The 57355-nt window shown below is 37.2% G+C and carries 52 protein-coding genes; 35 read left to right on the top strand and 17 right to left on the bottom strand.

The window, feature by feature from the left end; genetic code table 11:
* The first annotated feature begins 108 nt into the window (after positions 1–108).
* The 15 genes from mnmG (at position 109) to AC27H3_RS15655 (ending at position 14406) form a co-directional block, all read left to right on the top strand.
* On the top strand, positions 109–1998 hold the full coding sequence (gene mnmG / locus AC27H3_RS15725) for a tRNA uridine-5-carboxymethylaminomethyl(34) synthesis enzyme MnmG (RefSeq protein WP_487107653.1): 1890 nt from the start codon (positions 109–111) through the stop codon (positions 1996–1998).
* A gap of 30 nt (positions 1999–2028) precedes the next feature.
* Positions 2029–2655, top strand: coding sequence for a 16S rRNA (guanine(527)-N(7))-methyltransferase RsmG (gene rsmG, locus AC27H3_RS15720; RefSeq protein ID WP_487107651.1), 627 nt, complete (start codon positions 2029–2031; stop codon positions 2653–2655).
* Between the two features lie 40 nt (positions 2656–2695).
* Positions 2696–3499, top strand: coding sequence for a ParA family protein (locus AC27H3_RS15715; protein WP_487107649.1), 804 nt, complete (start codon positions 2696–2698; stop codon positions 3497–3499).
* Positions 3500–3507: 8 nt separating this feature from the next.
* Positions 3508–4398 (top strand): ParB/RepB/Spo0J family partition protein, encoded by an 891-nt coding sequence (locus AC27H3_RS15710; protein WP_487107647.1) that lies wholly within the window; start codon positions 3508–3510, stop codon positions 4396–4398.
* A 300-nt stretch (positions 4399–4698) separates the two neighbouring features.
* Positions 4699–5091 (top strand): ATP synthase subunit I, encoded by a 393-nt coding sequence (locus AC27H3_RS15705; RefSeq protein ID WP_487107645.1) that lies wholly within the window; start codon positions 4699–4701, stop codon positions 5089–5091.
* A gap of 48 nt (positions 5092–5139) precedes the next feature.
* Complete coding sequence (gene atpB / locus AC27H3_RS15700; RefSeq protein ID WP_085306320.1) at positions 5140–5910, top strand: F0F1 ATP synthase subunit A; 771 nt, start codon at positions 5140–5142, stop codon at positions 5908–5910.
* Positions 5911–6008: 98 nt separating this feature from the next.
* Positions 6009–6230 carry a F0F1 ATP synthase subunit C gene (gene atpE, locus AC27H3_RS15695; RefSeq protein WP_076417406.1) on the top strand — a complete coding sequence of 74 codons (222 nt, stop codon included), beginning with the start codon at positions 6009–6011 and terminating at the stop codon, positions 6228–6230.
* 47 nt (positions 6231–6277) lie between these two features.
* Positions 6278–6748, top strand: a complete 471-nt coding sequence (gene atpF, locus AC27H3_RS15690; RefSeq protein ID WP_487107643.1) for a F0F1 ATP synthase subunit B — start codon at positions 6278–6280, stop codon at positions 6746–6748.
* 14 nt (positions 6749–6762) lie between these two features.
* Positions 6763–7296 (top strand): F0F1 ATP synthase subunit delta, encoded by a 534-nt coding sequence (atpH, locus tag AC27H3_RS15685; RefSeq protein WP_487107641.1) that lies wholly within the window; start codon positions 6763–6765, stop codon positions 7294–7296.
* A gap of 13 nt (positions 7297–7309) precedes the next feature.
* On the top strand, positions 7310–8851 hold the full coding sequence (gene atpA, locus AC27H3_RS15680; protein ID WP_487107639.1) for a F0F1 ATP synthase subunit alpha: 1542 nt from the start codon (positions 7310–7312) through the stop codon (positions 8849–8851).
* A 27-nt stretch (positions 8852–8878) separates the two neighbouring features.
* Positions 8879–9739: a F0F1 ATP synthase subunit gamma gene (gene atpG / locus AC27H3_RS15675; RefSeq protein ID WP_487107637.1), complete on the top strand. Its 861-nt coding sequence runs from the start codon at positions 8879–8881 to the stop codon at positions 9737–9739.
* A gap of 57 nt (positions 9740–9796) precedes the next feature.
* The gene (gene atpD / locus AC27H3_RS15670; protein WP_085306325.1) at positions 9797–11182 is read left to right on the top strand and encodes a F0F1 ATP synthase subunit beta; all 1386 of its coding nucleotides are present in this window, start codon (positions 9797–9799) and stop codon (positions 11180–11182) included.
* A gap of 46 nt (positions 11183–11228) precedes the next feature.
* Positions 11229–11648, top strand: coding sequence for a F0F1 ATP synthase subunit epsilon (locus AC27H3_RS15665; RefSeq protein ID WP_487107635.1), 420 nt, complete (start codon positions 11229–11231; stop codon positions 11646–11648).
* 293 nt (positions 11649–11941) lie between these two features.
* A complete protein-coding gene (locus AC27H3_RS15660) occupies positions 11942–12451 on the top strand; it encodes a DUF3015 family protein (RefSeq protein ID WP_487107633.1) in 510 nt (169 codons plus the stop codon).
* Between the two features lie 68 nt (positions 12452–12519).
* On the top strand, positions 12520–14406 hold the full coding sequence (locus tag AC27H3_RS15655; RefSeq protein WP_487107631.1) for an Lnb N-terminal periplasmic domain-containing protein: 1887 nt from the start codon (positions 12520–12522) through the stop codon (positions 14404–14406).
* Between the two features lie 90 nt (positions 14407–14496).
* Here the strand turns inward: AC27H3_RS15655 and AC27H3_RS15650 are convergent, their stop codons facing one another.
* Complete coding sequence (locus AC27H3_RS15650) at positions 14497–16782, bottom strand: S9 family peptidase (RefSeq protein ID WP_487107629.1); 2286 nt, start codon at positions 16780–16782, stop codon at positions 14497–14499.
* 285 nt (positions 16783–17067) lie between these two features.
* Between AC27H3_RS15650 and AC27H3_RS15645 the strand changes: the two genes are divergently transcribed.
* Together AC27H3_RS15645 and AC27H3_RS15640 are read left to right on the top strand one after the other, a co-directional pair.
* Positions 17068–17556, top strand: a complete 489-nt coding sequence (locus AC27H3_RS15645) for an AMP-binding enzyme (protein ID WP_487107627.1) — start codon at positions 17068–17070, stop codon at positions 17554–17556.
* Between the two features lie 133 nt (positions 17557–17689).
* On the top strand, positions 17690–18724 hold the full coding sequence (locus tag AC27H3_RS15640) for a DcaP family trimeric outer membrane transporter (protein WP_085306331.1): 1035 nt from the start codon (positions 17690–17692) through the stop codon (positions 18722–18724).
* A 184-nt stretch (positions 18725–18908) separates the two neighbouring features.
* On the opposite strand, the gene AC27H3_RS15635 is transcribed toward AC27H3_RS15640, so the two are convergent.
* Positions 18909–21248, bottom strand: coding sequence for a Tex family protein (locus AC27H3_RS15635; protein WP_487107624.1), 2340 nt, complete (start codon positions 21246–21248; stop codon positions 18909–18911).
* Between the two features lie 261 nt (positions 21249–21509).
* Here AC27H3_RS15635 and glmU point away from each other — a divergent pair, with 261 nt between their 5' ends.
* The 4 genes from glmU (at position 21510) to glmS (ending at position 26344) form a co-directional block, all read left to right on the top strand.
* Positions 21510–22871 carry a bifunctional UDP-N-acetylglucosamine diphosphorylase/glucosamine-1-phosphate N-acetyltransferase GlmU gene (glmU, locus tag AC27H3_RS15630; protein WP_487107622.1) on the top strand — a complete coding sequence of 454 codons (1362 nt, stop codon included), beginning with the start codon at positions 21510–21512 and terminating at the stop codon, positions 22869–22871.
* Positions 22872–22939: 68 nt separating this feature from the next.
* Positions 22940–23650: a substrate-binding periplasmic protein gene (locus AC27H3_RS15625; protein WP_487107620.1), complete on the top strand. Its 711-nt coding sequence runs from the start codon at positions 22940–22942 to the stop codon at positions 23648–23650.
* A gap of 87 nt (positions 23651–23737) precedes the next feature.
* A complete protein-coding gene (locus tag AC27H3_RS15620; protein ID WP_487107618.1) occupies positions 23738–24499 on the top strand; it encodes a DeoR/GlpR family DNA-binding transcription regulator in 762 nt (253 codons plus the stop codon).
* A 12-nt stretch (positions 24500–24511) separates the two neighbouring features.
* Positions 24512–26344, top strand: coding sequence for a glutamine--fructose-6-phosphate transaminase (isomerizing) (glmS, locus tag AC27H3_RS15615; protein WP_487107616.1), 1833 nt, complete (start codon positions 24512–24514; stop codon positions 26342–26344).
* A gap of 158 nt (positions 26345–26502) precedes the next feature.
* On the opposite strand, the gene AC27H3_RS15610 is transcribed toward glmS, so the two are convergent.
* Entirely contained in the window at positions 26503–27285 is a 783-nt protein-coding gene (locus AC27H3_RS15610; protein WP_487107614.1) for a S1/P1 nuclease, read from the bottom strand.
* A gap of 331 nt (positions 27286–27616) precedes the next feature.
* Here AC27H3_RS15610 and AC27H3_RS15605 point away from each other — a divergent pair, with 331 nt between their 5' ends.
* From AC27H3_RS15605 to AC27H3_RS15580, 6 genes are all read left to right on the top strand, one after another.
* Positions 27617–27793 carry a DUF1328 family protein gene (locus AC27H3_RS15605; protein ID WP_085300754.1) on the top strand — a complete coding sequence of 59 codons (177 nt, stop codon included), beginning with the start codon at positions 27617–27619 and terminating at the stop codon, positions 27791–27793.
* A gap of 10 nt (positions 27794–27803) precedes the next feature.
* Positions 27804–28052 carry a hypothetical protein gene (locus AC27H3_RS15600; protein WP_085300755.1) on the top strand — a complete coding sequence of 83 codons (249 nt, stop codon included), beginning with the start codon at positions 27804–27806 and terminating at the stop codon, positions 28050–28052.
* A gap of 338 nt (positions 28053–28390) precedes the next feature.
* A complete protein-coding gene (locus tag AC27H3_RS15595; protein ID WP_487107611.1) occupies positions 28391–28813 on the top strand; it encodes an MAPEG family protein in 423 nt (140 codons plus the stop codon).
* 60 nt (positions 28814–28873) lie between these two features.
* Positions 28874–29509 carry an SDR family oxidoreductase gene (locus AC27H3_RS15590; RefSeq protein ID WP_487107610.1) on the top strand — a complete coding sequence of 212 codons (636 nt, stop codon included), beginning with the start codon at positions 28874–28876 and terminating at the stop codon, positions 29507–29509.
* Between the two features lie 352 nt (positions 29510–29861).
* On the top strand, positions 29862–31247 hold the full coding sequence (locus tag AC27H3_RS15585) for an NAD-dependent succinate-semialdehyde dehydrogenase (protein WP_487107608.1): 1386 nt from the start codon (positions 29862–29864) through the stop codon (positions 31245–31247).
* Between the two features lie 676 nt (positions 31248–31923).
* Positions 31924–32379: a hypothetical protein gene (locus AC27H3_RS15580; RefSeq protein ID WP_085300758.1), complete on the top strand. Its 456-nt coding sequence runs from the start codon at positions 31924–31926 to the stop codon at positions 32377–32379.
* A gap of 121 nt (positions 32380–32500) precedes the next feature.
* Here the strand turns inward: AC27H3_RS15580 and katG are convergent, their stop codons facing one another.
* The 12 genes from katG to AC27H3_RS15520 all read right to left on the bottom strand — a co-directional run bounded on the left by katG (position 32501) and on the right by AC27H3_RS15520 (position 45779).
* Positions 32501–34672, bottom strand: a complete 2172-nt coding sequence (katG, locus tag AC27H3_RS15575) for a catalase/peroxidase HPI (protein ID WP_487107606.1) — start codon at positions 34670–34672, stop codon at positions 32501–32503.
* Between the two features lie 218 nt (positions 34673–34890).
* Entirely contained in the window at positions 34891–35040 is a 150-nt protein-coding gene (locus AC27H3_RS15570; RefSeq protein WP_085300760.1) for an entericidin A/B family lipoprotein, read from the bottom strand.
* A gap of 121 nt (positions 35041–35161) precedes the next feature.
* Positions 35162–36103 carry a mechanosensitive ion channel family protein gene (locus tag AC27H3_RS15565; RefSeq protein WP_487107604.1) on the bottom strand — a complete coding sequence of 314 codons (942 nt, stop codon included), beginning with the start codon at positions 36101–36103 and terminating at the stop codon, positions 35162–35164.
* 334 nt (positions 36104–36437) lie between these two features.
* On the bottom strand, positions 36438–38057 hold the full coding sequence (locus AC27H3_RS15560) for a diacylglycerol kinase family protein (protein WP_487107603.1): 1620 nt from the start codon (positions 38055–38057) through the stop codon (positions 36438–36440).
* 61 nt (positions 38058–38118) lie between these two features.
* Complete coding sequence (locus AC27H3_RS15555) at positions 38119–39027, bottom strand: phospholipase A (RefSeq protein WP_487107601.1); 909 nt, start codon at positions 39025–39027, stop codon at positions 38119–38121.
* Positions 39024–39452: a hemerythrin domain-containing protein gene (locus AC27H3_RS15550; protein ID WP_487107599.1), complete on the bottom strand. Its 429-nt coding sequence runs from the start codon at positions 39450–39452 to the stop codon at positions 39024–39026. The genes AC27H3_RS15555 and AC27H3_RS15550 overlap by 4 nt, the downstream gene beginning before the upstream one ends.
* Positions 39453–39786: 334 nt before the next feature.
* Entirely contained in the window at positions 39787–41733 is a 1947-nt protein-coding gene (locus tag AC27H3_RS15545) for a response regulator (RefSeq protein ID WP_487107598.1), read from the bottom strand.
* A 19-nt stretch (positions 41734–41752) separates the two neighbouring features.
* Complete coding sequence (locus tag AC27H3_RS15540; RefSeq protein WP_487107596.1) at positions 41753–42205, bottom strand: response regulator; 453 nt, start codon at positions 42203–42205, stop codon at positions 41753–41755.
* Positions 42198–43673: a sensor histidine kinase gene (locus AC27H3_RS15535; protein ID WP_487107594.1), complete on the bottom strand. Its 1476-nt coding sequence runs from the start codon at positions 43671–43673 to the stop codon at positions 42198–42200. Before AC27H3_RS15535 ends, AC27H3_RS15540 begins: the two co-directional genes overlap by 8 nt.
* A gap of 65 nt (positions 43674–43738) precedes the next feature.
* Positions 43739–43951 carry a histidine kinase gene (locus AC27H3_RS15530; protein WP_487107592.1) on the bottom strand — a complete coding sequence of 71 codons (213 nt, stop codon included), beginning with the start codon at positions 43949–43951 and terminating at the stop codon, positions 43739–43741.
* Positions 43952–43994: 43 nt separating this feature from the next.
* Complete coding sequence (locus AC27H3_RS15525; protein WP_487107590.1) at positions 43995–45323, bottom strand: sigma-54-dependent transcriptional regulator; 1329 nt, start codon at positions 45321–45323, stop codon at positions 43995–43997.
* 147 nt (positions 45324–45470) lie between these two features.
* Positions 45471–45779 (bottom strand): hypothetical protein, encoded by a 309-nt coding sequence (locus AC27H3_RS15520; protein WP_487107588.1) that lies wholly within the window; start codon positions 45777–45779, stop codon positions 45471–45473.
* Positions 45780–45971: 192 nt separating this feature from the next.
* Between AC27H3_RS15520 and AC27H3_RS15515 the strand changes: the two genes are divergently transcribed.
* The 5 genes from AC27H3_RS15515 to AC27H3_RS15495 all read left to right on the top strand — a co-directional run bounded on the left by AC27H3_RS15515 (position 45972) and on the right by AC27H3_RS15495 (position 52326).
* A complete protein-coding gene (locus AC27H3_RS15515) occupies positions 45972–46736 on the top strand; it encodes a SapC family protein (RefSeq protein ID WP_273312220.1) in 765 nt (254 codons plus the stop codon).
* Between the two features lie 188 nt (positions 46737–46924).
* Positions 46925–48811: a coiled-coil domain-containing protein gene (locus tag AC27H3_RS15510; RefSeq protein WP_487107585.1), complete on the top strand. Its 1887-nt coding sequence runs from the start codon at positions 46925–46927 to the stop codon at positions 48809–48811.
* Positions 48812–49011: 200 nt separating this feature from the next.
* A complete protein-coding gene (locus tag AC27H3_RS15505) occupies positions 49012–49626 on the top strand; it encodes a YjaG family protein (RefSeq protein ID WP_487107583.1) in 615 nt (204 codons plus the stop codon).
* Positions 49627–49665: 39 nt separating this feature from the next.
* Positions 49666–50628: an adenosylmethionine decarboxylase gene (locus AC27H3_RS15500; RefSeq protein WP_487107581.1), complete on the top strand. Its 963-nt coding sequence runs from the start codon at positions 49666–49668 to the stop codon at positions 50626–50628.
* 87 nt (positions 50629–50715) lie between these two features.
* On the top strand, positions 50716–52326 hold the full coding sequence (locus AC27H3_RS15495) for a serine hydrolase (RefSeq protein WP_487107579.1): 1611 nt from the start codon (positions 50716–50718) through the stop codon (positions 52324–52326).
* A gap of 68 nt (positions 52327–52394) precedes the next feature.
* Here the strand turns inward: AC27H3_RS15495 and rsmD are convergent, their stop codons facing one another.
* The gene (gene rsmD, locus AC27H3_RS15490) at positions 52395–52991 is read right to left on the bottom strand and encodes a 16S rRNA (guanine(966)-N(2))-methyltransferase RsmD (protein WP_487107577.1); all 597 of its coding nucleotides are present in this window, start codon (positions 52989–52991) and stop codon (positions 52395–52397) included.
* A 176-nt stretch (positions 52992–53167) separates the two neighbouring features.
* Between rsmD and ftsY the strand changes: the two genes are divergently transcribed.
* Genes ftsY through ftsX form a run of 3 tightly spaced genes read left to right on the top strand, consistent with a single transcriptional unit; the run spans position 53168 to position 56077 of the window.
* Complete coding sequence (gene ftsY, locus AC27H3_RS15485) at positions 53168–54403, top strand: signal recognition particle-docking protein FtsY (RefSeq protein WP_487107575.1); 1236 nt, start codon at positions 53168–53170, stop codon at positions 54401–54403.
* Positions 54404–54411: 8 nt separating this feature from the next.
* A complete protein-coding gene (gene ftsE, locus AC27H3_RS15480) occupies positions 54412–55113 on the top strand; it encodes a cell division ATP-binding protein FtsE (protein WP_085300782.1) in 702 nt (233 codons plus the stop codon).
* On the top strand, positions 55103–56077 hold the full coding sequence (gene ftsX / locus AC27H3_RS15475) for a permease-like cell division protein FtsX (protein WP_487107573.1): 975 nt from the start codon (positions 55103–55105) through the stop codon (positions 56075–56077). Before ftsE ends, ftsX begins: the two co-directional genes overlap by 11 nt.
* Positions 56078–56106: 29 nt before the next feature.
* On the opposite strand, the gene AC27H3_RS15470 is transcribed toward ftsX, so the two are convergent.
* On the bottom strand, positions 56107–57355 hold a 1249-nt coding region (locus AC27H3_RS15470), incomplete at its 5' end, for an EAL and HDOD domain-containing protein (protein WP_487107571.1).

Genomic DNA, 57355 nt, shown 5'->3' with positions numbered 1-57355 from the left:
GGATCAAGCTTGGATCTTTTCCTAAATTAGATCATTCCCCTCAGCTAAAAAAAGCGTTAAAATATCGCTCTTAATTTTTAAATAGAAATAATCAAAGGTCATTAATTTATGTGGTATCAAGAGTCTTATGACGTAATTGTAGTTGGTGGTGGTCATGCTGGAACCGAAGCGTCACTTGCAGCTGCGCGCATGGGATGTAAAACTTTATTGTTAACGCATAACATTGATACGCTAGGCCAAATGTCTTGTAATCCAGCTATTGGCGGTATTGGTAAAGGTCATTTAGTTAAAGAGATTGACGCCTTAGGCGGCTTAATGGCGACGGCAGCTGACCATGCTGCGATCCAATTTAGAACTTTAAATGCGAGTAAAGGCCCTGCGGTTCGTGCAACTCGAATACAAGCTGATCGTAATTTGTATCGAAACTTTGTTCGTAACTATTTAGAAAATCAAGAAAATTTAACAATATTCCAACAACCTTGTGATGATCTAATTTTAGAGAATAATAAGATCGTTGGTGTATCAACCCAAATGGGATTGAAATTTAAAGCTAAGAGCGTTGTACTAACGGTAGGTACTTTCCTTGCTGGCCAAATACACATAGGGCTTAATAATTACCAAGGTGGTAGAGCGGGTGATCCTGCCAGTGTAAATCTTGCATCACGCTTACGAGATATGCCATTTAGGATAGATCGTTTAAAAACCGGAACGCCACCACGATTAGATGCACGAACGCTTGATTTTTCAGTGATGACAGAACAAGCTGGTGATGATCCGCGCCCAGTATTTTCTTACATGGGATCAACAGAAGATCATCCAGAACAAGTATCTTGTTTTATAACGCATACCAACGCTAAAACCCATGAGATTATAAAATCAGGTTTAGATAGATCGCCTATGTACACAGGTGTTATTGAAGGTATTGGTCCACGCTACTGCCCTTCAATCGAAGATAAAATACATCGCTTTGCTGAAAAAGATAGCCATCAAATATTTGTCGAACCTGAAGGGTTAAATACCCATGAAATTTACCCAAATGGTATTTCAACTAGCTTACCATTCGATGTGCAAATGGATCTTGTTAGATCAATAAAAGGTTTTGAGAATGCTCATATAACTCGACCAGGTTATGCAATTGAATATGACTTTTTTGATCCACGTGATTTAAAGCAAACACTAGAAAGCAAGTTTCTTGAAAACTTGTATTTTGCAGGCCAGATTAATGGCACTACCGGCTATGAAGAAGCGGGAGCTCAAGGTCTTGTAGCTGCAACTAATGCTGCGGCAAGAGTACAAGGAAAAGATGAATTAATACTTACTCGAGATCAAGCTTACATGGGGGTTCTTATTGATGATCTAGCGACATTAGGCACTAAAGAACCTTACCGTATGTTTACTTCTCGCGCTGAATATCGTTTATTGTTGCGTGAAGACAATGCCGATATTCGTTTAACAGAAAAAGGTCGTGCTCTCGGTTTAGTTGACGAAAAACGCTGGCAGCGTTTTAATGAAAAAATGGAAAATGTTGAATTAGAACGTCAACGTTTACGATCTACTTGGATACAAAAGGATCACCCCGCTATTGCACAAGTAAATGAATTGTTGAAAACGCCTCTAAGTCGTGAAAATAGCTTAGAAGATCTCGTTAGACGACCAGAAGTTAGATATGAAGATGTCGTTTCTATTGAAGGTTTAGGACCTGCGTTAGCTGATAAGCAAGCAGCAGAACAAATTGAGATACAAATAAAATATGCTGGTTATATTGATCGTCAGCTTGATGAAATAGAAAAAAAGAAACGTCATGAGAATACATTAATTCCTTTTGACTTTGATTTTTCGCAAATCTCTGGCTTGTCAAATGAGGTTGTTGCAAAGCTTACAGATACTCGTCCTGAAACTATCGGTAAAGCATCGCGTATTTCTGGTATTACTCCAGCAGCAATTTCGTTATTATTGGTATATCTTAAAAAACATGGCTTATTACGCAAAAGTGCCTAAATAGTCAGCATATATAAAAGTTTTCGCCTTATGACATTGTCTGAACAACTCGTTTCCTTGATTAAAGAAACCTCACTTGAGGTTTCTAATGAACAAGTTTCTTTACTTATCCAATATGTTGAATTATTAAATAAATGGAATAAGGCATACAACTTAACATCAGTTCGCGATCCAAAAGATATGATCATAAAACATATTATGGATAGTTTAATGGTCGGTCCTTTACTGAAAGGTCAATCATTTATCGATGTTGGCACCGGGCCAGGATTACCAGGTATTCCATTGGCTATCTTGTATCCAGAGCGAAAATTCGTATTATTAGATAGTTTAGGCAAAAGAGTAACTTTTTTACGACAAGTTGTTTTTCAATTAAAACTTGAAAATGTAACACCGGTTAAGTCTAGAGTTGAAGAATATCATCCAGAACAACCTTTTGATGGTGTATTAAGTAGAGCATTTTCTTCATTAATCGATATGGTAACTTGGTGTGAACATTTGGTGAGTAAAGATCAAGGCAGGTTCCTAGCATTAAAAGGGATCTATCCGACTGAAGAAATATCGGTATTACCTAATAATATAACCGTTGAAAATAGTTATACTATTGTTGTGCCTCAATTAGAAGGCGAACGCCATTTGATTGAATTAGTGAAATCATAAATAATAATAAGCTTTTGATCAGAAAGTAATTGAGGTTCCTGTGGGAAAAATAATCGCGGTTGCAAATCAAAAAGGTGGTGTCGGTAAAACGACAACCTCGGTCAATCTTGCTGCATCTTTAGCGGCAACTAAAAGGAAAGTTTTACTGATCGATCTTGATCCACAAGGTAACGCTACCATGGGCAGTGGTATTGATAAATACGAAGTGCCAGCAACTTGTTATGAACTACTTATTGAAGAGCGTCCATTTGATGAAGTTGTTTGTAGAAATACTGCAGGGGTTTATGATCTTATTGCTGCTAATAGTGATGTAACGGCTGCTGAAATTAAGTTAATGGAAGTTTATTCTAGAGAGCACCGCTTAAAGAACGCTTTGTCAAAAGTAAAAAAAGATTACGATTATATTATTATTGATTGTCCCCCTTCTTTAAATATGCTGACAGTAAATGCGATGACCGCCGCTGATTCAGTGCTGGTGCCAATGCAATGCGAATATTATGCCTTGGAAGGTCTTACAGCCTTAATGGATACTATTTCACAGCTAACAACCGTTGTTAATGGCAAGCTTCATATTGAAGGTATTTTACGTACCATGTACGATCCACGTAACCGACTAGCCAATGATGTTTCTGAACAATTAAAGCGTCATTTTGGCGATAAATTATATCGCACCGTAATACCTCGTAATGTGCGTTTAGCCGAAGCACCAAGTTTTGGTGCGCCAGTAATGTATTACGACAAGTCATCAACGGGTGCAAAAGCATATTTGGCTTTAGCTGGTGAAATTTTAAGACGCGCAGAACAAAAAAAGCAACCTACACCGCAAGAAACTACTGAGCAATAAGGAATATCATGAGTCAAACAAAACGTAGAGGTCTAGGACGCGGTCTTGATGCATTACTAACAAAGCCATCTGAAAGCTCACCTGTGAATGCCAGTGAAAATAATGAACCAACAAATAAAAATGCAGAATTACAAAATTTACCTATAGAACAACTTCATCCAGGTAAATACCAGCCAAGAAAGGATATGTCTGCAGAGGCATTAGACGATTTGGCCAATTCAATAAAATCTCAAGGTATTATTCAGCCTATAGTTGTTCGCCCTGTAAGCGAACATAGTTATGAAATTATTGCCGGTGAACGACGTTGGCGAGCGGCACAATTAGCAGAATTAGATACAGTTCCTTGTTTAATTAAACATGTTCCTGATGAGGCGGCAGTAGCAATAGCATTAATTGAAAATATTCAACGCGAAGATTTAAATGCAATGGAAGAAGCTATTGCTTTAGAACGGTTGTTAATTGAATTTGAACTAACGCACCAAGAAGTGGCAGATGCTGTTGGAAAGTCAAGAACGGCCGTAACCAATTTATTACGTTTGAATAACCTAAACAGTGAAGTTAAAACGTTACTTGAACATGGCGATATTGAAATGGGACACGCTCGAGCTTTATTGGCTCTAGATAATGATATTCAAACCAATACAGCACGTATTGTTGTTGCTAAAGAATTGAACGTTCGTGAAACTGAAGCATTAATTAAGAAAGTACAACAACCGCCAAAAGAAATAGAAGAAAAGCCGGAAGATCCTAACACGAAAGCGTTAGAGCAGAACTTATCTGAAAAATTAGGTTCAGCTGTAGTAATAAGTCACAATAAAAAAGGCAAAGGTAAGTTGGTTATTTCATATAGTGATTTATCTGAACTTGATGGGATTGTTTCCCGATTTAACTCCTTTTGAAGATGACCGTTAACAAATTTAAATACATTATTGAAGTAAAATAATATTGATAAGATAAAACTGACTATAGTTAGAGTTTTTATCAACCTAACGGTACAAAATCAAAGTTTCAATAATGTATAATACCTAAGTAGTAATTTATTCATCTAGTGTAGCTAAATAGCAGAATATGTCAGCAATGCTTGCCCTATTATGTTGCATTCAGTCTGTAATTCAGTATACTTGCGTCGGCTTTTTGAAGAGGATTATTTTTCTTTAAAAAACTGTAAGTAATACGAAATTTTTCGTACGGAGCTACTGGTGAGTTTATATATTAACAATACGTTAGCTAAGCCAGGCAGAATATTTGCTTTTACGCAAATTTTGATATCCGTGATCGTCGTTTTAGCTTGCAGTATAGCAACATATTTTATTTGGGGATTATCTTACGCAATATCGGTATTAGCCGGTGGTGCTATAAGTATAATCCCTAATTTTGTCTTTGCTTATAAAGCATTTAAATATGCTGGAGCAAGATCGTCAGAAAAGGTACTCGATTCCTTTTATAGTGGCGAAAAATTGAAAATTGTATTAACGGCCGTTTTATTTGCGCTAGCCTTCAGATTTTTAGCGATAGAGCCAATAGCTTTTTTCAGTAGTTTTTGTTTAGTTGTGGCTTTACCTTTGATAACACCATTTGTTATTAAATATTAGCGGCAACCAGAATTTATACTTTAAACTTTAATCATTGGGATAATTAATATGGCTTCAGGTGCTGAAATTACTAGCCAAGAATATATTAAACATCACCTTCAGAATCTAACTGTTGGAGAAGGCTTTTGGGCCCTTCATATAGATACTTTAGGTTGGTCAATATTTTTGGGCTTGGTTTTCATTTTATCATTTCGTGCAGTAGCAAAAAAAGCAACTACAGGTGTTCCTGGTAAGTGGCAATGTGCTGTTGAAATGATTGTCGAATTTGTTGACGATAGCGTTAAAAGTACGTTTCACGGTAAAAACCCTGTAATCGCACCTTTGGCATTAACCATTTTTGTATGGGTATTGTTAATGAACGCGATGGATTGGGTACCGGTTGATTTAATACCACGTATTTTTGAGCTGTTTGGTGTGCACTACATGAAAGCCGTACCAACTACCGATCCTAATATGACCTTTGCATTAGCATTAGGTGTATTTGTGCTAATTATTTACTATTCAATTAAAGTAAAGGGTGTTGGTGGGTTCATTAAAGAACTAACAACTCAACCATTTGGCCATTGGTCACTTTACCCGGTTAACTTTATTTTAGAGATGGTTACTTTACTTGCTCGTCCGTTATCATTAGCACTACGTCTGTTTGGTAACTTGTATGCAGGTGAATTAATTTTCTTATTAATTGCGACAATTGGTTTATTCCAATTGCCAGTACACTTTTTATGGGCTGCTTTCCACTTGTTGGTTATCCCATTACAAGCGTTTATCTTTATGATGCTAACAATTCTATATTTGAGTTTAGCGCACGAAGATCATTAATTTTTTTAACTCTTAGGAGTTAAGGGCAGGATGCCCAAAATAGTTTTTTTTAACCTTAGTTTTTTTAACTTTATAACTTTAAATAATCGGAGATAAATATGTTATATATCGCTGTTGCTTTATTAATCGGTCTAGGTGCTCTTGGTACTGCGATTGGTTTTGGTTTACTTGGTGGCAAATTCCTAGAGTCTGCTGCACGTCAACCTGAATTGGCACCTCAACTTCAAGTTAAAATGTTCATCGTAGCGGGTCTTATCGATGCTATCGCGATGATCGGTGTTGCTATCGGCTTATACCTATTATTCGCAGTTGGTGCTTAATTTTTTAAGTTGTTTTTTAACCGCGAATTTAAATAGGAGATACATAAATGAATCTTAATATGACCTTAATTGGTGAATTAATCGCATTTATCGTATTCGTAATTTTTTGTATGAAGTACGTATGGCCACCAATTATTGGTGCCATCGAAGCACGTCAAGCAGTTATTGCTGATGGACTTGCTGCTTCTGACCGTGCCGCTAAAGATCTTGAGCTTGCTCAAGAAAAAGCTACAGCACAATTAAAAGACGCTAAAGCGCAAGCAGCTGGTATTGTTGAAGCTGCTAAAAAGCGTGAAGCTCAAATAATTGAAGAAGCTGCAGTGAAGGCACAAGCTGAGAAAGAAAAAATCTTAGCGTCAGGTCATGCAGAAATTGATACAGAACGTAACCAAGCTAGAGAAGAACTACGTCAACAAGTAGCTGTTCTTGCTGTTGCTGGTGCCGAGAAAATTCTTGAGCGTTCAATTGATGCCGCTGTACATAGCGACATTTTAGATAAACTTGTAGCTGAACTTTAGAGGGAAATGAGCTTATGTCTGAATTGACAACCATCGCTCGTCCCTACGCTAAAGCGGCGTTTGATTTTGCTATCGAAGCAAATGCAATTGAAAGCTGGTTAGAAATGCTAGTTTTCGCTGCAGAAGTTGCTAGCGATGCCACCATTAATGAATACCTTTCTGGTGGTGCGTCAGTAGAACAAGCACAAGACATATTTTTAAAAGTCTGTGATGTTCAACTTGATAGCAATGGCCAAAACTTAATTAAAGTTATGGCTGAAAATCAACGTTTATTGGTGCTACCACAGGTTGTTACTCAGTTTCGCGAATTAAAAGCTGAACATGAGAAAACATTGTCTGTGGATGTAACTTCAGCTGTTAAATTAACAGCTGAACAAGAAACTACATTATGCGCTGCGCTTGAAAAGCGTTTGGCTCGAAAAGTAAAACTTAATTGTAATATTGATGCAAACGTAGTCTCTGGCTTAGTAATAAAAGCTGGTGATATGGTAATAGATGGTTCAGTACGAGGTAAATTGAACCGCTTAGCAACAACAATGCAATCCTAACGGGGAACAGAGTATGCAACTGAATTCCACTGAAATCGCTGAACTGATCAAAAGTCGTATTGAACAGTTTGACGTAGTTAGTGAAGCTCGTAATGAAGGTACTATCGTTTCTGTAACTGACGGTATCATTCGTATTCACGGCCTTGCAGATGTAATGCAAGGTGAGATGATTGAACTTCCTGGCAATCGCTTTGCTATCGCGTTAAACCTTGACCGTGATTCGGTCGGTGCGGTAGTTATGGGTCCTTACGCGGATCTAGCTGAAGGCGTTAAAGTAAAATGTACTGGTCGAATTTTAGAAGTACCAGTAGGACGTGGTCTATTAGGCCGTGTTGTAAACACTCTTGGTGAGCCAATTGACGGTAAAGGACCTATCGATAACGATGGTTTTGCTCCAGTTGAAATGATGGCACCAGGCGTAATCGATCGTAAATCTGTTGATGAGCCTGTTCAAACAGGTATTAAATCAATCGATGCAATGATTCCAATTGGTCGTGGTCAACGTGAACTTATCATTGGTGACCGTCAAATTGGTAAATCTGCTATCGCATTAGATGCAATCATCAATCAGAAAAATACTGGTATTAAGTGTGTATACGTAGCTATTGGCCAAAAAGCCTCTACTGTTGCTAACTTAGTTCGCTCATTAGAAGAGCACGGCGCGTTAGATAATACTATCGTTGTTGTTGCTGGTGCTGCCGAAGCTGCTGCACTACAGTACTTGTCAGCATATTCTGGCTGTACTATGGGCGAATACTTCCGTGACCGCGGTGAAGATGCACTAATCGTATATGATGATTTGTCGAAACAAGCTGTTGCTTACCGTCAAATTTCATTACTTTTACGTCGTCCGCCAGGCCGTGAAGCATATCCAGGTGACGTTTTCTATCTTCACAGTCGTTTACTTGAACGTGCTGCTCGTGTAAACGAAGCATACGTTGAACGTTTTACTAACGGTGAAGTAAAAGGTAAAACAGGTTCATTAACTGCCTTACCTATCATTGAAACGCAAGCGGGTGATGTATCTGCATTCGTACCAACTAACGTAATCTCAATTACCGATGGTCAGATTTTCTTAGAATCTAACCTATTTAACTCAGGTATTCGTCCTGCTGTTAACGCTGGTATTTCTGTATCACGTGTTGGTGGTGCTGCTCAAACGAAAATCATCAAGAAATTAGGTGGTGGTATACGTTTAGCCTTAGCACAATATGCTGAATTAGCCGCGTTTGCTCAGTTTGCATCAGATTTAGATGACGCTACTCGTGCTCAATTAGAGCATGGTCAACGTGTTACTGAATTAATGAAGCAAAAGCAATACAGCCCATTGTCAGTTGCTGAAACAGCTGTATCATTATTTGCCGCAGAAAAAGGCTTTTTAAATGATATCGCAATCAACAAAGTTGTTGATTTTGAAGATGCATTACGTTCATACGTAAACAATGAGCACGCTGAGTTGATGGCTACAATCAATGAAAAAGGCGACTATAACAAAGATATCGAGTCTGGTTTAGCGAAAGCGATTGAAGCTTTCAAAGCTACTCAAACTTGGTAATTTAGTTAACCTTTTCGGAGAATAGTCATGGCCGGTGGTAAAGAGATAAAATCGAAGATCGGAAGTGTTAAAAATACACAGAAGATCACCAGCGCGATGGAAATGGTTGCAGCTAGTAAAATGCGTAAAGCGCAAGATAGCATGGCTTCATCACGTCCATACGCTGAAAATATGCGAAATGTGATCGGTCACATCGCGCTTGGTAATCTAGAATATCGTCATCCATATATGGTTGAACGTGAAGCTAAGCGTGTAGGTTATATCGTAGTCTCAACAGACCGTGGTTTGTGTGGTGGTTTAAACATTAACTTGTTTAAACAAGTACTTGCTGATGCTGGTAAACAGCAATCAGCAGGCGCTGAAGTTGAATTTGCTGTAGTGGGCTCTAAAGCTACTTCATTTTTCAACAATATAGGCGCTAAAGTAGTATCACAAATTTCGGGTTTAGGTGACAACCCTTCACTTACTGACTTAGTTGGTAGTGTTAAGGTGATGTTAAATGCCTATGACAATGGTGAGATCGATAGATTGTTCATCGTGTATAACAAATTTGTTAACACAATGACGCAAAAACCGACAATCGATCAACTTTTACCTTTGCCTAAGTCAGATGATGACGCTATTAAGCATCGCTGGGATTACATATACGAACCTGATGCTCAAGCAATACTTGAACATTTATTAGTTCGTTATACAGAATCTCAAGTATATCAAGGTGTGGTTGAAAACCTCGCATGTGAACAAGCCGCTCGTATGGTTGCAATGAAATCTGCAACTGATAACGCGGGTGACTTAATTGATGATTTACAATTGGTATACAATAAAGCTCGTCAAGCAAGTATTACTCAAGAATTGGGTGAAATTTGTGCTGGTGCAGCAGCGGTATAAGCAAAGGTTCTTTGTTTATTTTTTAGTAAATAAGAGCACAAGATTAGAGGATTAAACATGAGTACAGGTAAAGTCGTCCAAATCATTGGCGCAGTTGTGGATGTAGAATTCCCACAAGATGCTGTACCTCAGGTATATGACGCGTTAAACATAACTGAAGGTGACCTTTCAGGCTTAGTACTAGAAGTACAACAGCAATTAGGTGGTGGTGTAGTTCGTGCTATCGCTATGGGTTCATCAGACGGTTTGCGTCGTGGTCTGACAGTAGTAAACACAGGTGATAACATCCAAGTACCAGTAGGTACATGTACATTGGGTCGCATCATGAACGTATTGGGTGAGCCTATCGATGAAGCTGGCCCAATCGGCGAAGAAGAAAAGTGGTCAATTCACCGCGCAGCGCCAGCTTATGCTGACCAAGCGATGTCTAATGAGCTACTTGAAACTGGTATCAAAGTAATCGATTTAGTATGTCCATTCGCTAAGGGTGGTAAAGTTGGTTTATTCGGTGGTGCTGGTGTTGGTAAAACCGTTAACATGATGGAACTTATTCGTAACATCGCGATCGAGCATAGCGGCTACTCAGTATTTGCTGGTGTAGGTGAGCGTACTCGTGAAGGTAACGATTTCTACCATGAAATGAACGACTCTAACGTACTTGATAAAGTATCGTTAGTTTACGGCCAAATGAACGAGCCTCCAGGAAACCGTTTACGCGTAGCGTTTACTGGTTTGACTATGGCTGAAAAATTCCGTGACGAAGGTCGTGACGTATTATTTTTCGTAGATAACATCTACCGTTACACACTTGCTGGTACTGAAGTATCTGCATTGTTAGGTCGTATGCCATCAGCTGTTGGTTACCAACCAACACTTGCTGAAGAAATGGGTGTTCTTCAAGAGCGTATTACCTCTACGAAGAAAGGTTCAATCACATCAATCCAAGCGGTATACGTACCAGCAGATGATTTGACCGATCCATCTCCAGCTACAACCTTTGCTCACTTAGATGCAACAGTTGTATTGAGTCGTGATATTGCATCGCAAGGTATTTACCCTGCTATTGACCCACTAGATTCTACATCTCGTCAACTAGATCCATTAGTAGTTGGTACTGAGCATTATGAAACTGCCCGTGGTGTTCAATCAACATTACAACGTTACAAAGAACTAAAAGATATCATCGCCATCTTAGGTATGGATGAGTTATCTGAAGAAGATAAATTAGCAGTGAATCGCGCACGTAAGATTCAACGTTTCTTATCTCAACCGTTCTTCGTTGCTGAAGTATTCACTGGTTCTCCTGGTAAGTACGTATCTCTTAAAGACACTATTAGTGGCTTTAAAGGTCTACTTGCAGGTGAGTTTGATGATTTACCTGAGCAAGCTTTCTACATGGTTGGTTCTATCGAAGAAGCAGCTGAAAAAGCTAAAAACATGTAATGAAGGCTGGTGATTAACATAAGTTAATCACCGATTAGGAGGTCACATGGCAATACTTTCTGTAAATCTTAATGTAGTAAGTGCTGAAGAAGAATTATTTTCTGGTAGCATTGAATCATTACAGATCACAGGTAGCGAAGGTGAATTAGGCATTATGCCTGGTCATGCACCTTTGCTGACCTCACTAAAACCAGGTATGGCTAGAATCGTTAAGAAAGGCGGTGACGAAGAAGTTATCTATCTTTCTGGCGGTATGCTTGAAGTTCAACCTAATAGTGTAACTGTTTTAGCTGATGTTGCTATACGTGTTGCAGACTTAGATGAGCAACAAGCATTAGAAGCTAAAGAACGAGCGGAAAAGCATATGAATGATCACGGCGATGACGTTGATTATGCAGAAGCAGCTTCTGAATTAGCTCGTGCTGTTGCACAGTTACGTGTAATACAAGCTACCAGCAAAAAATAGCTAACACTAAGTTTTAGTGACCAACAAAGCGACTTTTACTTCGGTAAACAGTCGCTTTTTTATTGCTTATAAATTGCATATTGAAGATAAACGTTAGTAAATAATTAATATTTGGTTAACAATGAGTTATAGATATTTAACAGCCTGTGTTAATTGAATAAAAATAAATTTATCTAGCTAATATAACAGTTAATATTAATATGTTGATTTATATGGTCTTTATTTATATTATCTAAAGGTTTAATTTAAACAGCTTTTAATAAAACTTAATAAAAATAAAATAGGGATATATTGTGAATAAAACTCAAATATTAATCAGTTCTATAGCTATAGCTTTTTGTGCATCTTCTGTAAATTCATTTGCCTTTGATAAAACACCTGGTTCGGGTCCTAACCCATTTTCAGATTGTGGTATCGGCGCTGCTTTATTTAAAGATACAAAATGGGCAGCTGTTACATCAAATGTAATTTGGGATATAGGTACTACAGCTGTTACTTCTGCTACAGCAAGCCCAGAAACATGTAGTGGCGCAAATATTATCGCGGCGAAATTCATTATTGATAATTATGATAATATTGTAGAAGAAATTGCCGAAGGTTCAGGCGATCACTTAGCATCTATGTATGGTGTTCTAGGTTGTGACAACAGCGTACAAACTGAAGTTACTGCGAGTATCCGTACTGATATGGTACAAACAATTAACCAAGCTGATTATCAAGATAAAAACTTGGTACAAAAATCATCAGATCTTTATAACATAGTTAACAACTCTACTGTTGTTGGAAATTGTGCAGTAATTTAATGTAATTTTTGTTTTAATAAATAGCTGCTTAAAAAGCAGCTATTTTTATTTATAGCTAAACCGTTCTTATGCAATTAAAAACTATTCTGCTCTGCCTAATTATCTACTGTTGTACTTTCGATGTTTCTGCTCAAAAAACTATAATTTTAGATTATCCAACCGAATTAATTGACTCAATATCAGCTTCAGAAAAATGGCAAAAGCTGATTAAGCTTTCACCAAATCTCGATAGTGAAAATAGTAATATTAATATACATTCACAGCGCTTTTATTTTAGTGAAATGTCAGAGCTAACAGCGAAAGAGGAGCTAATTAAAACCTTATACGCATTTCAAAACACCGATCATCAAAATACTACTGAAGAAAACCCGCAATGTAGATTCCCTGCTAGATATCATTGGCTAAAAAAGCAATTCGATTTATCTAATGTAAAAGAGGTTGAATGCCATGACTTTTTGGCATGGTCAAAATTATCGTCAACACAGTCATTAAGTTTAATTTTCGCGACAGGTTACTTAGGAAACCCAGCTTCATACTATGGTCATACACTATTAAAGCTAAACAGCGACAAGAATAAAAAACTTAACTTATTAGAAACAAGTGTAAATTTTGGCGCTAAAGTTCCTAAAAATGAAGATCCTATAAGCTATATGCTTAAAGGCGTTGTTGGTGGATACGATGGAAGCTTTTCGCATTCAAGTTACTATTATCACACGCAAAACTATCTTGAAAATGAATTACGTGATCTTTGGGAGTATCAATTAAATTTATCTCAAGATGATTATTACTTTTTAGTCGCTCATATATGGGAGTTGATAGAACAAGATTATATATATTACTTTTTTGATGAAAACTGTGTCTACAGAATGTATGAACTCTTTAGTTTATTTGACGATATAGATTTACCACCAATCAAAGCACCATGGGTGATTCCACAAGAAGTTGTTAGCGCTATTAACTCAGCCACATACAAAGGTGCGCCGTTAGTTTCTAGAGTTAAGTATATTCCATCAAGGCAATCCAGTTTTTATAATAAATATTGGCAATTAAATACCAATGAAAAATTATTAATTGCCAAAATAGTTGAGAACCCTGAGCAAATAAATTTATTAAACGCAGAAACAATAGTATTTCAAGCAAAGCTTAAAATTTTGAGTACTTTGCTAGATTATTATCAATACTTAATTTCTGTAGATAAAGACAATGTAAAGCTGAATAAGCAATCGTATACGCGGGTGTTAACTTATAGATATAACCTAGCACCAGAAAAGGTGAAGTTTAAGGATAAACTAGCGATATCGCCCCATTTAGCAAGGCCATCAAGTTACTTACAGTTAGGGTTTATGCATAATGAAAAGCTAGGTAATGGTGTCGCTATAAAATTTAGACCTGCATATTATGATCAGTTGGATGCTGAAAGTGGTCATATAAGAAATGGTGCTCTTAAAATGGGTGAGTTAGATCTTGAATATATGAATAATAAACTTGCCATTAGAGGTTTATCTATATTTGAAGTTATTAGTGTATCAAATCAAGCAACAGGTTTACCTCATGATGGTTACGACTCTTGGAGGCTGTATTTAGGTCTTCAAAAACAGGACAACAAGTGTACAAACTGTGCAGATTTTACTTTCAAAGCCAACAAAGGCTTATCCATCCCTATTCTCGAAAATACCACAGTTGGTGGTTATATAGGCGGTGCTTTTGTCGAAAATTATTTAGATAGAGGTCGAGTGTATATATCTAGTAATTTAACACTAAACCAATCAATTAATAACGATTGGAATTTTTTGGTAGATCTTGAAGCAAGAAAGTATTTAGAGAACGAACAAGTAACTAAATACAAGGTTAAAGCTGAAACGCGTTATAGAGTTAACTTTAACCATGAATATATAGATTTTAGGCTGATATTAAGTAACGACGAAACTGTGTTGAGCCTTGGCTATTATTGGTAAAAATAGCTATTAAATATATTATTAAAACAATAAAAAAACCGATATCAATAAGGTATCGGTTTTTTGTAAAATAGACTTAAAACATGTTAGTTACTTACTAAAAGTAAACTCTTTTGGTGGTGTTACAGCCATTAAGTGTTGTACAAAATAGTCCCAACGTTTACGCATCATGTAATGCTCTCTAGCAAAGCCATGGCCGCGATTAGGTAGCATAAGCATATCAAAGTCTTTATTTGCTGCTATTAACGCTTCTGCGACCACTAAGGTGTTATATGGTGGTACATTTGTGTCTGTTGTGCCATGTGCTAGTAGTAACTTACCTTTTAGGTTTTCTACGATCAATTGATTAGCTTGGCTGTCATAGTTAGTTGTACCATCTTCATTTTTAACTAATAAACCATGATATTTTTCGCCCCATTCATCGGCATAGTTTCTATTGTCATGATTTCCCGCTTGAGAAACAGCAACAGAATAAAAATCAGGGTAAGTTAATAAAGCGCGAGTCGAAGCAAAACCACCACCAGAATGGCCCCATATTCCTACACGATTAATATCAATCCAGCTATTTTCTGTTGCTAGTTGTTTAATCGCGGCAACCTGATCTGGAATGCCACTGTCGCCCATATTTTCATAGTAAAATTCATGAAAGTTTTTTGAACGACCTGGCGTACCTAAAGCGTCAATTTCTATAACGATAAAACCAAGTTCAGCGATGGCTTGATTATCGCCTCTGGCTGATCTGAAGTGGCGACCACGAATACTGCCCACTTGTGGGCCAGGATATAAATAATTTACCACGGGGTATGACTTACTGGCGTCAAAATCACTAGGTTTATACATTAATCCGTAAATGTTATGTTCGTTATTGCGATCTTTTACTATAAATGGACTTGGAGCCTCCCAACCTGTAGCGGTTAGATCATCAATATTCATTTGCTCAACAATAAAGCCTGACTTATTAATAGTACTGCGAATAAAACTGGTTTCTGGTTGTGTTGGCGTAGATACACGATCTAAAAAGTAATCTGCACTTTTACTTAGGGTAATGCGGTGATGCTTTTTCTCAGGCGTTAGTAAGGTTAAATCTGAGCCATCTTTATTGATACTGTAAAGATAATGAAAATAAGGATCTCCACCCTCTTTACCTGCTCCAGTAAAAATTAATTCCCCCGTTTCTTGGTTAACATTCAGTAAAGCTAAAACGGTCCAATCACCTTTAGTTATTTGATTTTTAATCTTGCCTGTTTCAGCATCAACTAAATATAAATGTCCCCAGTTTGAACGTTGCGAAAACCAAATAAACTCATGGCTTTTATCAAGATACTTCCAGCTAATATTACTCACACCCGATTCGAAAAAACTCTCAGCTGTTTCAGTGAAAACGGTTCGAACTTTGCCTGAGGTGGCATCGGCTATCTTTAGTGTTGCTTTTTTGTGATCACGAGATGATGAAACAAAGGCAAAATGACGGCTATCGCTCGACCAATCAATATCTAACAAACTACCATCGCTACCTGCAACATGATCCGTTATGGTTGATCTATGGTCGTCTGCAGGCATGTCGAGAACAACAACACTTGCTTTCTCGATATCAATCACTACACGGTGGATTTTAAAAATGTTTTCATCACCAGGTAATGGGTATTTCCAAACATCAATTTCAGGGTGTCCTACCGCAGTAGACACTATACCCATTTCACCAACATTGCGGCCATCATGTTTAAAGGTAGTTAGTTTTTTTGAATCAGGAGACCATTTTACTACCGGTTTTTTACCGCGAATCCAACCCGCATTATTGGTTGCATAAGCAAAGTTTTCTATACCGTCTGTGGTTAATTGCTTTTCGCTATTATCGTTAAGGTTTCTAAGCCACAAATTATGTTCACGAATGAACACCGCTTGTTCACCATTAGGTGCAATGAGTTCGTTACTTTTAACGGCACTTTCATTTACTTGGCAGGTATAGTTCTGAATATTACATTGGTAAAAATTACTATCTACTTTTAACGAAATAAGCCCATCAGATATAAAGTCGATTCGACTAAAAGGTAAGTCTGTTTGGCTAACATCTTGTTCGGTAACGCTTGCTAATGCTTTGGCAAGCTTTTGATGATTAAAAGCTAACTTCTTGGCTTTTGTTTTAGTATCAACAATAAAGAATTGTTTGCCATTTTTGGTATGGCTTTGATAAACAAGTTTATCGTCTTTAGTCCAATTGGGTTTTTCAACTGTGCCGTAAACTAATGCTTCAGTATGTTGAGCTAATTGGCATTCTGCTTGTTGATATTTTTCTATGTCGAGAACTTCGGCGCTAACATTAAAGCCTAAGCACGCTATAGCAGCAGCTGCATTTATCGTTTTTATTTTTGAAACCATGAATAACCTTTTATTTAATAGCTATAAAATAGGATTTTTTTATATTCTATCACTTCTAATATATTTGCTTTGTAAATAATCGTTCAACAGAATCATCTTTACGATAATTAGCCATCAAGCTGTTATCAATTGTAATATTTCATTCTCTTTAGACTAAAGTCTACCGTATTTTTCACCCATTTTAGACTTAGGTCTAATTTATAAGTCATCGCTGATTCTCTAGTGTTAATAACATCATATATAGCTTCGATTAAATTTTATTGAAGAGATTAATTAGAGAGTAATATGCTTAACACGCAAGAACTACATGCCGAATCAGCGCCATTGTCGTGGCTGCAATCTAATAATGGGGAATGGCAGTACTTTACTGATGAAAGTTTAATTAAAACAAGTTCGGCACCTGATAGCGAACCAGATTATATTTGGTTAGTTTCTCAAACTACGGTTAGTCATAAAGTATGTGGTTATCGAATTGCTAACCAGACGATGGAAAACTTTATTGAGCAATTAGCTGGGGTTGAGCAAGCCATTGTAATTGGTGTTCCTCATGAAACGAAAGGGAATGCGCTTCATGTTTTTATTGAATTAAGCCATTTAAACATTGAAATAAATACTTTATCAAACGCTATAAATGCCAAGCTTGTGGGTGGTATAGGTGAATTTGCTCGTGCCGATATTATAAAATTTGTTGAATATCTTCCAATTGAAAAAAACAAAAGATGCATTAGAAAAAACCTTAAATTACAAGCTATTAATTTAAAGTGTGCAGCATAAAAAATATAAAAATAAGATAACGATTTGTTAAATATTCACATAATTAATACGTTATTAAAACTTAATTAATAAAAACACTGCCAGAGCTTATCTGTTGTTGCTCTATGGTTAATAACACACGGGGAAAGTAAAAATGTTAAATAAGAAAAAGCTTTTATTAGCAACAGGTTTATTGGCTATGGCTGGCAGCGCAAGCGCTGGTTATGAAATTAAATTATCTGATAACGACACTGTTACCTTTGGTGGCTATATCAAATTAGATGCACGTTATGTTGACGGTGATATTAACAGTATTACTAATGACTATTGGGTTGGCGCGGGTACAGTAGGCGATATTTCTCGCACTAGCTTTCGTGCAACCGAGTCTCGCTTTAACACTAAATATGTTCATGGTGATATAACGGGCTTTATTGAACTTGATTTTCATGGTGGCGGCGGTAACGAAATTGTATCGAATTCAGCAAGCCCAAGATTACGTCATGCATTTATTAAATATAAAAATATATTAGTGGGGCAAACTTGGTCAACGTTTGTTAACACCAGTGCGTTAGCTGAAGCGGCTGATTTTGCCGGCCCGCTTAATGCTGCAGCATTTATTCGACAAGGCCAAGTTCGTTATACCCATGGAAATTTTCAAGTCGCGATAGAAAACCCTGAGTCAGATAAAGGTGATCCTAGCCAAGATAAAATGCCAGATGTTATTGCTAAATATACCTTCAAAGGTGATTGGGGTAATGTTTCTGTTGCGGGTTTAGCTCGACAATTAAACACAGTTGGTGGTAATTCTGAGTCGGCATTTGGTTATGGCATTGCAGGTAAAATTAATACCTTTGGCAAAGATGATATTCGTTTTCAATTACATGGCGGTGAAACCGGGCGTTATGTTGGTGTAGTAGCGGCTCGCGATTTAGTTGGTGAAGAAGTCGAGGAAACTACGTCTTACATGGTTGCTTATCGCCATTTCTGGAATGACGATATTCGCAGTACGGCATTTTTTGGCAAAACAACCACTGAAGTTGCCGATGCTGACAGAAGACATTGGGGCGTAAATATATTTAAGAACTATACCAAAGAGTTATCATTTGGTTTAGAAGTAGGGAATTTTGAATCTGCTGATCAAAATGCCGATTCAGACTATGTACAGTTTTCCGCAAAATACGTACTTTAGTTAACAATCTTGCGTTAGTAAACCTCCCAACCGAGGTTGTTTATGGGGAAGCAATAGCTTCCCTTTTTTTATCTTCAAAATTTAATATGGGCCAATTTCACCTTAAAAACTATATTAACAATAGTTTCAACGACAGCCCTCAACTTAACTCTGACAGCTAAAGACTGTTTGCTCAATGAATAATTTATTTCTTTAATTTAGCAAATGCATCCGCAAAGGCATTACCCATAGCGGCATTGTTATCAGCCTTTGGTTGTTGAGTTCTGGTTTTATTCTTGTGATGCTGACCTTTAGCATGTTTGTCATTACTTTGTGTTTTATGTGACTTTCCTAATGGTTGGCTTTTCACATGTGGTGTTGCTTCATCTAAACGCATGGTTAAGCTAATGCGCTTACGTTGTGGGTCAACTTCAGTTACCTTAACTTTTACCACTTCGCCAGCTTTAACCACTTCATGTGGGTCGCTAACAAACTTATTAGTGAGTGATGAAATATGCACTAAGCCGTCTTGGTGAACACCGATATCAACAAAAGCACCAAAATTAGCCACGTTCGAAATAACGCCTTCTAGTACCATGCCTACTTTTAAGTCGTTAATGGTATTAACGCCTTCTTGAAAGGTTGCTGTTATAAACTCAGGTCGTGGATCTCGCCCCGGTTTTTCTAACTCGTTGATTATATCTTTAACTGTAACTTCACCAAAATTATCGCTAATTAAGGCTGTAACATTAACTTTCTCTAATTCAGCTTTGTTACCCATAACATCACTGATATCGGCGTTAAGTTGTGTTAACAGTTGCTTAACTAAATCGTAAGTTTCAGGGTGAACACCCGATAAATCTAACGGATTATTCCCATTATGAATCCGTAAGAAACCAGCCGCTTGTTCGAAGGCTTTAGGTCCTAAACGTGCAACTTTTTTTAGTTCATTACGGTTGTTGAATCGACCATGTTCATCACGAAAACTTACTACGTTATTTGCCATGGTTTTGTTTAAACCCGACACGCGCATTAATAAAGCAGCAGAAGCACTGTTTAAGTCAACACCCACGGCATTTACACAATCCTCAATAACGTTGTCTAAGGTTTGACTAAGTTGACTTTGGCTTACATCGTGCTGATACTGCCCCACACCAATGGCTTTCGGGTCTATTTTAACTAACTCTGCTAATGGATCTTGTAAACGACGTGCAATAGAAACCGCACCACGTATAGATACATCTAAATCAGGAAACTCTTTAGCTGCAAACTCAGACGCTGAATAAACCGAGGCGCCCGCTTCACTAACAATAACTTTTGTTGGTTTATTGGTTTCTAACTTAGCAATAACATCGGCAATAAGTTTGTCACTTTCGCGTGAAGCTGTGCCGTTACCAATCGCCACCAACTCTACTTTATGTTGCTGACATAAATTAACTAAAGTACGTACTGACTTATCCCAATGATTTTGTGGGGCATGAGGGAATATGGTTGCCGTTTGTAATAATTTACCGGTAGCATCGACTATGGCAAGTTTACAGCCGGTTCTAAGACCTGGATCTAAACCTAAAGTTACTTTCGCGCCAGCAGGTGCCGCCATCATTAAGTCGTTTAAATTACGTGAAAACACTTTAATGGCTTCAACTTCGGCTTGTTCGCGTAACTGCCCTAATAGTTCTGTTTCTAAACTTTGGCTCAGTTTTACTTTCCATGTGGTTTGTACAACTTTAGTTAAAAATTCTGCTGCTGCTTGGCCTGTTAAACGTAAATTAAAATGTTCGCTGATCAGTTGTTGTGCACTTGAAAACGCCCCTTCTTGCCCTGGGTCGGTATCAATGCTTAACGATAGTAGTTTTTCGTTACGTCCTCGCAACATGGCTAACATACGGTGTGACGGTACTGATTTTAATAATTCAGAATGTTGGAAGTAATCGCGATATTTTGCCGCTTCATTTTCTTTGCTTTTTATAACTTTACTACACAAGTGAGCTTGCTTAAGAAGGTGGCGGCGTAATTTCTGAATTAAATTAGCATCTTCAGCAAAACGTTCGACTAAAATAAAATGTGCGCCTTCAAGCACTGAGGCAACATCACTAAACCCTTGCTCACTATTGATGAAAGCTATTGCTTCTTGTGCTGGGTTAAGCTGCCAATTGTTATATATTTTATTCGCTAGCGGCTCTAAACCGGCGGTAATCGCTATTTGCCCTTTGGTTTTTCTTTTGGGTTTATAAGGTAAATAAAGATCTTCTAAACGGGTTTTATTATCGGCATTATTTAGCTCTTTGGCTAAAGCTGGCGTTAATTTACCTTGCTGTTCAATATTATTGATAATAACTTTTCGACGTTCGGCTAAGTCGCGTAAATAAACTAAGCGTTGGGCAAGGTGGCGTAAATGATTATCATCAAGTCCTTGGGTAACTTCTTTTCGGTAACGGGCAATAAAAGGAACCGTTGCACCTTCATCTAGTAAGTTTATAGCCGCATTTATTTGGCTAGTATTTACATCAAGTTCTTTGGCTATTTGCTCAGCAATGGGCGTCATTTATACGGGATCCTAGATCTTTAAAAGTCTTGTTTTTGTTGGCCTTATTATACACTCAATTACTACTGAGGTGCGATACAGCCAGTAAGTTTTTTCAGCAACCTTAAAAAGCCTAAATCCTAGGTAAGGGCGAAATATAATTTTAATAGAGAAGCAGGTAATTTAGCGTTACAATGTTGTAATACGTTATCAACGGTTGGTGAGTTTATGCTTATTCATCAAGTTGATATAAGTAACTTTATCAATTAAAACGGAAAAATTATGGCTCTCTCTGTTGTTATCTTAGCGGCGGGTAAAGGCACTCGCATGCGCTCTGCTTTACCTAAAGTTCTTCACCCTGTTGCTGAAAAGCCGATGGTATCTCATGTTATTGACGCGGCGCGCCAAGTAGATAGCGAAAATATTTATTTAGTTTATGGCTTTGGTGGCGATGTACTTAAAGCTAAAGTTACCGGCGATGATTTAACTTTTGTTGAACAGAAAGAACAACTAGGCACTGGCCATGCGGTTGATATGGCCTCACCTTTTTTAGCTGATGATGAAGATGTTTTAGTACTTTACGGTGATGTACCGTTAACGAAAGTGAGTACATTACAACGCTTAATTGTTGCAAAACCAGATAATGGTATGGCGCTATTAACGGTACATTTAGCTAACCCAACTGGTTACGGCCGTATTATGCGTGATAGTTCAGGTACGGTAGTTGGTATTGTTGAACAAAAAGATGCTACAGCTGAGCAACTACTAGTTAATGAAGCTAATACCGGTATTTTATTAGCTAATGGCGGCGATTTAAAACGCTGGTTGGCTAATTTATCTAGCGATAATGCGCAAGGCGAGTATTACTTAACTGATATTATTGCAGCTTGTCATCAAGAAGGTAAACTCATTACCACTGCTCATCCAGATAGTGAAATTGAAGTAGAAGGCGCTAATAATCGCGTGCAACTTGCAGGTCTTGAAAGAGCTTATCAATTAAGAAAAGCTGAAGCGTTAATGATTGCAGGTGCAAGCTTACGTGATCCTAACCGCATTGATATTCGTGGTAATGTTAGCGTTGGACAAGAAGTGGTGATTGACGTTAACTGTATTTTCGAAGGTGATGTACAAATTGCTGATAATGCCATTATTGGCGCCAACTGTATTTTGAAAAACTGCAGTATCGGACAAGGCGCTGAAATTAAGCCTAATAGTATGGTTGATGGCGCTATAATTGGTGAATTAGCCTCTGTTGGCCCATTTGCTCGCATACGCCCAGGTTCAGAGTTGATGCGCGATTCTCATATTGGTAACTTTGTTGAAATGAAAAAAACACGCTTAGGCGAAGGCGCAAAAGCTGGACATTTAAGTTATTTAGGCGATGCGGAAATTGGTGCTAAGGCTAATATTGGTGCCGGTACTATTACCTGTAATTACGATGGCGTAAATAAAGCAAAAACTATTATCGGTGCTGGTGCATTTATAGGCTCAAATGCTTCGTTAGTTGCACCTGTTACTATTGGTGAAATGGCAACAACAGGAGCAGGTTCGGTTATTGTTAAAAACGTTGATGATAACGAGCTTAGTGTAGCTCGTGGTAAGCAACGTAATATTGCTGATTGGAAACGCCCATCTAAAAAATAAATCAAAGCATGAAAGGATCTCTTATTACACTGTTTTTGTTAAGGTTAATTTTCATAAATATTTTATTTATGAATTTTGTGCGAGCTGAGTCAGCTTTAACGGCTGTTGCAGCCGAACACCCTATGCTGCAATATTATGAAAATAATGAAATAAAAGGTCCAAGTGCAGAAATTCTCAAATTGCTATTATTGCAAAGTGAATTGCAAGCCCCGTTTGAACTGCTACCTTGGTCTCGAGCATATAATACAGCTTTAAATCGAGAAAACACCCTTGTTGTTAGCATGATAAGAACACATGCCCGTGAAAATCAGTTTCATTGGCTAATTAAAGTTAGTGAACTTGTGCGTGGTTTTGTTTCACTGAATAGCCGCCCTGAAAACAGTATTCAAAACTTAGAGGAAGCAAAATCTAAAACCACTGTTGTAATAAGGGATAGTTATGGTTATCACTCATTAGTAAAATTAGGTTTTAACGAAGCAACTAACCTTTATGTTGTATCATCTTTAAAGCATGGCATAGCACTATTTTTATCAGGTAAAGTAGATTTAATTTTTGCCGACCCGAATGTATTAACCGATTTCTTTGCAGAGCAGCAACAAAATGCTCAAGCGTTATTTTCTGTTCTTGTTTTACCAGAAACACGTCGAGATAGTTATATTGCTGCGAATATAAACACAGAAAGCGGCATACTCGAAAAACTGAAGCGTGCTGCAGATAAATTACGTACCGATCCCGGTTATCAATATTATTTGGCTTATAAAGCCTTGAAAGAAGATTAGATCTTAGATAAATATTGTTTTTATTTTCAGCTTTTGTTCTAATAGCTAAGTTTTAAACCGAAACTTTTAAGAGTGTAAACGAAAGCAATGTCAAAACGAAATACCCAACAGCGTCGTCATACCATTATTGCAGAATTAAGCAACTTAGGCGAAGTAAGTGTTGATAGCCTTGCGAAAATGTTCGATACCTCAGAAGTTACTATTCGTAAAGATTTAGCCGTATTAGAAAACAGTGGTTTATTATTGCGCCGATACGGTGGAGCTGTGCCTTTACCGCATGAAATTACTGAACCTAAAACAGAGAAAGTTTCGAAACGAAAGATTATGATCGCAAAAACAGCAGCATCGCTGATTCGTGATCACAACCGTATTATTTTAGATAGCGGCAGTACAACATCTGCCCTGGTGCGTGAGTTAAGTGCTAAACAAGGTTTAGTGGTTATGACTAATTCGCTAGCAATAGCGTCTGATTTACATGCGCTTGAAAACGAACCGACATTATTGATGACCGGTGGTACTTGGGATACACATTCTGAATCATTCCAAGGGCAAATTGCCGAAAATGTATTGCGTTCTTATGACTTTGATCAGTTATTTATTGGTGCCGATGGTATTGATTTAGCGCGTGGTACAACAACCTTTAATGAACTTTTAGGTTTAAGTCGCGTTATGGCTGAAGTGTCGCGAGAAGTTATTGTAATGTTAGATTCAGAAAAACTTAATCGAAAAATCCCTAATTTAGAATTACCTTGGGACAAAATTCACACGTTAATAACAGATGCAGACATGCCTGAAGACGTGAGAAGCGAAATAATTAAACAAGGCGTTAACCTCGTTATTGCCAGTTAAAAGGACAAGAATATGTGTGGAATTGTAGGTGCTGTCGCACAGCGTGATGTAGCAGACATTTTAGTAGAAGGTTTAAAGCGATTAGAATATCGTGGTTACGATTCTGCTGGTGTTGCAATAATTGATAATAACAACAAACTTATGCGAGCTCGTCGTTTAGGTAAAGTGCAAGAGCTTGCTGATGCATTGCATGCTAACCCATTAGCTGGCGGCACAGGTATTGCGCATACACGCTGGGCAACGCATGGCGCGCCAAGTGAAGTTAATGCTCACCCGCATGTATCATCAGAAACTATAGCGGTTGTGCATAATGGTATTATTGAAAACCATGAAAGCTTGCGTACTCGCTTGCAAGCCCTAGGGTATGTTTTTACCTCGGAAACAGACACTGAAGTTATCGCACATTTAGTTCATCATGAATTAAAAACAGCAGAAAACTTATTAAGCGCAGTTCAAGTTAGCGTAAAACAATTAGAAGGTGCTTACGGTACCGTTGTTGTTGATACTCGCGACAAAGATCGTGTAATCGTTGCGCGATCAGGTAGCCCATTAGTTATCGGTTATGGCGTTGGTGAAAACTTTATTGCCTCAGATATGTTGGCATTATTACCCGTTACGCGTAAGTTTTCTTTCTTAGAAGAAGGCGATGTCGCTGAAGTTACACGTTTCGAAGTTAACATTTTTGATGCTGATGGTAAGTCTGTAGAGCGTGAAGCAAAAGAGTCGGAAGTAAGTCACGATTCTGGTGATAAAGGTGAATACCGTCACTACATGCTAAAAGAAACTTATGAGCAACCAACAGCTATTCGTAATACGCTAGAAGGTCGCTTATTAGGTAATGTGTTAGACATCAAAACCTTTGGTGATGGCGCTGACGATATTTTTCAAGAAATTGAGCATGTGCAAATTATTGCCTGTGGTACCAGTTATCACTCAGGTATGGTTGCCCGTTACTGGTTAGAAGCTTTAGCCGGTGTTTCATGTAATATCGAAATAGCCAGTGAGTTTAGATATCGTCAATCGCATGTGCCGAAAAATGCTTTATTAGTAACAATTTCACAGTCAGGTGAAACGGCTGACACCCTAGCTGCTTTACGTTTAGCAAAAGAAATTGGTTACCGTGCGAGCTTAACTATTTGTAACGTTGCAGGCTCATCATTAGTTCGTGAATCTGATTTAGCCTTTATGACTAAAGCTGGCGCAGAAATTGGTGTAGCTTCTACTAAAGCCTTTACTACGCAACTAGTTGGTTTATTAATGATGACATTAGCCATTGGTCAACATCATGGTATGTCGTCAGAAAAGCAAAACGAAATAGCTCAATCGTTAATGACCTTGCCAAACAAACTTGAAGAAGTATTAGCTTTAGCTGGTTCAATTGAAGATTTAGCAGAAGACTTTGCTGATAAGCATCACGCATTATTTTTAGGTCGTGGCGATCAATACCCAATTGCAATGGAAGGCGCATTGAAGCTGAAAGAAATTTCATATATTCATGCTGAAGCCTATGCCGCAGGTGAACTTAAACATGGACCATTAGCGTTAATTGACGCCGAAATGCCTGTTATTGTTGTTGCCCCTAAAAACGACTTAATTGAAAAATTAAAATCTAATGTTGAAGAAGTACGTGCTCGTGGTGGCTTAATGTACGTATTTGCTGATGCAAGTGCTAACTTTAGCAGCGATGATACAATGAAGGTTATTAATGTGCCGCATTGCGATGACATTATTGCTCCTATTGTTTACACCTTACCATTACAGTTATTGTCTTACTATGTGGCGATAATTAAAGGTACAGATGTTGACCAACCACGTAACTTAGCGAAATCAGTTACAGTTGAATAGCATTTGATTGTTATTTAATGCGGCTTTAATAGTTAATTAATTTGGTACCAAATACCTAATTTTGGTACCAAATTAAAACGATAAACCCAAAGTTTATAAAGCTAAAATTCATGACAAGCTATGGCTTTATCAACAGCTTAAAATAGTTTAAACCCTTCTTACATTTTAAAAATTTTATTTAACATTCCCGCAAGACGTACACCTGCTTTAGACATTTGTTCATTTAACAATGGTGTATTTTTAAATACGTATTGATAGCTTAATTCTTTATCTTCAGAAAAGTTATATACGTTGGCTCTTATAGCTTTGGAGTCTTTTGCCCAATCAAGATATTTAGCGCTTTGCCATAATTTAATGGTATCTGCAGAGTAATTATTTAAAAAATGAGCATACTCGGTGTAAGACAGCTTTTGATTTTCGATAATGGCAGAATCCCATACTGCATGAAGATTTTTGGACTTTCCAAACCATGTTACTTTTATATCATTGCCGCCACGATCATCTCTGCGGCCAACATGTAATGGTTGGTGTATATCTCCAACAAAATGTATGTAAAAGGCTAATGCTTGCCACTTCTCTTCCTTACTTATGGTGTTATTGCGAAGCTGTTTTTCAAAATCAGACAAGGCTTTTAGTACATCACCTGATTTACTTCTGCTTAGTCCGGTAAATGACTCATCATCATCTACTGAGATATAGTGCCAAGGCTTGGCATGGTCCCAATGTTTATCTGAACGAATAGTGTCAGGCCAGTTTGCTAATTTTGCTAATGGATCACCATTAGTTATTTCCATCAGTACCTTTTTAACGTCAGGGTCTAAGTTATCTTCAGCGATTTTTGCCACTATACGATGCCCATTAGGCCCTAATGCTGAAGCTGATTTCATCGGTAAGTTAGCTAATATGGTTATCATGACAACCATAAACATTTTGTTAATCATTTATCGTCCTTTTCCTTTAGTTTGCTAAATTTTATAGATTGATACAATTTTATCGCTATATTGCTTATCTAGGGAGAAATATACAACTAGTTGTTGTTTATTGCATAACACCACTGTTTTATAAATTTACTTAATTCTCTTCATTGCTCTGCAACTTATACAAACCTGTCTGTAAAAATTTCAATTAATTAATATGAAATCTGTAAAGTAATTTAGATGTGATTAATTTAAATCTTTATATAACATTAGCTTATGTTTTATTTTCTATCTGGCACGATTAAAGCATTAAGTTACTCGTAGTTCGAAACTAAATTAATTAAAGGGGAATACTATGTTGAACTGGGCACTTACATTTTTAGTTGTTGCTATCGTTGCGGCAATATTTGGCTTTGGTGGTATTGCAGGCGCAGCAGCTGGTATTGCTAAAATTATATTTTTCATCTTCGTTGTATTATTGGTTATTTCATTAATCGCTAATGCCATTCGTGGTAAATCACCAAAACTTTAAGGAAAAAATTATGACTTTTATTAAAAAATTATCAACAACAATGATCACACTTGTAGCAGTATTAGGTTTAGCGGCATGTAGTGGCGATAAAGCAGAAACCGCTGGTGAGAAAGTCGATGACATGGTACATGATGCCGGAAATGCTATGGAAGATGCCGGTGATAAAGTAAGTGACATGGCAACTGATGCTGGTAATGCTGTTGAAGACGCTTGTGAAAATGTAAAAGAAGGCGTAAAAGCTGACGATACAGACTGTTAATCTACAGTTAAGAAATAAAAAGGCCTTTCTAGGCCTTTTTTGGTGACTGTTTTTCATCGAATTTATAAGGTTAGCGATAAAAATATTGGCAATATATTTCAACTTTTACTACCGGCTAACATTCAGGTAATAAGCATCAATTACAGATCCGCACTTAACTTGAAGCGTTATCTTCATTGAATGAAAATTCAACCTTGGCATAAGTAATCTTTACAATAGCCTTTGTACTTTCTATACACCATTGATATTTTCTAAAGTTAAATAACTAAATATCAATGGCTTAAATTAGGCTCGATACTTGCTACTTAATGCTCACAATAGATAAAAAGGAAGTAATAATGATTACAGTAAGCAACTCAGCCTATTTGGGGTTTTACTTATACTTATTGATGGTACTTGTTCAGTGGGCAGTAGCAACTTTTAGTAAAGCTAAGCAACCCAATGCTATTCCAGGCAAAATTGACGAAAATTTATCCCACGATAGTTTTGTATTTAGATCACACCGCACTTTTGAAAACACGCTAGAAAACAGTACGCTATTTGTAGGCACGGTTCTTTTTGCTTTTGCTCTTAACCTTCAAAGCCCTATTTTTGCTGTTTGCGTATGGGTTTATCTTGCCGCGAGAATTATCCATATGGCGTTGTACTATGCTATTGCAACCGAGAAAAACCCAAGCCCACGTACTTATTTCTTTTTAATTGGTGTAGTTGCCAATATCACCATGTTGGTAATGATTGGACTAAGGTTAATTGCATTTTAAATTTTTTATTCATTTACATAATCGAATAGAAATCTTAAATACTATAAGGAAACAGATAATATGAAAAAAACATTAATTATTGGTGCCAGTGGCCAAATTGGTAAAAAATTTACCCAACTTATGCTTGATGATGGTAATCATGTTGTTGCGCTTGTTCGTGATAAAAGTAAATTATCAGCTATTAATAATGAAAATTTAACGATTGTTGAAGCCGATCTCACTAAAGATTTTGGTAAGGCATTTAAGCAATGTACCAATGTGGTTTTTGTCGCTGGATCTGGTGGTAATACAGGAGCAGATAAAACCATGTTAATTGATTTATGGGCCGCATGCCGAGCGGCTGATTATGCAAAAGCTAATGCGATTGAGCACTTTATATTAGTCAGTTCAATCGGTGCTGATGCACCGTCAGAAGGCTCAGAAAGTATGCAACCTTACTTAATTGCCAAACACATGGCTGACGAACATTTAATGCGTAGCGGGTTGCACTACTCTATTGTTCGTCCTGGCACATTAACCAATGATGCAGGTAAAGGAAAATTTACAATAACAAGGCCCGAGCAAAAAGAATATGCAATTATTACACGAGATGACGTTGCTAAGGCACTGTTATTTATTGTTAATAATTCACCTAAAGTAAACAAAATAACAGAGCTATTTAATGGCAGTAAAAGTATTGATGAAGTAATGAAATAGACATTTAATATTTGTGAGCCCTGCTCAATTTATTTAAATGACTATGATGCTATATTGATTAAGATCAGCATTAAGCAATAACGCGACTTTTTAGTCGCGTTATTGCTATTTAGGGCTTAGGTTAATGGGGACTCATTAGCCCTATTGGCAATTTTAGTGCACCCCCAATCTGTAAATCTCACACTTCATAATGAATATTTTTCATGCCCATTGGTTTACTTATTAACAAGCTAAAATAAACCATATTTATTTATCATTAAATCAAGGGGTTATAGGGCTTGTTTTAATGTGAAATGTGGCTTTAGCCTTGCAATGCTCTGTATATCTAACGCGACAAGAGGTCAAAAAACTAATGAGTAATTCAATAGAGACGATCAACCCCTTTACCGAGGAAAAGATTAAAAAGTATAACTTGCTGACACATGGCGAAGCTAAGCTTGCCTTAGAAAATGCCGAACAGAGTTTCAATAAATGGAAGCTTGTTGACGTTGCAGAGCGAGCAAAGTTAGCGCTATCGCTAGCGCGAGTGATAGAAGACAATCAGCACGAGTTAGTGCAACTCATGGTTGACGAAATGGGTAAAGTTAAATCCCAAGGTGAGCAAGAGGTAGCGCTGTGCGTTGAAATCTGTAAATACACGGCTAGCATTGCTGAACAGGCACTGGCTAATGAAGAACGCGATTATGAACAAGGTAAAGCACTGATCACTTATCAACCTATTGGTGTTATTTTAGGAATTCAGCCATGGAACTTCCCTTTATATCAGGTGATGAGATATAGCATTACTAATGTAGTTGCCGGTAACACTACCGTGATGAAACATGCCTCTAATGTGTTTGGTATGGCAGAAAAAATTCAATCTCTCTATGAGCAAGCTGGATTTCCCAAGTATGTTTACCAGTCGTTACTTATTGATGGTGAAACTGCCAGTAAGTTAATTAGTCATGATGCTATTCAAGGGGTTACTTTCACCGGTAGCGATGAAGTTGGAAAGTTGGTAGCAGAAGAAGCGGCTAAACATAGCAAAAAGACAGTATTAGAACTAGGTAGTAATGATGCATACATGGTTTTAGATGATGCAGATATTGCGCTAGCGATAGCAACCTGTGTTAAAGGACGAGTTATTAATAATGGTGAAACCTGTGTTTCTGCAAAACGCTTTATCGTCACCGAAAAAAATTATGATGAGTTTAAACAAGGCTTTAAAAAGGGGATGATGCAACTAACATTAGGAGACCCTTGGGCAGATGATACTGATTTAGGCCCAATGGCGAGAAAAGACTTACGTGATAAATTACACCAACAAGTTACTGAATCTATTAAGCGTGGTGCAACGGTAGTTTGTGGTTGTGATATTCCAGAGGGAGAAGGTTTCTTTTACCCAGCATCTATTCTAGAAAACGTAAGACCTAATATGCCGGCATATGATGATGAGCTATTTGGTCCTGTTGCTGCGCTTATAAAGGCGAGTGATGATGAGGAGGCAATGCGAATTGCTAATGACTCTCGCTATGGTTTAGGTGGTGGTATTTTCTCTATAAACGAAGAACGAGCGGTTGAGCTTGCTCAGAAACACTTTAACACGGGTATGGTTAACATAAATGGCTATGGTTTATCGCAACCAAACCTACCTTTTGGAGGAGTGAAAAACAGTGGTTATGGTCGAGAGCATGGTGGTTTTGGTTTAAAAGAATTCGTTAATATTAAATCAATAATGATTAATAGACCAACATCATAACGAAGCACGAGATTGTTTTATTTATAATCAAGACGCTCAATGTAAGTTGGGCGTTTTTAAAGTCAAATTATAGTAGGTTTTCTTAAAATTTAAGCCGTATTAACGGTTAAATCATTCACTTAAAAACTACGTGTTAAAATCAGCAGATAACAAGCTGCGTATAGACACCCTGATTAGGTTTATCGGCATTAAATGGTGATAAAGCGAAAGATACAGACTTTTAAGTGCTCACTTGGTAGTTACACAAAAAGGCCTTTCTAGGCCTTTTTTATTGCCTGAAAAGCAAGCGTATTGATATTAGTGAACCTTTAGTTTATTTAAATGAATGCTATTCTTGTATAGTCGGTAAATATTTTACTTGCTTTGGCTGTTATTGATATATAATAAAACTTATAAACGCTCGTTAATTAATAATTTTCAGTGGGTTATGAGTGATTTTTAGATGAAATAAGTAATAAGCTATGTTTATGGATATCTAAAAAATTAACCTGAGAAAATCATTCATTAAATGAAGGGGGTTTATTTTTAAGTTATTGCAGCAATATTTAGTTTTAGTGATATAGCTGATTCAGTTATTGGTATTATAAAAATATAATTTATTTTCTTAGGGTTGCCGATTATGTCTTTAATCGGGCATGCAATTCGTGGAAAATAACTAAAAATCTAGGGAATAAAAATGACATTTATTAAAAAATTATCAACCACACTTATTTTATCTGTTGCTATGTTTGGTTTAACAGCATGTAGTGAAAAAGAAGCAGAAAAAGCGGGTGACAAAGTTGAGTCTGTTGCACAAGATGCCAGCAGCACTATGGATAAAATGAAAGACAGTGCCGGTAATGCACTTGAAGCCGCTGGCGAAAAAGTTAACGAAATGAAAGACAGTGCTGGCGATGCCCTTGAAAGTGCTGGCGAAAAAGTTAGTGACATGAAAGACAGCGCAGGCGAAAAAGTATCGGCATTAAAAGATGATGCAGGCGAAGCAATGGAAAAAGCCGGCGATAAAATTGGCGATATGAAAGATAGTATCAGCAACAAATTTGGTGATATGAAAACTGATGCAGGTAATGCTATTGAAGATGCTTGTGAAAAAGCAAAAGAAAGTGCAGATGCTGAAGACGAAGATTGTTAATTCTTTAACAATGTTATAAAAAAGGCCTTTAAGGCCTTTTTTTATAAGCAATTTATGACGATTATACTAACTGCGCTCCCCCACACTTCGCTAATTTAATGTGGGGAAATGCAGGCGTTAATTAGGCTAAGTCAAAGCGATCAGCGTTCATAACTTTTACCCAAGCGGCAACAAAATCGTGTACAAACTTTTCTTTATTATCATCCTGCGCATACACTTCGCTGTAGGCACGCAGTATTGAGTTAGAACCAAAGATTAAATCAACACGAGTTGCTGTCCACTTAACTTTATCTGTTTTTCGCTCACGAATTTCATACAAGTTATCATCTACAGGTTGCCACTTATAGTTCATATCCGTTAAGTTGACAAAATAGTCGTTTGTTAAAGCACCTTCATTTTCTGTGAATACCCCATGTTTGGTACCCCCGAAGTTAGTACCTAACATACGCATACCACCGATTAAAACGGTCATTTCATGAGCGGTTAATCCCATTAATTGAGTTCGGTCAAGCATGAGCTCTTCAGCGCTAACTTTATAATCGCCTTTGAGCCAATTTCGATAGGCATCATGTAAAGGTTCTAGCACTTCGAATGATTCAACATCAGTGAGCTCATCCGTGGTATCACCACGACCAGGCGCGAACGGCACGTTTACTTCAACACCCGCAGCTTTTGCTGCTTGTTCAATACCGACATTCCCCGCTAATACAATAACGTCAGCAATACTGACACCACTGCTGCTTGCAATGTCTTCAAGGGTTTTTAATACCTTGTTCAAACGCGATGGCTCATTACCTTGCCAATCTTTTTGCGGTGCAAGACGAATGCGTGCTCCGTTAGCACCACCACGTTTGTCAGAGTCGCGATAAGTTCTAGCGCTATCCCAAGCAGTGGCAACCATGTCACTAACACTTAAGTCACTGGCAGAGATTTTTTCTTTTACAGATTCAATATCATAATCTGTCATACCTGCAGGTACAGGGTCTTGCCAAATAAGATCTTCTTGTGGTGCTTCTGAGCCGATATAGCGTACTTTTGGTCCTAAATCTCGATGAGTTAATTTGAACCATGCACGTGCGAAAACATCTGAAAAATACTCAGGATCTTTCGCAAAGCGCTCTGATATTTCACGATAGGCTGGGTCCATTTTCATGGCCATATCGGCATCAGTCATTATTGGCATAGTGCGAATGGATGAGTCTTCAACATCAACAGGTTTATCTTCTTCTTTAATGTCGACTGGTTGCCATTGCCATGCGCCGGCAGGACTTTTTTCAAGCGCCCACTCGTGCTCTAGTAACATAGAGAAATAGCCGTTATCCCATTGCGTAGGGTTTGTGGTCCATGCACCTTCAATACCACTGGTAACAGTATCACGACCGATACCACGCTTAGTTTTATTGTTCCAACCAGTGCCTTGTTCTGAAATGTCGGCAGCCTCTGGCTCTCTCCCAAGCTTTGATGCATCGCCATTACCATGACATTTACCTACGGTGTGGCCACCAGCAGTTAGCGCTACGGTTTCTTCATCGTTCATGGCCATACGTTCAAAAGTAACTCGAATATCATGAGCTGTTTTTAAAGGATCTGGCTTGCCGTCGACACCTTCAGGATTAACGTAAATTAACCCCATCATAACTGAAGCTAAAGGATTTTCTAAATCACGCTCACCTGAATAACGGCTGTTTTCACTGTCACTTGTTGCAAGCCATTCTTTTTCTGCGCCCCAATAAGTGTCTTTTTCAGGGTGCCAAATATCTTCACGACCGAAGGCAAAACCAAAGGTTTTTAACCCCATAGATTGATAAGCAATAGTGCCAGCATATGAAATCAAATCTGCCCAGCTAAGTTGATTACCGTATTTTTTCTTTATTGGCCAAAGTAAGCGACGTGCTTTATCTAAATTGGCATTGTCTGGCCAAGAATTAATTGGTGTAAAGCGTTGATTTCCGGTAGCAGAGCCTCCGCGACCATCAGCAATACGATAGGTACCCGCTGCATGCCAAGTCATACGAATCATTAAACCGCCATAATGGCCCCAGTCGGCAGGCCACCAGTCTTGGCTGTCAGTCATTAATGCGTGTAAATCTTTGTTTAGTGCTGCAATATCAAGATTTTTTACGGCTTCTCGATAATTAAAGTCAGCAGCCATTGGATTCGTTTTACGGTCATGTTGATGAAGAATGTCGAGATTTAATGCTTTTGGCCACCATTGCATGTTTGTCATTGAACTTTCGGTTGCACCACCGTGCATAACAGGGCATTTTCCGCTAGCCGTTTTTTTATCATTCATATTCAATTTCCTTGGGTGAATTGCTATAAATATCTTTGGTGATTAGTTGCTGTGAAGACATGAGTTCACGCGAGCACATAGCTTACTAAACGTTTTAAATCCTAAGGTATAGACCGATATAAGTAGCAAAAAGTTTCAGATAAATTGTTGTTAAAAATATTAAAAGCGCCAGTTATTAAGTGGCGCTCTGTATTGTGTAATATTATTTTAATCAGCGGTTAACCGTTAGCGGCATCTTGCACCGCTTCACCTGCGCTTTCTATGTCTTTACCGGCGCCTTCGATTGTTGCACAGGCACCTAAAGCACAGCTAAGTAACAATACCGTTAATATAGATTTGATATTTGAAACGTATGTTTTAACTTTCATTTTGCTTTCCTTCTAGGTTGTTAACTTTTTATGATCATAAATATTAAGCTGCGTATTTATTCTCGTTATTTGAGTATGGCGTAATTAAATATTTTCGCTGTTATTTTATCTAGTAACTGAGCTATGCACTGCTTTCATTAGATTCCGCTTTATTTGTACTTTTTTCAGTCGCTTTTTGGCTCAACATGGTATTTAGTTTTTCACCACCTTTAGCACCAAAATCTAGCGTTCGAATTGGAAACGGTATTAATATGTCAGCTTGTTCAAGCGATGACTTTATTTTTACTATCGCTTCATGCCTTGCTTGCATAAATCCAGTTTCGCCTGGGTAATCTATCCAAAACCAAACTAATAAATTGATACTGCTATCAGCAAAACTTTCAGCAAAAACTGCGGTTTCATCTTGTTTGATAACAAAGTCACATTTATTCAATGTTTCTACAATAACCTCTGCAGCCACTTCAGGATCGTCTGCATAAGATATACCGACAGGAACCTCTATGCGCCTAATACCATTAATACTGTAGTTGGTCAGTACGTTTCTAAACATGATCTTGTTTGGCACTACTTCTAATTGACCGAAAAAGGTTTCAACCAAGGTATTACGTAAATTAATGGTTTTAACGGTACCAAAAATTTCTTCTGTTTCTACAATGTCACCGATTTGAAATGGTTTTCTAATGCCCATGGCAATACCAGCAATCAGGTTTTCTGTCATGTCTTGGAATGCAAAGCCTATGGCTAAGCCAATAATACCTGCACCGGCTAATAAAGACGTTACAGTGCCTTGCAGACCCAGAAAGTCTAGTGCGACAAAAATACCTGAAAGTAACACTACAACTTTTATAATTGATGATAGTAGGTCGGCAATTTGTATAGAGTCGAGTGCTTTTCTGAGCACTTTGCGGGTAACTTTCCCGACAATTCTGGCGATAATAGAAAATATAATGGCGATGAAAATTGCCACAACCAGGTTGGGCAGGTGTTGAATGCCTGTTTCTAACCAAAGTTGCAGCTTTTCGTTGATAAGTGGCCAGAATTTATCTAACTCAATTAATTTCATTGTTTTCCTTAATGTTGTTGTTGTTTACTTTAGTGCTCATTATTTATTGTTACTTGACCGTGTTATTGAATGTCGTCGTCATCAGAGTCAAACGGAATCGTTATATTGTTCATCTTCAACCTCATTGTATGCTGTAAGCTTTAAAATTTAATTAACAATGGTTTTTTATAATCAAGAGTTATGCCACAACGTAACTACTTGATAATATTGTTTTATATTTTATTGTTGGCAGATACTTGCAAGTAACTGTGTAATTTTTACAGAGTAAATTGTTAAGCATGCAAGTGCAGAGGTAGAAGCATAAAAACAGAGTTTATTTCTCGTAATATTGTGTTTATTCTTCGCTACTAAATATATTTAATGATTTTTGCATCACTTCTATAGTTAAACATTGGCTTGAAAACACCTCGCCATCGATGACATATTTAAGTTCATGATTTGCATTTATCACGATTTTTTTAGCGTAAGCATGTTTACTTTGAATTGGCTGTGTTTGTTGAGTTAGCCCTGATAAAGCCAATTCAGCTAAGCTGAGCATATTGTTTGTTATATCTTGTTGAGGGTGTATCCAGGTAACATCAAGTAAACCATCTTTAATATTGGGTGCTCCTTTCCCCTGCGCTAATATGGTTGTAAATGGTGCGGCATTAGCGATAACTAAGCTAGTTGTTTCAATGGTTTGTTCTGGCGCTTCATCTAGCTTCACTTTCAAGTGTAATGTTTCGTTACTGCTAACGGCTTGCCAAAAAGCGTGCAAGTATGCGAATTGACCACCAGCATTCTTCTCTTCTCGGTTAGCGCTAGTAATCATTTTGTTTTCAAAACCTAAACCTGCTAACAGTAGCATTAGGTTGTCGTTACACTTTGCACTGTCAATTTTGGTTTTTTTACCGGCAATAATCACGTCACAGGCTGTACTTAGTGGAATAAATTTTGAGCTAATACCGTAAAGAACATGCGCAAGGGCGTTTGCTGTGCCCATGGGTAAAATTCCCATCGTAATATCTGTGTTGACGAGTTCTGTGGCAACTTCAGTTAATGTACCATCGCCCCCACAGGCAATAATTGTTTTTGCACCGTTTTTTATGGCTTGCTGGGTTAAGCTTCTAGCCGACGTTGTTTGGGTTGTTTCTAAAATATGGCAAACAAAATAAGGTGATAGTCGTTCAATAGTTTCTGCTTTATTTTCTAACCATTTGCCACCACCAGATACCGGATTTGCAATTATCCATATATGCTTTTGTTGCGAGCTAAGGCTATCTTTATTAAATTGCACTAATGCGCGTAGTTGGGCTTTATTGAGTCCTGCGGTAGTGCGTATACCGGTTATTTTGTCTAAAGCTTGAGCTACGGTTAAGTTTTTATTTTTACTTAATAAATATGCTGCCATCACCAAAACTGATCTGCCGCGCCCCAAAGCACAATGGATAACGACACCATGAGTATTTGAAAGTTGGTTTTCAATCCAATGAACCGCTTTTTGTAACTCTTTTGCTTTAGGGCTTTTATGATCTAATACCGGTAGGTTGTAATAATCTAATGCTTCGCTTTGTGCTGTCCAATCTAAGCCGTTAAACTCAGCAGTAACATCTAGTATTGCACTAACGCCTTGTTGTCTTAAGTAAGGAATATCAGACGGAAAAAGTCGGCAGGCCAAAAACAAATTATGTTCAATTTTTTGAATAGCAGGTACCTTGTCATACTTTCTCGCCCATGCGTTATATAGCTGAGAGCCTAATAAGAAAGGAATAAAAATCCACCTAATATAAAAAGGTATGCTGCCATTTCTTTTTTTTCTGAAAATCCAAGGTAAATCAAAAATATAGGCTACACTCACAAGTGTTAAAGACAAGCCAATCCAAGCAAAAACAACCTTAATAAACAAACTGCTACTCAATAGAAATACTGCAACAGCTAAAATAGCGGCTATAAGGTAATATTTAACGATAAACATGAATTTTCTCCTATTTTAGATCGCTAGTTCAGTTGAGCAACGTCAGTTAAAGTAGGGTTGCTTAAATAAATTTTAATTGAATACCAAAACCAATTCGTTGTTGATGATGGTTATAATCAACTAAAGAGTCGCCATAGCCATTAAAGTATTGCATTAGTAACTCGTATCTCTCACTTATTGGGTATGAAATGTTGAGTTCAACACTACCTTTATTTTCACTGGTTTTTAGGTTGTTTCTTATTAAGGTAATGAGATTGAAACTTCCAAGTTTAGTACCATAGCCAAATTCTGTATGGCCTAAAAATGTGGTGATATCAGGATTATCGTCGCCAGTAGAATCAAAAGGATCATCTTTTGGGTCTTCTTTTATTCGATACCAGGCTTTTAGGTAATAAAATGAGTCTTCATCACTAAACATTGCAGAAGCAAAAACTCTGTTCCAGCTTCGTGAGCGTAAACCACTTTGACCATTTGACTGATGGCTTACGCCAAGACGAATTTGGTTAAATTTGAAACCAGCAAAAGTGAGCTCATTTCTCCAAGAGTAAAACAACTCAGGTTCATAATTGGTTTCTCTAAACGGCTTCGAAGCTTCACCATTGTAAACTTGCCAATATGAAACAGCTGTAAAACCCATGTATAAGCCAGATGTGCTGTTTTCCATTTGGTATAACGGTAATTTAACGCTAATTTGGTATTTTGCTTCTATGTTATCAACATTTTCAGTATTTAAACCGGTAGCGCTGAGAGTGTTTGGATTGCTAGCATAGGAAAATGGTAAAATATAATTTAGTCTATGCTGTGAAAATGCAAAAGGGTTAGCAATAGCTTTGTTAACAGCCTTCGATCTTTGGTCTAAAATTGAAGGCTGAGCTAAATCATTAGAAACTTCTTCTGCACTCAGGTTAAAGCTTATAATTAAAATAGCGCTTGTTAGTAACGGCTTAATACTTTTTAAAATTTTAATCAATTTGACATCTCTGCTTGATATTGAGTTGCTAACTCTATTTTTTGGCTAGCGCTTAGGTTTTTACCCGCTTGTTGAAAAAATTCTCTTTCTTCTTCAGCTAAGTGATGGGTAACTTTATGTTGTAATGCTTTCATGGTTTTTAACCAAACAGGCGAATCCATATCGGTTGTTTCTAGTTTGGCAATAAACTCATCTATTTCATGGTGTTCAGCAATGGCATGTCGAGCAAGCTCAATGGTTGTATCAAGCTCCATTAGCGGCATGTAAAAGTGACGTTCTTCGGCAGCTGAATGACGTTTTAATTGGTGTTTTAAGTCGATAAAAAAATCTCTTCGGCTTGCGGAGTCACCCGACGTCTCTACTAATGCTTTCATTAATAAACGTTGTTTTTCATGATCACTACTTAGTGCGGCAAAAATATCCATGGTGTCCCTCTTTTATATTCATTATTTTAAGTACTATTAATACTCAATAAGCTATTAAATAGATCACTTAACAAGGCTTTTTTAATACGGCGATTAACTAAGCTTTTATGTAAGTGATCTAACAGACCTACTGTCTTTTACAGTAGGGAGAAATTAATGAGTTTATATAAGCGAGATATATACCAGAATTTTAATTTCATTAAGTTATTGTTTTTTATGAGTTTAGTTGTGTGCTTGTCGTTGGCTATTTTATTTTTTATAAATAAGAAGCAATATTTACACGCAGGTGAGTAATTATTTTATGACGGTGAGAATGAGCCCAACAAGCTGTTCGCTATATCAGGCCCTTTAAGATTTCCAGATTAATAGGTTTAAGTATCGCTTTATTAATGCCAGCTTGTTTCAAGGAAGGCTCAGGCACAGTAGCGCCACTGACCAATATTAACCTAATATTTGGGTGCGACTGCTTTATCGAATGGGCTAAATCTAAGCCACTTGCATCGGGTAGGTGCAGATCAAGTAATATTGTCGTCCAATTGTTTTCTTTGTTAAGTAGATCTTGACATATTTCAGCCGTATGGGCTTTTACAGCTTCAATACCCAGAGATTCAAGTAATAGCACGGTTACATCTGCGGCATCTTCATCGTCTTCAACCACTAAAAATCGCTGCACACTATTTTGTAATGCACTCGACTGGTTTTCTATGCTTAGATAATTAGCTAAGCCTTGGTAAAGTTCGTTTTTGTCGATTGGTTTAGCAACAATATGGTTAAAACCAAGGGCTAATAACTCTTGTTTTACCCCTTTCATGGTTGCAGCGGTAACGGCAATAATGGCGTTATCGAAATTTAACGCTCTTATTTCTTTAATTGCCCGTTTACCGTCAAGCGTGGGCATATGAATATCCATCAAGATCAGATCAAAACAATGATTATTTTCTTTCGCTGATTTACATTGTTCTATTGCTTGTAAGCCGTTAGATGCATAGCTAACCTTAAGACCAAATGATTGACAAAGTTGACCAATTAATTGCCTAATATCATCCATGTCATCAACAACTAACACATGCCCTTGTAATGGTGTAAGCGCGATAATTTCATGGCTTGTATGCTCTTGTTCAAAAGCCAGTAAAACACGTTCTTGATCAGCAATATCGCCAGGGTCAACAGAAAAAACAAATTCGCTGCCTTGATTAACCACAGAGTTAACAGTTATCGAGCCGCCCATATGTTGAACTAGCTCAGTACAAATGGATAAACCTAAACCGGCACCCTGCTCTTTTCTTGAGATAAAGTCTTCAACTTGCTCAAAGGGTTTAAATATATTACCTAACATATGCTCTGGAATACCTTGGCCCGTATCTGCAACTGAAAATTTCATCAGCTCTTGCTCATTTATAAATTCAGTCCAGATAGTTAATGTTACTTGGCCTGTTTCGGTAAATTTTATGCCATTATGAATTAAATTTATTAGTACTTGGCGCAAGCGCACAGGATCGGAATATATTTGCAAAGGTAAGGCATTTTTTGCATGCATTTTTAATGTTAGCCCTTTGTCGGCGGCATGTACTTGCATTAAACAAAAAATATCGGCGATAAAGCTGTCAACATTAATAGTAGAAAAATTATATTCGAGTTTACCCACGGCAATTTTTGATAAATCGAGTACATTATTCAATAGGCCGAGTAAGTGTTGACCGTTATTTAAAATAATGTTGAGTTCAGGCTCTGCATTTGGCGCTTTGTTACTGTTTAATAATATTTCGGTATAGCCCAGAATAGAGGTTAATGGTGTTCGAAGTTCGTGACTTAAATGTGCAAGAAACCGGTCTTTTGACTGATTTTGTGTTTCGGCGTTTATGCGCTCAAGACGCTCGTTTTCTATTTCTTGTCGTGCCAAAGCATATCTTATCGCCCGAGCGAATCTAGCTGTGGTCATTTCGCTTTTTACAAGGTAGTCAACAGCGCCAGCGGCTAAAGCTGATTGATCAAGCGCTTCATCAGACTGTCCAGTTAGCATAATAATGGGTGTTGAACAGCCGTTTTCTGAGGCCTTTTCTAATACGGTTAAGCCATTGTATGCACCTAGTTGATAGTCTAGTAGGCAAATATCATGCTTACCTAAATTTAGTTGTTCAAGTGCTTTTTTTGGGTTAGTTACCCAGTCAATTTCAAAACTGTGGGACGCTAACTGATTAAGGTATTCACTCGTAAGAATGAAGTCATCTTCGTCATCTTCAACAAGTAAAACACGAGCAACTGATTTAGGATTTTTGTTCATATTTTTTGGCTTTTATAATTTATTCATTAGGTAATTCTACAAACTCTATCCAGTATTTTCCTAATGCCTTCATGAGCTCAACTAAGCCTTCAAAATTAACGGGTTTAGTAATATACGAAGCAGCGCCTAAATTGTAGCCTTTAACTTTATCTTCTTCTTGGCCTGAAGTGGTGAGTATTACAACGGGAATATTCCGTAATTCTTCATCTGCTTTAATCTCTTTTAGCGCTTCTCTGCCATCTTTTCTTGGCATGTTTAAATCAAGGAGAATCAGCCCAGGTCTGGGTGATTTTTCTGGGTCTGCATATTTACCTTCCCTTTTGAGGTACTCAAGTAACTCAACGCCGTCTTCTACGCAATATAAGCTGTTTCGAACTCGACTTTCTTGCAAAGCGTCTTGAGTGAGAAGACGATCATCTTCATCGTCATCAGCCATTAATATAGTGAAAGGCTTGCCTGTGCTATTAAGCATTAATATTTTCTCCGCTTAAGTCTATTAAAGTATTATTAAAAGGGATTTCGATTTTGAAATTTGTTCCTTCACCTAAAACGCTAGTTGCCGAAATTTTTCCTCCATGGCGTTCAACAATTCTTCTGCAAATTGCTAAACCAATTCCTGTGCCTTTATATTCAGTTCGGGCATGTAGGCGTTGAAATGGGACAAATATTTTATCGGAAAACTCTTGCTCAAACCCAATGCCATTGTCTTTTACAGTAACAACATGCCATTGTTCTTGGCTTGTTGTTTCTTGGTTATATTGTATTTCAATAATAGGCTTAACGTTATTTTTTCTAAATTTAATCGCGTTAGAAATTAAATTAAGAAAAAGGTGATGCATTTGGCTTGCATCAGCATTAATTTCGGGCAATTTATCTAGTGTTATTGTTGCGCCGCTTTCTTCGATACTAATTTCTATATCGTCAAGGGTACTTTCAATGAGTTGTTGTAAAGGAACGTTTTTAAAGGGTTTTCCGCGTGTAGAAATACGGGAGAACTCAAGTAAGTCGTTGATTAGGTTTGACATGCGCTCTGCTGCATTTTTCATTCTATCAATGTAGTCAGCACCCTTTTCGTCTAACAATTGGGCGTAGTTTGTTTGTAACCTGTCACCAAAGGCTCGAATTTTTCTTAGCGGTTCTTGTAAATCATGCGATGCTACAAAGGCAAAGTCTTCTAGTTCGCGGTTACTGCGCGATAATTCCTCAGAGTAAAGCGTAAGTTCTTTGGTGCGCGCTGCAACTTTATGGGCTAAGTCTTCGTTTTGTTGTTCAAGTTGTAGACGATACTTTAATTCGCTTTTACTACTTAACCGCGCAAAAAATGCTAATCCTAACAGTAATAGTGTGCTGGTAATGCCAGAAATGGCGAAAGTAACCTTTGCTTCACGCTCTATTGTTGAAAGAATGGCAAACAGTGTATTTCGATAGTTTATTTCCCTTATTTTTATATACTCTAAGTCGGCTCTAAACTCTTTGTATAAGTCGCGACCTGTACCTGTCATTACTAGTTTTAACGCGCGCTTTTCTTTATCAGCTAGTGCTAGTTCAACGGTTTTAATTAACTCATCGGTTTTTTGCTCTACTAAAATAAGTAAAGCTGCAATTCTTTCTGTTTGTCCTTGTACTTCAGAACGTAATTTTCTGGTATTAGTCAGTTGTTCGTTTAGATTGTTTAAGGCATCTTCATAAGGGGTTAAGTATTCTGGTATTTCAGTTAATAAATATCCACGTTGGCCTGTTTCGGCCATTAATACTAAGCTATGTAGATTGTCTATCTCTCCAATAATATCGCCGGTATTGTATAGGCTGCTTTGCGTATTAGATAAGTCTTCAATGGTTTTTATCGCTAAATAACCATTGGTAATTATCATCATAATAACGATGCTTGAGATAAGTGCCCAATTAAATACCGTATTGTCGAAAAGTGTTTTAATTCTCATTTTTTCTCACTTGCTGGCCCATTAATAAAACCTGAAGTTTTCTGTTTGATTTGTGCGGTAAATAATTAATCATCATGAGAGAACTCAGCAATATCTTGTAAGCGCTTGCTGCAATCTTGGCAAGCGTCAATTATTTTATTTACCGCGGCGATTGCTTTGTCTTTAGGCATATCGTTTTCGAGCACCATTTTTATTAACTCAGCCTGCATCGAAATTCTATTTAAAGGCGCACGAGTATCATGTATTAATTGATTAATATCGCTATGCTCTTGATTCATGTTATTGCCTCCTTTATTAAAATTTTAACCACTTATTAATATGTTAATCGGTAAAGTCACCGTATGCATGTAATCTGTTGTATAAGGTTTTGGTGCTAATACCCAGCATTTCAGCTGCTTGAGTTTTATTGCCATCAACTTTATCAAGCGTTACACGAATAAGCTCTTTTTCAAGCCCTTCAATGGTTTGGCCTGCCGAAATAGCAGATGAATTATTTGAGTTAGACGCGAATGGTGAGATAAAACTACTGGGTAATTGCATCATTTTTGTTGTCGGATCACTCATAATAAATGCACGGTGTATTGCGTGTCTGAGCTCTCTAATATTACCTGGCCAAGGGTTATTTTTTAATATATCTAACTGTGCGGTTGTCCAAGTAAATTCGGCATCATTTTCATCGTTCAGCTGTTGTAAAAAAACTTCCGCAAGTAATGGAATGTCTTCTTTTCTTTCGCTTAATGATGGAATGCTAATGGGAAAAACAGCTAAACGATAATAAACATCTTCACGAATAACTTTCCCTTCGGCTAACTCAGCCATTGTTCTGTTGGTAGCAGAAACAACGCGGCAATTTACCTTGACTTCTTGGGTGCCGCCGACAGGTGTTACGCGTTTGTTTTCTAATGCGCGCAATAAGTTTGGTTGCATGTCGATTGGCATTTCGGTTATTTCATCAAGAAATAGTGTGCCGTTACCAGCTCGAACAAATACGCCATCTTTGCGAGCAACAGCGCCAGTAAATGACCCTTTTTCATGACCAAATAATTCACTGCTAATGAGATCTTTCGATATCGCACCACAGTTAGTAGCAACGATGGGATCCGTTGCACCCGTAGAAGCATGAATGGCATTCGCAACTACTTCCTTTCCTACACCACTTTCTCCCATAAGCATAACGTTAGCAGAGGTTTTAGCTACTCGTTCAATCATGGTATATAGCTCTTGCATAGGCTTTGACTCACCTACTAAACAGCCAAAATGCAAGGTTGGCATTTTACTGTTGGTTTTTTTAGATTGCTTCGTTTTTCTACTGAGTGTTGCTTCAATATCTTCACGTTGCAGCGGTTTGACTATGTAATTAACCTTTGGCCCACACAAACCGGCAAGCATACCTTTAACTGAAGGGTGACCAGTTATAAGTGTTATATAAGGGCTGAGGTTATTTTTTTGCAAAAAATCTATCAAGTGCAAGCCGCTACCGTCTGGTAACATGAAATCAAGCAAAACATGATCAAATTGCTGATTGGTTAGCCATTCCTCTGCTTCTTTTAAAGTCGATGCAACATAAACATCATGACCAATAAATTCGATTATCTGACATGCAACTTCTGTAAATTCTGCATCGTCATCCACCAAAAGCACTTGTAGCATATTAATTTCCTTTGAAAAGCATATCCGATATACGCTTTTTAATCATATATAGATCATAACAAAGAAGAGGTAGCATAATGAAGTTATTTACATTTTTGCCGTTTAATTGAATTTAGTTGTACAAATTTATTAGCTAAGCTTATGTGATTAATAAACTTGATAAGCTTTGTAATTTGGGTGCAGCTCTAAATAATCACACCAAGTACTAAAGTTTTGATAGTTAAAACGTTTATCTGTTGCACTTATCCAACGCGATGAAGATTGCCCTTGTAATTTAAATTTTACTTTATGGCCATCAATAGCCACATAGCAGGCTAAAGGTTCAAAAGTTTCGTTTTTAATTTTTATACGTGCGAAACCATTTGAATCCCCAAAACTAACGGTTACTTTAGGTAATGCCAAAATAACTGGGCTAAAAGTCAGCATTACAATATAAAAATAAATTTTTATTCCCATAGTTTAACTCTTTGTTTTTAAATTATTTTAATCTCTTGTTTTTGACTGCCGCCAGAAAGTAATTAAAAATAACTGAAGATAATTTAATTATACCATTGAAACCTTCTTCGCGTGTCTCCATAACTATTATCACAACAAAACATGTGTCAAAAATGACAAAGATTAAAGACGCAGTAAAAAGAGACCCTATTCATGGCTAACATTACCCCGATTAAAAAAGAAACTCATCAGAATATTAAAATCGCTGCAAAACGTGATTTATCAAACGTATCAACTCAGCATATTGCGCCGATCACAGCACCTGAGTTTTCTCAAGCAGCCACGAGCTACCCAGTTGTAATTGTAAAAGATCAAGGAAGCGAGCGTTACCGTAGTGTTGTAATGCTAGGTTTAGAAGCTGGCGAAAATTTATATTACAAAGAAGATTCTTGGCAGGCAGTTTATGTGCCTCAAAGTATTTCAATGTCACCATTCTCTTTAGGCTTAGACCCTGAAAAAGAAAAAACATTAACTGCTTGTATTGATTTAGACAGTAAATTTGTTGGTGAAGATAAAGAACATGAATTATTTGATGCTGAAGGTAACGACACTGAATTCTTGAAAGGCGTACAAGATTCTCTAGGTCGCTTATACGACAATGAAGTAATGAACGAAAAGTTCATTAAAGAATTAGTAGATAACGATTTATTACTAGAGCTTGAATTGAATGTAAACTTTGCTTCAGGCGAAACGAAAAAACTCGTTGGCCTATACAGCGTAGACGAAAAGAAAATTCAAGCATTAAGCGATGAGCAAGTTCTTGATTTCCATAAGCGTGGTTTATTTATTCCTATTCACGCAATGCTAGGCTCTGTTGGCCAAGTTAACCGTTTAGCACAGCTGCGTAATCAAAGTGAATCTCCAGCTAAAGTAAGCGCTATTCGTTTTTCACCGGTAACCGCCGAAGCAGAAAAGTAAAGCTGAAGTAAAGTGTATATAGAAAAGGACTTGTTAGTCCTTTTTTTTTGCTTAAAATTTAATGTATTACAAAGGTTAGTTTAATATTTAAACAAATTGCTATTAGTTGATGAATCTATATTGAACGTCTGCTAGGATGATTTCAGCTGACGTTGTTTAATTGATGTAGGGTTAGGGATTTATACCGTATGACTGTTCAGAAAAAATTACCGAGTGATATTGAAGAAAACATCCAAAATTTGGCGGGTGATATTTACCTGCAAATCGAAGATAAGATCACAGCTCTATTAACGAGTTACAGTGATAATATTGAAGTAACTTCTGAAGTAATCGCAGCACATCCGCATTATGCCGCCCTTGAAAAACAACATCAGTCAGAACTATTATTGCTTTCGAAAAATCAAGAAGAAAAAAGTGCTGAACTTAATATATTAAAAGCTGAGCTTGAAGCGCAGCAAAGCAAGTTAGTAAAACTTCAAGAAAACCTTTCTAATGCAGAAAACCTGAACAATGCCAAGTTAACTGACTCTGAACAATTTTTGAAAGAAAAACTCGCTGAAAATACACAGCTAGCGAAACAAGTTGCAACACTTAATAAAGAGAACACCGAGCAACAGCAAAAATTAGAATCATTAAATTTAACTGCTGAAAATGCCACGCAATCACTAAATGAAATTGTTTTACAAAAAGAGGCATTAGCCAAAAATGATAAAGCAAAAGCTGCAACACTTACTGTTCAAAATCAACAATACTCAGACTTACAGCTTAAGTTTGAACAGGTATCAAGCGAGCTAGAGTACTTAAAAGCAGAGCAAGAGCAAAAATTACTTTCCAGTAATGAGCAATTAACCCATGAGCAACAACAAGCAAATTTATTAAATGATCAAATAGCTGCTTTACAAGCAGAGCTTGAGAATAAACAAGTAAATATTGATAAGCAACAAGCGGATATAACTCTAAAAGCACATGAAAGTAATGATTTAAAGAAAAAAATTAATAGCCTTGAGCAAACCGTTAAACAAAATGAAAAAGCTGCGGTTGTTACGCAACAGCAATATGAATTAGACAAAAAAGAGATTAATACTAGCTTGCTTAACGAACAACAAAAAAATGCCCAAGCATTAAAGTTGTCTTCAGATAATAATGAGCAAATAGTCAAAAAAATGCACGATGTTGAAAGAAGCAAGCAAGCTATTGAAAGTAAGCTTACTCAAGTAAACGAAGAACTAAGTTTGCAAAAAAATCAGCATCAGCAAGTTAAAGAAGCGGTAAAGTCGCTTGAGACGCAAGTTAAAAAAGAGCAAGCATTATCAGCCAAACTAAGTGATGAAAACTCACACTTAAAAACCACATTAGCAAAAACAGAGTCTGACCTAACTAATATCAAAGAGCAGCAAACTAAGAAAGTAACTGAGTTAACAAAAGCATTTGATAAAGCCGTGCTTGAGAAGGAAAGTTCGCAACAACTTATTACTCAATTAGAGCAAAAAGATACTGATAAATTAGAAAAGATCAACGAGCTGACTAGTCAAAATAAAAACGAGCAACTTAAACATAAGCTGTCGATAGAAAAACAAGAAGAAAACCACAATAAAATGGTGACCGTGCATCAACGGGAGTTAGTTAAACAGAATGAATTATATGTTGAGTTGCAGCGAAAAAGTGATACTGCATTAGCAGACTTATCCTCACAGCTTGAAGAAAAAGTTAAGCGTGCCACGCTTGAGTCAACTAAACTGGCAGAGATAGAGGTCTCTTATGCTAAGTCATTAGTAGATATAGCAAGTATCGAAAAAGATTTAGCTGAGAAACAGCGACAACTTACGGCTGTACAAACAGAGCTTGATGAAGACAGGAAAAAAACAGCAAATAACAGGCTTTTACATCAAGAAAATAAAGATAAACAAGAAGTAGAATATAATAAAGCGCGTGAAACAATAAAGTATCTTCGCGATGAAAATACTGAGTTAAATCGCAGATTAGATCAGCAAATTAGTGAACTTGAAGATAAGTTGACTGAGTATCGACTGCGCTTTGAGTATGCACAAAAAGAACTCACTAAAGTAAATAGGTAAGTAGCAGCGCACTGTTATTATCGTTATTTGCGAGTATATACCTAGCATTAATAGGCTTAGTCGTGCTGAGGTTAACACAAGCAAACAACTTACTTAAAAAGCGTGTTAACACTATTAATTACATACCGATGTAATTCGCATATTAATGTTGTATCGGTATATAATACTTTCCTTTTTGATTCTAAATAACGAGACTCTACGTGGCGATTCACCTACCTTTTAATAAATTAAGTCAGTGGCAACAGGTGGCATTTTGTGCAGCGTTACTTGAGCGCATGATACCCAATTATCAAATGTTTTCAGAACATACGGCGTTTGGTAATTATAAGGTGTTAAGAAATCAATTAGACCTTGTTTGGCAATGGTTAGATAAAGCTAATCGCTGCAAGATTAATTACGATGCACAAATAGCTAAACTTGAAGAACAAGTACCAGATCCTGAACTTTTTGATTTTTTAGGCGTGTTTCCTGCCCTAGATAGCGCCATGGCGTTAATGTCTTTATTTCAAGCGATGCAAGACCCTGAAGGTGATGGTTTTATCAATGTTAGCAAGCTTTCAGAAAACAGCGTTAGTTATTATGTTGAGCTAATTTTAGCCCAGGAAGTTGACGAAATTACGCCAGAAGAAGACGAAATAGTAATATCAGCGCAACAAATTTCAGCGCATCCTTTAATGCAATGGGAAATAGCGACGCAAAATGAATTATTTGATTTCTTAATGTCTGCGAGTGAAAACAAAGCAAGTTGTGTTAAAGCCAAAGCTATGGTGTTAGAGGAAGGGTTATCTAATTTAGGTATAGAAATAAACGCTTAATCGTTTTGAACGCCAGGTTAGATATTGAGGGTAAATGATTTGTTTTTTGAAGGTTCAGAAAAGAAAGCTGAAATTATTATTAATAGATCTAAAATTTCATTATTAGACGATTTCACTTTAGATTTTTGGCAAGCATTAGTGCAATGTTGCAACGCAAAAATACTATCAACAATTGAAAATGAAGATTGCACAGCATTTTTATTATCTGAATCGAGTTTATTTGTTTGGCATGATCGTTTTTTAATTATTACTTGTGGTAATACAAGATTAATTCATTCTGTTGAGTACTTTATAACGAAAGCTGGTATGGATAACATTCAACATATCTCTTATCAAAGAAAAAACGAGTATTTTGCTCATGCTCAGTTAAGTAGCTTTGGCGATGATATTGCTTTACTCGGCCAATACACTACAGGTAAAGCGTTTAGATTTGGTGAATTAGACGGTCATCATAATTATATATTTCATCAAGATAATGATTTTCAGGCCAGTAAAGCAGATAAGTCGTACGAGCTTATCGCTTATCAAATTTGCCCAGAAGTTTCTGAAAAGCTCACAAATGTTGGATTAAGCGGTAAAGAAGTTAGAGAGTTTTTACAGCTAGATAGACTGTTAGCGGGTTTTATATTTGATGATTTTGTTTTTGAACCTTTTGGTTACTCTATTAATGCTATCAAAGGTAAGCAGTTTTTAACCATTCATATAACACCGCAAGCGAGCAGTAGTTATGTCAGTATCCAAGCTAATATTAATTTGATTGCACTTGCACCAGATTTTCTACGTATTTTAGCGCCAAAATCCATTGATCTCTTGAGTGTTAACGAAGAGGCTTTTAATCAATTAACTCAGCAGTACCTGCCCAAAGAATACATTAGTAAATCATTGTTTCAAAAAAAATTAAGTAATAATAATTTGGTTAGTTTTGCGAACTATATTTTACCGCAAACCATGTTTAGTGACGCCGAATCGCTTGATATTAACGGTGCAAGCCACGCGCTATAATGCTTTGCTATGTAATATATAAATACCTAAAGTTAGCGGAACAAGCACCCTTTTAATAATGAAAATAACATAGATCAAGGAAGTTAGATGAAATTAAGCTTTATCGGTTTTTATATAGGTTTATTGGCTTTATCGACTGTGCATCATCTTCATGCGCAAAACATTAATACACCCGCTGATAATAACAATAAAATTGAACGCATTGAGCTATCTATCAAAAGAGCGATGGCAGCTTTTCAAGTACCAGGGATTGCTGTCGCCATTATTAAAGATAATGAAGTAGTGTTAAGTAAAGGTTTTGGCGTACTTAAGCACGGTAGTAGCGAAAAGGTAAATGCTGATACATTATTCGGTATAGCGTCAAACACTAAAGCAATGACCGCGGCATTGTTGGCTGGTTTAGTTGACGAAGGTAAGCTGACCTGGCAAACAAAAGTTATTGATATTATTCCAGAGTTTCAATTACCTAATGCTTACGTTACGCGCGAGTTTACGATTATCGATTTGCTGTCACATAACAGTGGCTTAGGCTTAGGTGCAGGCGACTTAATGATTTGGCCTGAAACAACGCTGACTAATCAAGATATTATTAAAGGTTTAAAGCACTTACCGCAAGTGTCGAGCTTTCGTAGTGAGTTTGCTTACGACAATTTAATGTATGTTATCGCCGGAGAGATCATTACAAAACTTACTGGGCAGCCTTGGCAAGAGGTAATTCAAAGTCGTATTTTTGAGCCTTTAGGCATGAGTAATACCCGCGCGAAATTTTCTCTCATTGCCAAAAATAATAAAAATGTCGCTCGTGCTCACGTACCATTAAACGGCGAGTTACAAGTTGTTGGCGGTAACTTTTTAGAAAAATTCTCCTCTGCTGGCTCTGTCGCATCAAGCGTTAATGACATGTCGTTATGGCTTAAAGCGCAGCTTAATAACGGACAATACGGTGTTGACGGCGATAAAGTGTTAAGACTGTTTAGTAAAGAGCAAAGCCAAGCAATGTGGCAAGCACGCACATTATTACCTGTATCAGAACAGGCAACTGAGCAAGATAAAACCCATTTTTATGCTTACGCCTTAGGCTGGTTTGTTAAAGATTATCACGGTGTAAAAGTAGTGCGCCATACGGGTGGGATTTTAGGTATGGTGTCAAAAGTAGTCATGGTGCCAGAAGAGAACTTAGCCATGGTTATTTTAACCAATCAACAATCAGGTTTTGCTTTTAATGCGTTATCTCAACAAATTTTAACTGAATTTTTAGAATTGCCAGAAAAAGACTGGGTTGAGCATTATGCGGGATTAGAAAAAGAAAAAAACATTAACAAACATGAAGAGTTAGAGAAAGTTGCGGCTAATATTAAGCAGCACTCATCTCCATCATTACCGTTGGCTAATTATGCTCAAAGCTATGTCGATAATTGGTATGGTGAAGTTTCAATTAGCTTATTAAATAATGATTTAAAGATGCAGTTTGCTAACACACCTGCGCTGCATGGTACGTTAGTGCATTATCAGCATAATACTTTTATTGTGCGTTGGGACGATCGTACTTTAGAAGCTGATGCTTATGTAAATTTTAATTTAAATCCAGATGGCACGATTAACTATGTCACCATGAAGGCAGTTTCAATGGCAACAGACTTTAGTTTTGATTTCCATGATCTAAAATTAAAACCTAAAGCTTTGAATTTAAATCATTAATTTGGAATTAAAAGTAGGGTCAGATACACATTAAAGCTTTAATGTGTATCTGACCCTACTTTTATTTTTTAATTGGCGTTGTTTTGATTTTGATAAAGTCGGTATACCACTTGGCCGGCTACTTTTTCTTTCAGCAGTTGCCAATGGCTAGGCATAACTTGAGTATTGTTGTCTGTTTCCATTTCTACATAAATTAAGGCGTCATCTGTTAAGCTTTTTTCATTTAACAATTGTGCCGTTTGTTGCGCTAAATTTTTTCTAAATGGCGGGTCAATAAACACCAATGAAAAACGTTGTTGATTACTTTGTAAAAAATCTAAGGCATTTTGCTGAATAACTTGAATTTTTTCCGCTTTAAGTAATGTTTTATTCGCTTTTAATTGTTGCGCAGCAAGTTTATTTAACTCGATTAAAGTTACTGTGCTGGCGCCACGAGACATGGCTTCAAAACCTAAACTTCCAGAGCCTGCAAAACAATCTAAACAATGTGCGTCTTGAATATAGGGCATTAACCAGTTAAAAACGGTTTCTTTAACTCGGTCAGTGGTTGGGCGTAAACCATCGGCCATTAATACCGGTAATTTTCGACCACGAAATTGCCCTGCAATAATGCGAATTTGCCCTTTAGTGGCATTTTTATCATTTTGTTTTTTGACTTTGCTCATAACTTAAACAGCTTTTGTTTTTTGTCGGCAGGTTAGGTGATACTATATTGGCAATTTTATCCTTGTTTACTTGTGAATACCAATTTGATCTAAAGAATTATTCTCGTTATAAAGAATTCTAGTCAAATGATTTTAGTAGTAAACTTATACATCCAACTTATATTGTAAATACATTTATGTCGAAGAAAAAAGGTATGTTTTCCTGGTTAGGTCTGGGTAAGAAAGCACAAGAAGATGAAACTCCTGCCGTTGAAGAAGTTGTTAAACAACCCGCAGAGATTGTTGAGCAAGCTGCTGATATAACAGAGGATTTAACTGAAGTCTCTATTGTTGAAGAAGAGCCAGTTGCTGTGTTTAGCCCACCACCAGTAGCAGAAGTTGTTGCAATTGATGGGGCTATTATTGAAGAATTTCATGCAGAGCCAGAGCCAGAGCCAGAGCCAGAGCCAGAGCCAGAGCCAGAGCCAGAGCCAGAGCCCAAAGTAGGCTTTTTTGCTCGTTTAAAGCAAGGTTTAAGTAAAACCCGCCAGAACTTAGGCGGTGGAATTTTTAGCTTATTCAGTGGTAAAAAAATTGATGAAGAGTTATTTGAAGAGCTCGAAACCCATTTATTACTCGCCGATGTTGGTGTAGAAACCACAACTAAAATTATTAACTCATTAACTGAGTCAGCATCTCGTCGCGATTTAAAAGATGCAGAAGCCTTATATGACTTATTAAAAATAGAGCTGAAAAAAATTATTGAGCCGGTTACAAAGCCATTGGTGATTGACTCAACTAACGGGCCTTATGTTATTTTAATGGTTGGTGTAAATGGTGTTGGTAAAACTACCACTATTGGTAAATTGGCTAAACAGTTTCAAGCCGAAGGTAAGTCGGTTATGTTAGCAGCGGGTGATACTTTTCGCGCAGCTGCTGTTGAACAATTACAAGTTTGGGGCGACCGCAACGATATTCCTGTAATTGCTCAACACACCGGTGCAGATAGTGCCTCGGTTATATTCGATGCTATCAGTGCAGCTAAAGCACGAGGTGTTGATGTATTAATTGCTGATACTGCCGGACGATTACAAAATAAAAGCCATTTAATGGAAGAGCTGAAAAAAGTCGTCCGAGTAATGAAAAAACTCGATGTTAATGCGCCACATGAAGTGATGTTAACCCTAGATGCTGGCACAGGACAAAACGCGTTAAGTCAAACTAAGCTATTTAATGAAGCTGTTGGTTTAACAGGTTTAACCCTAACCAAGCTTGATGGTACGGCAAAAGGTGGTGTTGTTTTTGCTGTTGCCGATAAGCATGCTATTCCAATTCGCTATTTAGGGGTTGGTGAAGGTATTGATGACTTACGACCATTTAATGGTAATGATTTTATTGATGCTTTATTTACTCAAGAAAATCAAGAGACATAAAATTTAATATGATCCGATTTAATGACGTTAGCAAAACCTACCCTGGAGGATTTTTAGCACTGAAAAAAGTGAGCTTTACTATTGCTCCGGGCGAAATGGCGTTTTTAACCGGTCACTCTGGCGCAGGTAAGAGTACCTTACTTAAGCTAATGAGTATCATGGAAAAACCCAGTGCCGGTAGTATTGAAATTAACGGCACTGAATTATCAACGATTAAATATTCACAAATCCCTTATGTTCGACGTGGTATTGGTATGATTTTCCAAAACCATAATTTATTAGCTGATCGCACCGTATTTGAAAACGTCGCATTACCGCTGATTATTGAAGGTTACAGTCAGAAAGAAACGCGTAAGCGGGTTGAGGCAGCGTTAGATAAGGTGCACTTAACCAGTAAGTTGAAGTGTTTCCCAAATATGTTGTCGGGTGGAGAGCAACAGCGTGTTGGTATTGCACGAGCCATTGTAAATAAACCGCCCATTTTATTAGCGGATGAGCCAACAGGTAATTTAGACCCTAAACTGTCGTTAGATATTATTCGATTATTTGAAGAGTTTAACGATATGGGAGTGAGTGTACTTATCGCGACTCATGATTTAGGGCTAATTGCTCGCATGAGATATAGAACACTAACCTTAAAACAAGGTCATATGATCACTGATGGTATTGTTGATGGTTTACAAGCGGTAGGTGAACATAATGGCAGCTAACGACACCCGCCACCATGGCCAACATTTAAATTGGACAGCTCGCTTTACCGAAAGGGTTTTGAGACATTTACAACAAGCCATAGGTAGCTTAGGTGATTTGTGGCGAACGCCTTTTACTTCAGTGATGACCGTACTTGTGTTAGGTATCAGTTTAACGTTGCCAGCGACCTTACATTTATTTGTAAAAAATACTCAAACGGTTACTCAGCAATGGGATTCAGCCTCTGAAATTACGTTATTTTTAAAGCTATCGACTACAGATAAAGCTGCACAAAACCTTGTACAACGTATTCAACTTTATCCAGAGGTTACCAATGTAGTTTATATTTCTGCAGAACAGGCGCTAGCAGAATTTAAAGTTAATTCTGGCTTTGGCCAAGCATTAGAATATTTAGATGACAACCCCTTACCTGCTACGCTATTAGTTACACCAACACAACGATTTAGCCAAGCACAAGCCGCCCAAGAGTTATTGCTTAAATTAGAGCAAGAGCGTGGTGTTGACCAAGGTAAGCTCGATTTAGAATGGTTAACGCGCTTACAAGCAATGGCTGCACTTATTGAAGACGTAGTGCTTGGTATTGCTTTATTATTGTGCTTATCAGTGGTGTTGATTATAGGAAATACCATTCGCTTGGCGATACTAAATCAAAAAGATGCCATTGCAGTAATGAAGTTGGTTGGCGCAACAGACAGCTTTATTCAACGACCATTTTTATATGCAGGCGTATGGTACGGCATATTAGGTGGCTTTGTTGCAAGCATTTGTGTTGCTATTTTAGCCAGTTACCTTTCAGGGGCAATGCGTGAATTAACCGATCTTTATCAAAGCCAATTTGGTTTGACCGGTTTATCGTTTAATGAAATGTTATTTTTACAGTCAACAGCAATAGGCCTAGGCTTATTAGGTAGTTTTATTTCTGTCCGACAACATATACGAGCAATTGAGCCAACGGCTGACTAACAATTAATCTTAGCGTAAATTTCTATAGGTTATAGCGCAACATTTAACATACCATCAGCCCAAAGAGTCGCGGCTTCGTGTGCCTTGAGACAATCATCGTGTGTTAACGAAAGTCGCTTAATGAGTTGATCATTTTCATTCCAATTACCAACTTCGATAGCTTTAGCTAAATCTAAGAAGTCTGACAAATAGTTATCCTGATTTACTAATGCTTGTTTTATCTCTTGATGAATAGGTAGTATTTCTACAATAGTTTCAATTGTATTATCTAATACCCCATCAATTAACGATAATATTCCAGTAAGAAATGCTTTTGGTGGGTTAGCATGATGCTTTCTTAATAAAGACACATGCTCACAAAATTTCGCACGTACTAATGATAAACGTATAATTTCAGTTGGTTTGCTGTCATTTAGATCGGTTAACGCGAGTAATGCAATAAACTTTTTCAACTCTATATCGCCTAAGTAAATTAACGCATGCTTTAATGACGTTATTTCTTGGCTTCGACCATAAAAAGGATTGTTAATAAAGCGTAGTAACTTATAACTTAAACCAGGATCTGAGCTGAATATATTACTCATTCCTTCAAAGTTTAATTTTTCATCACTCGCGTAACCCATTAGCGCTAAAATATTTTGCTTAGCAGTGGTGATTTTTCTTTGTTTGAGTAATTCAGGTTTGGCAAAGAAATATCCCTGAAATAAAGTAAATCCGAGTAATTTAAATTGCTCAAATTGCTCAATAGTTTCAACTTTTTCAGCAAGCAAGGTAATATTAGTTGTATCGATTGAGCTGACAAATTTACTAATTTCAACAAATGAATAGTCGTATACATCGATCTTAATTATTTTTATATAGGGGAGAAATCGTTGCCATCCTGGATCAAAGTCATGATCATCTAAGGCTAAGGTGTAACCTTTTGCAGATAATAATTTACAGGTTGTAAACAATTCGTCTGTTGGTTTTACATCTTCAAGTATTTCGATAACAACCTTTTTTGGATCAAGAAAACTAGGAAAATTAGCCATTAACGCTTTAGTATGAAAGTTTATATAAGCGGGTAAATTTTGTGTAATACTTTCAACACCTAAAGCCAGGTGGTTATTACTTAAAAGGTTAGATGTTGCTTGGTCTGAATCAATATCGGGGAAACAGTTTTTTTCACCATTTCTAAACAGTAATTCGTATGCAACAACCTTTTTATTTACATTTAAAATGGGTTGTCGGGCTATAAATGAAAACATGACACCTCTTAATTCCGTTTCAGGTAGCGAT

It is taken from the genome of Colwellia sp. NW0002-52-1 (genome assembly GCF_057550865.1).
The sequence above is the reverse complement of the archived record's forward strand: the minus strand, read 5'-3'. Positions and strand labels throughout refer to the sequence as shown.

Bases quoted from the DNA above. Each gene is read 5' to 3' on its own strand.
- mnmG (WP_487107653.1), top strand. From the start codon at position 109: ATGTGGTATCAAGAGTCTTATGACGTAATTGTAGTTGGTGGTGGTCAT.
- rsmG (WP_487107651.1), top strand. From the start codon at position 2,029: ATGACATTGTCTGAACAACTCGTTTCCTTGATTAAAGAAACCTCACTT.
- AC27H3_RS15710 (WP_487107647.1), top strand. From the start codon at position 3,508: ATGAGTCAAACAAAACGTAGAGGTCTAGGACGCGGTCTTGATGCATTA.
- atpB (WP_085306320.1), top strand. From the start codon at position 5,140: ATGGCTTCAGGTGCTGAAATTACTAGCCAAGAATATATTAAACATCAC.
- atpE (WP_076417406.1), top strand. From the start codon at position 6,009: ATGTTATATATCGCTGTTGCTTTATTAATCGGTCTAGGTGCTCTTGGT.
- atpF (WP_487107643.1), top strand. From the start codon at position 6,278: ATGAATCTTAATATGACCTTAATTGGTGAATTAATCGCATTTATCGTA.
- atpH (WP_487107641.1), top strand. From the start codon at position 6,763: ATGTCTGAATTGACAACCATCGCTCGTCCCTACGCTAAAGCGGCGTTT.
- atpA (WP_487107639.1), top strand. From the start codon at position 7,310: ATGCAACTGAATTCCACTGAAATCGCTGAACTGATCAAAAGTCGTATT.
- atpG (WP_487107637.1), top strand. From the start codon at position 8,879: ATGGCCGGTGGTAAAGAGATAAAATCGAAGATCGGAAGTGTTAAAAAT.
- atpD (WP_085306325.1), top strand. From the start codon at position 9,797: ATGAGTACAGGTAAAGTCGTCCAAATCATTGGCGCAGTTGTGGATGTA.
- AC27H3_RS15665 (WP_487107635.1), top strand. From the start codon at position 11,229: ATGGCAATACTTTCTGTAAATCTTAATGTAGTAAGTGCTGAAGAAGAA.
- AC27H3_RS15655 (WP_487107631.1), top strand. From the start codon at position 12,520: ATGCAATTAAAAACTATTCTGCTCTGCCTAATTATCTACTGTTGTACT.
- AC27H3_RS15650 (WP_487107629.1), bottom strand. From the start codon at position 16,782: ATGGTTTCAAAAATAAAAACGATAAATGCAGCTGCTGCTATAGCGTGC.
- AC27H3_RS15645 (WP_487107627.1), top strand. From the start codon at position 17,068: ATGCTTAACACGCAAGAACTACATGCCGAATCAGCGCCATTGTCGTGG.
- AC27H3_RS15640 (WP_085306331.1), top strand. From the start codon at position 17,690: ATGTTAAATAAGAAAAAGCTTTTATTAGCAACAGGTTTATTGGCTATG.
- AC27H3_RS15635 (WP_487107624.1), bottom strand. From the start codon at position 21,248: ATGACGCCCATTGCTGAGCAAATAGCCAAAGAACTTGATGTAAATACT.
- glmU (WP_487107622.1), top strand. From the start codon at position 21,510: ATGGCTCTCTCTGTTGTTATCTTAGCGGCGGGTAAAGGCACTCGCATG.
- AC27H3_RS15625 (WP_487107620.1), top strand. From the start codon at position 22,940: ATGAATTTTGTGCGAGCTGAGTCAGCTTTAACGGCTGTTGCAGCCGAA.
- AC27H3_RS15620 (WP_487107618.1), top strand. From the start codon at position 23,738: ATGTCAAAACGAAATACCCAACAGCGTCGTCATACCATTATTGCAGAA.
- glmS (WP_487107616.1), top strand. From the start codon at position 24,512: ATGTGTGGAATTGTAGGTGCTGTCGCACAGCGTGATGTAGCAGACATT.
- AC27H3_RS15610 (WP_487107614.1), bottom strand. From the start codon at position 27,285: ATGATTAACAAAATGTTTATGGTTGTCATGATAACCATATTAGCTAAC.
- AC27H3_RS15605 (WP_085300754.1), top strand. From the start codon at position 27,617: ATGTTGAACTGGGCACTTACATTTTTAGTTGTTGCTATCGTTGCGGCA.
- AC27H3_RS15600 (WP_085300755.1), top strand. From the start codon at position 27,804: ATGACTTTTATTAAAAAATTATCAACAACAATGATCACACTTGTAGCA.
- AC27H3_RS15595 (WP_487107611.1), top strand. From the start codon at position 28,391: ATGATTACAGTAAGCAACTCAGCCTATTTGGGGTTTTACTTATACTTA.
- AC27H3_RS15590 (WP_487107610.1), top strand. From the start codon at position 28,874: ATGAAAAAAACATTAATTATTGGTGCCAGTGGCCAAATTGGTAAAAAA.
- AC27H3_RS15585 (WP_487107608.1), top strand. From the start codon at position 29,862: ATGAGTAATTCAATAGAGACGATCAACCCCTTTACCGAGGAAAAGATT.
- AC27H3_RS15580 (WP_085300758.1), top strand. From the start codon at position 31,924: ATGACATTTATTAAAAAATTATCAACCACACTTATTTTATCTGTTGCT.
- katG (WP_487107606.1), bottom strand. From the start codon at position 34,672: ATGAATGATAAAAAAACGGCTAGCGGAAAATGCCCTGTTATGCACGGT.
- AC27H3_RS15570 (WP_085300760.1), bottom strand. From the start codon at position 35,040: ATGAAAGTTAAAACATACGTTTCAAATATCAAATCTATATTAACGGTA.
- AC27H3_RS15565 (WP_487107604.1), bottom strand. From the start codon at position 36,103: ATGAAATTAATTGAGTTAGATAAATTCTGGCCACTTATCAACGAAAAG.
- AC27H3_RS15560 (WP_487107603.1), bottom strand. From the start codon at position 38,057: ATGTTTATCGTTAAATATTACCTTATAGCCGCTATTTTAGCTGTTGCA.
- AC27H3_RS15550 (WP_487107599.1), bottom strand. From the start codon at position 39,452: ATGGATATTTTTGCCGCACTAAGTAGTGATCATGAAAAACAACGTTTA.
- AC27H3_RS15545 (WP_487107598.1), bottom strand. From the start codon at position 41,733: ATGAACAAAAATCCTAAATCAGTTGCTCGTGTTTTACTTGTTGAAGAT.
- AC27H3_RS15540 (WP_487107596.1), bottom strand. From the start codon at position 42,205: ATGCTTAATAGCACAGGCAAGCCTTTCACTATATTAATGGCTGATGAC.
- AC27H3_RS15535 (WP_487107594.1), bottom strand. From the start codon at position 43,673: ATGAGAATTAAAACACTTTTCGACAATACGGTATTTAATTGGGCACTT.
- AC27H3_RS15530 (WP_487107592.1), bottom strand. From the start codon at position 43,951: ATGAATCAAGAGCATAGCGATATTAATCAATTAATACATGATACTCGT.
- AC27H3_RS15525 (WP_487107590.1), bottom strand. From the start codon at position 45,323: ATGCTACAAGTGCTTTTGGTGGATGACGATGCAGAATTTACAGAAGTT.
- AC27H3_RS15520 (WP_487107588.1), bottom strand. From the start codon at position 45,779: ATGGGAATAAAAATTTATTTTTATATTGTAATGCTGACTTTTAGCCCA.
- AC27H3_RS15515 (WP_273312220.1), top strand. From the start codon at position 45,972: ATGGCTAACATTACCCCGATTAAAAAAGAAACTCATCAGAATATTAAA.
- AC27H3_RS15510 (WP_487107585.1), top strand. From the start codon at position 46,925: ATGACTGTTCAGAAAAAATTACCGAGTGATATTGAAGAAAACATCCAA.
- AC27H3_RS15495 (WP_487107579.1), top strand. From the start codon at position 50,716: ATGAAATTAAGCTTTATCGGTTTTTATATAGGTTTATTGGCTTTATCG.
- rsmD (WP_487107577.1), bottom strand. From the start codon at position 52,991: ATGAGCAAAGTCAAAAAACAAAATGATAAAAATGCCACTAAAGGGCAA.
- ftsY (WP_487107575.1), top strand. From the start codon at position 53,168: ATGTCGAAGAAAAAAGGTATGTTTTCCTGGTTAGGTCTGGGTAAGAAA.
- ftsE (WP_085300782.1), top strand. From the start codon at position 54,412: ATGATCCGATTTAATGACGTTAGCAAAACCTACCCTGGAGGATTTTTA.
- ftsX (WP_487107573.1), top strand. From the start codon at position 55,103: ATGGCAGCTAACGACACCCGCCACCATGGCCAACATTTAAATTGGACA.